We start from the raw sequence: 57671 nt of genomic DNA on the forward strand, positions 1-57671 counted from the left end.
GATGGTGCCGACGTCGTCGCCCCGCCCGACATTGCGCAATGCCGCCAGCAGCGCGTCGAGCTCGGCGCGTTCGCTGTCGTCGAGCAGCTCGGCGTCGGCGGCGAGCGCCGCGTCGGTCGCTTCGACGAGACGCTGCGCTTCGACCTGCGCCTCACGCAGAGCGCGCGCCCGCATGTCGATTTCAGCGGTCGAAAAGCTGTCTTCGAGCATGCGCGCGATGTCGTCGTCGGCGAGGCCATACGAAGGCTTCACGACGACCGATGCCTCCACGCCCGACGCCAGCTCGCGCGCAAACACCGACAGCAGGCCGTCGGCGTCGACCTGATAGGTCACGCGAATGCGCGCGGCGCCGGCGGCCATCGGCGGAATGCCGCGCAGCTCGAAGCGCGCGAGCGAACGGCAATCGCTGACGAGCTCGCGCTCGCCTTGGACGACGTGAATCGCCATCGCGGTCTGGCCGTCCTTGAAGGTCGTGAAATCCTGCGCGCGCGCGACCGGAATCGTCGAGTTGCGCGGAATGATCTTCTCGGTGAGGCCACCCATCGTCTCGACGCCGAGCGACAGCGGAATCACGTCAAGCAGCAGCCACTCGTCGCCTTCCGCGCCGCGGTTGCCGGCCAGCAGATCGGCCTGGATGGCGGCGCCGAGCGCGACGACCTGATCCGGATCGAGATTGACGAGCGGCGGCTGGCCGAAGAACGCCTCGACCGCTCGGCGGATCACCGGCATTCGCGTCGCGCCGCCGACCAGTACGACGCCCTTGATCTCCTTCGTCGTGACCTTCGCGTCGCGCAGCGCTTTTTTCGTCGGGCCCAGCGTGCGTTGCACCAGCGCGGCCGTGAGGGTCTCGAACGTGGCTTCGTCGATCGTCAGATCGAGCGTGGTGCCGTTGGCGAGCGTGAGCTTGACGCTTGCCTGCGACGCGCTCGACAACGCCTCCTTGGCCTCGCGCACGCTATCTAGCAGCAGGCGTACGTCGTGCGGCGCGAGCGTCTGCCGCGCTATGCCGGCCCGCTCGAGCACGTGGCGGTACAACGCATGGTCGAAGTCGTCGCCGCCGAGGGCGGAATCGCCGCCCGCCGCAAGCACTTCGAACACGCCCTTGGTGAGCTTCAGGATCGACAGGTCGAACGTGCCGCCGCCGAGGTCATAGACCGCGTACAGACCCTCGGCGCCGTTGTCGAGACCGTAGGCGATCGCGGCCGCAGTCGGTTCGTTGAGCAGACGCAGCACGTTCAGCCCCGCGAGGCGCGCGGCGTCCTTGGTCGCCTGGCGCTGCGCTTCGTCGAAGTAAGCGGGCACCGTGATCACCGCGCCGACCAGCTCGTCGCCGAGCGTGTCTTCGGCGCGCTGGCGCAGCGTCGCGAGAATTTCAGCCGATACTTCCACCGGACTCTTCACGCCATCGACAGTGCGGATCTGCACCATGCCGGGCGCATCGACGAAATCGTACGGCGCGTTCTCGGCGCCCTCCACCTCGGCCTTGCCGCGGCCCATGAAGCGCTTGACCGACACGATCGTGTTGCGCGGGTCGGTCGCGGCTTCGGCCTTCGCCCGGCGGCCGATGCGACGACCGCCCTGCTCCAGGTAACGCACCACCGACGGCAGCAGCACGTGCCCATCTTCGTCGGGCAGCACATCGGGGACGCCGCTGCGCACGGCGGCGACGAGGGAGTTGGTGGTGCCGAGATCGATACCGACCGCCAGACGCCGTTGGTGAGGCGCCGGCGCCATGCCGGGTTCGGAGATTTGCAGTAAGGCCATCTGGATCTTCTCGGGGACGTTGTGCCCCGTCCTGAATGTTCGCGTTGCTGGGGGTGATGCCGCGGCTCGCGGCCGCTCTGGTTTTGGTTTGTCGCTCGCTACATCGCTGCCTACCGTTGCTGCTTGCCGGCGCCGCGCATTGGCGCGGGTCGCACGAAACCACGCTAGCCTTCGAGCCGCTCGATCTGCGCGTCGACTTCCGACGCGACGCGCTCGATGAACATCAACTGCCGCACCGCCTCGCCGGCCGCCTGATTTGCGCCGCTATCGAGCGAGGCGCCGAGCTTGTCGAAGCGCTGACGTTCTTCGTCGCGCAACTCGACGAGCAGCGCGTCGAGCGCGTCGACGTTCTTCGCCGCGGCCGCGTCCTCGATGTTCTCGCGCCACTCCATCTGCTGCATCAGGAACGCGGGCTCCATCGCCGTGTTGTTTTCCGCGCCGACGTTGATACCGCGCAACGACAGCAGATAGGTCGCGCGTTTGAGCGGATCGCGCAGCGTCTGATAGGCCTCGTTCGCGCGCGTCGCCCATTGCATCGCGATGCGCTTTTGCGCATCGCCGGCCGCCGCGAAGCGATCCGGATGCACCTGCGCCTGCACGGTGCGGTACGCATGATCGAGCGTGCTCGCGTCGAGCGCGAATTGCGCCGGCAGACCAAACAGGTCGAAGTGGCTGTCGTTCAGCGAGGCCATCGAATTTAAGTCCGTTGATGAAAACGTGGTGTGAAAACACTGGGCCTTGTCAGGCGTGAGCGCTTCAGTGGAGCGGGGATCAAACTAAAAAGGCGGCCCGCGCCGCCTTTGATCCGCCGCACGCGGAAAGTAACGAACCTAGACGCGGAATGACTCGCCGCAGCCGCATTCGTCTTTCACGTTCGGGTTGTTGAACCTGAAGCCTTCGTTCAGCCCTTCGCGCGCAAAGTCGAGTTCCGTGCCGTCGATATACGCGAGACTCTTCGGGTCGACGACGACTTTCACGCCGCTCGTCTCGAACACCTGATCTTCCGGCGCGAGTTCGTCCACGTACTCGAGCTTGTAGGCGAGGCCCGAGCAACCGGTGGTGCGCACGCCAACGCGCAACCCGATGCCTTTACCGCGGCGGGTCAGATACCTCTGGACGTGCTGTGCTGCCTTTTCGGTCAACGTAATTGCCATAACGTTTCTCAGTTGCCAGAGTGCGCGGCGCGCGTGTTCGCGCCGCGCCCACCGGTTACTCCGTTCTTACCCTGTTGCTCAGGCGGCCTTGCCGTCTTCGGCAACCGCTGCTTCACCGTGGCGCTGCTTGTAGTCGGCGACCGCTGCCTTGATCGCGTCTTCCGCGAGGATCGAGCAGTGGATCTTCACCGGCGGCAGTGCCAGTTCTTCAGCGATCTGCGTGTTCTTGATCGACATGGCCTGGTCGAGCGTCTTGCCCTTCACCCATTCGGTGACGAGCGAGCTCGATGCAATGGCGGAACCGCAGCCGTAGGTCTTGAACTTCGCGTCTTCGATGATGCCGTCCACGCCGACGCGGATCTGCAGCTTCATCACGTCGCCGCAGGCCGGCGCGCCGACCATGCCGGTACCGACCGTGTCGTCGTCCTTCGCGAAGGAACCGACGTTGCGCGGGTTTTCGTAGTGGTCGAGGACCTTGTCGCTATAAGCCATGATTACACTCCTTAATTCGTTTCAACCTGCAATCCGATGAACGTTCGATGTCCGCTTCGTCCAGCCGGCGCGTCAGTGCGCGGCCCACTGGATGGTCGTCAGATCGATCCCGTCCTTGTGCATTTCCCACAGCGGCGACAGATCGCGCAGCTTGGAAATCTTCGACTTCAGCAGGTTGATCACGTAATCGATTTCCTGCTCGGTCGTGAAGCGCCCCACCGTGAAGCGGATCGAGCTGTGCGCGAGTTCGTCGTTGCGGCCAAGCGCGCGCAGCACGTACGACGGCTCCAGCGACGCCGATGTGCACGCCGAGCCCGACGACACCGCCACGTCCTTGACCGCCATGATCAGCGATTCGCCTTCGACGAAATTGAAGCTGATGTTCAGGTTGTGCGGCACACGCTTTTCCATGTCGCCGTTCACATACACTTCCTCGATTTGCGACAGGCCTTTCAGCAGCCGGTCACGCAGCATGCGGATGCGCTCGTTTTCGGTCGCCATCTCTTCACGTGCGATACGAAAAGCTTCGCCCATGCCGACGATCTGGTGCGTGGCCAGCGTGCCCGAACGCATGCCGCGCTCGTGGCCTCCACCGTGCATCTGCGCTTCGATACGGATACGCGGTTTGCGGCGCACGTACAGCGCGCCGATGCCCTTCGGGCCGTAGGTTTTGTGCGCCGAGAACGACATCAGGTCGACCTTCAGCTTCTGCAGATCGATCTGGATCTTGCCGGTGGCCTGCGCCGCGTCGACGTGGAAAATAATGCCCTTCTCACGCGTGATCTCGCCGATCGCCTCGATGTCCTGGATGACGCCGATCTCGTTGTTGACCGACATCACCGACACCAGAATCGTGTCCGGGCGCAGCGCCACCTTGAACGCGTCGAGATCGATCAGACCGTCGTCCTTGACATCCAGATAGGTGACTTCGAAGCCTTCGCGCTCGAGCTCGCGGGTGGTGTCCAGCACCGCCTTGTGCTCGGTCTTCACCGTGATGATGTGCTTGCCCTTGCTCTTGTAGAAGTGCGCGGCACCTTTCAGAGCGAGGTTGTCCGACTCCGTCGCACCCGAGGTCCAGATGATTTCGCGTGGATCGGCGTTCACGAGCGCGGCCACCTGCTCGCGCGCTTCCTCGACTGCGCGCTCGGCGGTCCAGCCATAAGCGTGACTACGCGACGCGGGATTGCCGAACTGCTCGCGCAGATAAGGGATCATCTTGTCCACCACACGCGGATCGATCGGCGTCGTGGCGCTGTAGTCCATGTAGATGGGCAGATGGAAAGAGTCGTTGTTCATCAATTGCTCCGGGGGCGTCATGTGCTCTGGCTTCTGGACTCGATATGGGGCGGCGGCGGGATTTTTTATTGCGCGCCGCGCTTCACGAACCGGCCATGTTGAAAACGGAATTGGGACCTTTGGGCGCCACGCGGGCGGGTTCGACCGCCGGCGCGTCGTTGCGCCTGTCGCGCAGCACCGTCGGCGCGCCTTCGCGCGAGCGCTGCTGGTCGACCAGATCCTTCAGCGAAACCGAATCGAGGTATTCGACCATTTTCTGGTTCAGCGTCGACCACAGCTCATGAGTCATGCAGTGGCCGTCGTGCTGCTTGGTGCCTTCGCACGTGCCTTTGCCGCCACACTGGGTGGCGTCGAGCGGTTCGTCGACCGCGATGATGATGTCGGCCACCGTCACCTCTTCGACACGGCGCGCGAGATTGTAGCCGCCGCCCGGTCCGCGCACGGACTCCACGATTTCATGACGGCGCAGCTTGCCGAACAGCTGTTCGAGATACGACAGGGAGATGTGTTGGCGCTGGCTGATACCCGCAAGCGTCACCGGGCCCTGCTCCTGGCGCAGCGCCAGGTCGATCATCGCCGTGACGGCGAAACGGCCTTTCGTGGTGAGTCTCATATGATGTGGGAACCGCAATTCTCGACAAGTTCGGTCAAGTATAAATACATGAGCGATTTAGTCAAGTATGCCCAGTATATTTTGTGTCATCCGCTTAATTGATCGCCATGCTTTGGCGCCGAGCCCGTCTGCGCGGTGCATGCGGGATGGGGGCCGCGTTTTTGCCCGAAACTTACCCGAGCAACTGCGGGCGCAGCGCGGCGATCAGCCCGCGGCAGGCTGCTTCGCACTGATCGAGCACCAACTCGAAGCCTTCCGCGCCGCCGAAATAGGGATCGACGACCTCGCGCGCGCCGCTCCAACGGCCATCCGACTCCGGCACGAACTCCATCAACAGACGGATCTTGTCGCGCTGCGCGGGCGGACACAGTTGACGCAACGCGGCGACGTTGCGGTCGTCCATTGCAATCAGCAGATCGAAGCGCTCGAAGTCCGCGGCTGTGATCTGGCGACCGCGCAGCGCGTCGAGCGCATAGCCGCGCTGGCGCGCCGCGCGTTGCGCGCGTTCGTCGGGCGCCGCGCCGATGTGCCAATCGCCGGTGCCGGCCGAATCGAGCAGAATGCAGTCCGCGAGCTTCGCCTCGTCGACCAGACGACGCATCACGCCCTCCGCCGTCGGTGAACGGCAGATATTCCCGAGGCACACGAAACAGACGGACACAGTTTTCATCAGGGATTCTTCGACGCTCGAGGCGCCGCGCGTAGGGGTCGGCAGACAGTCAGTGAACTGCGCCGCGATTATACAAACCTCGACGGATTCGCGCCCGGCGTGGTACAGCCGGGTAAGCGCAGCGGCTTCGAACCGCCGCCGTCCGACGCACCTGCTTAAGACGCTTCGGCGAGCGGCGTCGCCGTGGCCGCACGCATCGGCTTGGCCGACAATGCCGACGCGGTGTCGATCATCCCGTACGACACCGCGCGTGCGAGTTCTGCGGTCAGATGATTGGCGTCGAGCGGCATCTGTGGAGCGCGCGAAGCAGTTTGGCCGTTGACGTGTAGACACGCGAGCAGCGCGAGCGGCACAACGATGGCCAGAGGCCAGTACACCGATATTGTCTTTTTCATGATGTGTTTTCCAATTAGGGGCGCATGAGCTTTTGGCGCACTATGCCCAGTCCAAATGCTATAGGAATTCACAATCGGGAAATACGCGCCCGCGCGCGACAGATCGTTGCCCGAAACGGAACAGTCAATTGACCGCCTTCCGGGAGCGGGGCATCGGCTGCTGGCACGAAAAAGAAAAGCTTACAAACGCATACAAAGCCACCGCGACGGCCGGCGATAATGACGGTCTTACTCTTACATCGATAGTTCTTTGTACTTGCAACCGGTCTGAAAACATGAAACGCATTGCACCTCTCGCTGGCCTCGTGGCCGCCGCTCTGCTCGGCGGCTGCGCGGTCTATCCGGACGGCACGCCGATGTACGGCAACGGCTACGGCGGTTATAGCGGTTACGACGGTTCCGCGTACGCGCCGGGCGCCGCGGTCGTGCCGCAAACCAACGTGTACCTCGGCTACGGCGATTACGGTCCGGGACGCTACTACGGTCCGGCGCCGGGCCCAGGCTATCGCGGCTATCCGGATCGCGGTCATCCGGGCGACAACGACCGGCATCACGGCGATCATGACAACGATCGTGGCAACAACGGCGGCGGTCCTGGTCAACCGCGCGGCGGCCCGCCGCCGCAGGGCGCTGCGGGCGGTCCGCACGGTCCTGGCGGCGCCAATGGCGGCCCACGCCCCGCCGCAGGCGGCCCGCCGCCGGCCCAGCCGCAAGCAGGCAACGGCGGCGGACAAGGTAACGGGTGGGTGAGAAATGCGCCCGCGCGGCAGGCGGGGCAGATGACCGAACATTGAGGAGTGGGCGGCGCTGAACCACCACGCTCGCGCCCGTGGCACCTCGCAGGCGGCGCGAGCGCGGCCGTCAAACCACTCCCGACGCCGCCCGCCCGCTCAGCCGATATGGCTGCGCTGCGCGGCATACAACTCCCGGAACGTGCGGCCGACAGGCGCCGGCATGTCGCGCGTATCGGTCCAGCCCGCGCCGCCGAACGGCAGTTTGGCGATCGACCGATTGCGCCCGCCCATGCGCTCGAGCACCCTCACGGCGAGCTTGGTGAAGAGCGCATAGGCATCGGGATGCAGCGCGAGCCAACCCCACACCGCCAACCCGGCGCGCTCCTTCCACGGCCGCAGGTGCCGTTCCATCTGTTTTTCGCGCAGCTTGCGCAACAGATCGGATAGCGGGATGCCGACCGGACACACGCTATTGCACTCGCCGCATAGTGTCGCGGCTTGGGGCAGGTCGAGCGCCTTGTCGATGCCGACATAGCTCGGCGTCAGCACCGACCCCATCGGCCCCGGATAGACCCATCCATACGCGTGCCCGCCGACCTTCTGATACACCGGGCAATGGTTCATGCACGCGCCGCAGCGGATGCAGCGAAGCATCTCCTGAAAGTCACCGCCGATCAGCCCCGTGCGCCCACCGTCGACGAGCACCACATACATATGCCCGGGCCCGTCCTGATCGCCCGCGCCACGCGGCCCGGTCAGCATCGAAAAATAGTTCGAGGTGGCCTGACCGGTTGCCGAACGTGGCAGCAGGCGCATAGCAGTCGCGAGATCCTCGAGCGTCGGCAGCACCTTCTCGATGCCGGTCACAGCGACGTGCACGCGCGGCATTACCGTGCACATACCTTCGTTGCCCTCGTTGGTCACGACCGCGACCGAGCCCGTTTCCGCGATGATGAAATTGCCTCCCGTCACGCCCATGTCCGCGCTCAAAAAATGCGGCCGCAGCATCTCGCGCGCCTCGCGCGTCAAGTCGGGAATCTCGGTGAGCCGCGGCCGGCCGTGCGTCTTCGCGAACAGGTCGGCGATCTCGTCCTTATCCTTGTGAACGACCGGCGCGATGATGTGGCTTGGCGGCTCGTTGTCGTTGATCTGCAGGATGTATTCGCCGAGATCGGTTTCGATCGACTGCACGCCCATCTGCCCAAGCACTTCGTTCAGACGCATTTCCTCGGTGACCATCGACTTGGTCTTGATCACCTTCCTCACGTCATGCTTGCGCGCGATGTCGCCGACGAGCCGCGCCGCCTCCTGCGTCGTCTCCGCGAACAGCACCGTCACGCCGCGCCGGGTCGCTTCGCGCTCGAAGGTTTCGAGCCACACGTCGAGATTGTCGAGCGCGCGATTGCGTCGCTCCTTTAGCGCCGCCCGCGTCGCGGGGAAGTCGATCGCGGTCATCGCGCTCGCGCGCGCCGACACGAACTTCGTGGACAGTTTGGTCAGGTTCTGCTGCAGGCGCTGGTCGGCGAGCTTCTGACCGGCGCGAGCCTTGAACTGCATCGATTGGACTTGCATGGCGGCCCTGATGAGATCGGATTGAAACGCGCGGCGCATTCGCGCGCGACGCAACGCGTAAGAGACAAAAGGAACGCGACGCGAACGACGACCCGTGTTCTGCGCGCGGCATTACACGTCGCCGGCCAGCACCTGCGCGATGTGCAGCACGCGCGTCGTCGCGTCGCCGTTGCGGCGCAGCCGCCCTTCGATATTCAACATGCAGCCGAGATCGCCAAGCACCACCGTACCGGCGCCGCTAGCGGCGATGTTCGCGCACTTTTCGTCGACGATCGCGGTCGAGATATCACCGTATTTGACCGCGAACGTGCCGCCGAAGCCGCAGCAATGCTCGCAGCCTTTCATCTCGGTGACCGCAACGCCGACCTGTGCGAGCAGTTCGCGCGGTTGCGCCTTGACGCCCAGTTCGCGCAAGCCCGAACAGGAGTCGTGATAAGTCACCTGCTCCGCAAACTCGCCCGGCTGCAACCGCACCTTCGCGACGTTGACGAGGAAATCCGTCAGCTCGAACACCTTGCCGCGCAGGTGGCCGAAACGGTTCATCAGTTCGGGATCGTCGCGAAACAGGTCCCCGTAGTGCGCGCGGATCATGCCGCCGCACGAGCCCGACGGCACCACCACGTAGTCGAACTGTGCGAACTCGCGCAGTGTTTTCTCGGCGAGCTCGCGCGCGAGCGGGCGGTCTCCGGAGTTATACGCGGGTTGCCCGCAACAGGTTTGCGCGGGCGGCACCACGACCTCGAAACCAGCGCCTTCGATCAGCTTGATCACCGAAAACCCGATTTCAGGACGCATCAGGTCGATCAGGCACGTGACGAACAATCCGACTCGCATGAGCCCTCCTTTCGGGGAAACGTCCCTGATTATCCGCCGTTTGGCGGCGCAATACCAACGGCCGGAAGGCATAGAAAGCATGCAGTGCCGGATTGGAAGCGCCGTTCGATGCGCGTTCGCTTTTTTCACCATACGGGATACAATCAGTCTTCGCTGTTTGACGCATCCACCAATTCTCATATGAGCGATACGAACCCGGATCCCAAAACTTCGATCCAAGTGATCGAACGCATGATGCGCCTGCTCGACGCACTGGCGGCGCATAGCGACCCGGTCAGCCTGAAAGAACTGGCCCTCCGCACGGAACTGCACCCGTCCACTGCGCACCGCATCCTGAACGACATGGTGATGTGTCGGTTGGTCGACCGTTCGGATCCCGGCACTTACCGTCTCGGCATGCGCCTGCTCGAACTCGGCAATCTCGTCAAGGCGCGCCTGTCGGTGCGCGACGCGGCGCTCACGCCGATGCGCGAGCTGCACCGTCAGACTGGGCAGACCGTGAATCTGTCGGTGCGTCAAGGCGACGAAATCGTCTATATCGAACGCGCGTATTCGGAGCGCTCGGGCATGCAGGTGGTGCGGGCGATCGGCGGGCGGGCGCCCCTTCATCTGACGTCGGTCGGCAAGCTGTTCCTCGCCGCCGACGAAGCCACCCGCGTGCGTGCCTACGCAACACGCACCGGCTTGTCGGGCCATACGCAGAACAGCATCACCGATCTCGCGAAACTCGAGCGCGAGTTGTCGCATGTGCGCCAGCAGGCCTGCGCGCGCGACAACGAGGAACTGGAATTGGGCGTGCGCTGCATCGCCGCCGGCATCTACGACGATACCGGCAAGCTGGTCGCCGGCCTGTCACTGTCCGCGCCGGCCGATCGTTTGCAGGATTCGTGGCTCGGGCAGTTGAGCCAGACCGCGTTGATGATTTCGGAGTCGCTCGGCTATCGCCCGCAGCTGCAGCAGGACCATTCACGCGGCTCGCACGGCCAGCATTCGCAGGTGGCGCAGCGGCCGGCTGGCGGCGGTTGACCCTTCCCTTGGCGCCCTCGGGGCATCATGAAAAAAGCCTCGCATCCGCGAGGCTTTTTCTTTGCACGATGAGCGCAGCCGGCCTGAATACGGTCGGCTGGGCGACCGTTCAGGCTTCAGGTACCCGGACCGCCGGCATCGGCGCTCGTGATGCGCGGCTGGTCGCCGCCGTTATCGAGCCACGTTCGCAGCCGCGTCGCATCCGCGAAACGCGAGTACTTGCCCGACGAATCGAGCAGCACCAAGATCATCGGCCGGCCGTGGATGGTCGCCTGCATCACCAGACACTCGCCCGCTTCGTTAATGAAGCCGGTCTTTTGCAGACCGATGTCCCACGTCGGGTTGCGAACCAGTGCGTTTGTGCTGTTGTACGCGATCGTGCGCTTGCCGGTGTACACCTCGTAGCTGTGATCGGTCGAGAACTTGCGGATCAGCGGGTACTGATACGCCGCGTTGACCATCTTGACGAGATCGCGCGCGCTCGACACGTTCATGCTCGTCAGACCCGTCGGGTTCTCGAAGTGCGTGTCGTTCATGCCGAGCTGCCTCGCCTTCGCGTTCATCGCCGCGAGGAAGGCCAGACGGCCGCCCGGATAGTAGCGCGACAGCGCCGCTGCCGCGCGGTTTTCCGACGCCATCAGGGCGATGTGCAGCATGTCCTCGCGCGACAGCACCGAGCCCACCGACAGACGCGAACCGGTGTTCTTCTCGTAGTCGCGGTCTTCATCGGTGACTTCGATCTGGTCGGTCATCGGCTCTTTCGAATCGAGCACCACCATAGCAGTCATCAGCTTGCTGATCGATGCGATCGGTACCACGGCACGCGAGTTCTTGTCGAACAGCGTCTCGCCGCTGTTCTGGTCGATCACGTACGCGACGCTCGAGCGCAGCATCAGCGCGTCCGGCGTCTCGTGCAGACCAAAGGCCTGGCCGACGGTCGGCTGGCGCGGCTCGTACGCGACGCGACGCATGACCGAACGATGCCGGCCGTTCGCCGTGAATGTCACGCGCTTGCGTTTGACGCCGGCGCGCGGCGCATCTTCATCCGCGGCAGCGGCTTTCACCGCCTCGCCCTTGCCGGCTTTCGCCGCATGGCCCGCCACCTTTTCGGTGGCGGCCATCTGCTCCCGATTTTTGGCGGTTTTGGCGTGTTTTGAAGTTTTTGCGGTTGCAGCAGACGTAGCTGCAAAAGTGCTGACAGGCGTAGCGAACGCCGCTGCGATGGCTAGCGAGACGGCCACCGACAGAGCGGTGCCACGCGCCGCGCCGTGGAGCACTTTTAGCGACGAAAACATGTCGGTTTTCATGGGTGTTCTTTAGGGAGCGGCGAGAGGTTTCCGCAAGTGTAGTAAAGCAACGAAAAATTAGCAATTTGAAGCACTTATACGCGCTCCTTAAACCGGCTTGTCAGCTCCGATCGCGAAAACGCAAATAAGTGCCGCGCCTCGATCGGAAAAAACGATCGTCGCCGCCAGATCTCGCCATTGCCGCCGCCCCGCTCATTCGAGCAGATCCTTGCAGCATAACGGCAACTTTGAGACAAGCTTGATTCGGGGAAATACCGTCAGAGCACCGGCTGAACTACGCCGCGCCATGAAGGGGTTGCAAGCGACAGACTTTTAAGTGTCTGACGAAAGTCGCTAACGCGCGTTCGACCGCCATCGCTCTTTAACGTTCCTTGTCACCTTGTGGTTTACACAGATTCACGAATGGTGTTTTTTCAGGGGGAAGAGTCGCTGCGACGCCGGCCCTGTAATGCATGCACCAAGGCCCTGACGGGGAAAAATAATTTCCGGAACGCGCAGTGAATGGTACGTTATCCCGCACCAGCGACGTACCATGGCCCGATCGTGCCGCGTCATATTAATGACATGCCTACTGCATAACCTATTGTTTTATCGGCATTTTCTTAATATTGTGCATTGCACAAAAAATACTTGACATTCTTTGCAGCCATCCTAAAATGGGAAACATTGCTGCGATGCACAATACATCGCGGTCCGGGCAAACGTTCAATCTACGTCTTGCCACCCACCAATGCGGTCCGCACAGACCGGCCGCAATCCAGGAGCGTAAACCATGACCCTGCTGACCCCTGAGCAATTCGCCGCAGCCCAGAAAGCCAACTTCGAAACTCTGTTCGGCCTGACGACCAAAGCATTTGAAGGCGTCGAAAAGCTGGTTGAGCTGAATCTGCAAGTTGTGAAGTCGACGCTCGCCGAAAGCCAGGAAAATGCCCAACGCGCACTGTCCGTGAAGGACGCGCAGGAACTGCTGGCACTGCAAGCAAGCCTCGCGCAGCCGGTGGCTGAAAAGGCGCTGTCGTATGGCCGCCACGTGTACGAAATCGTTTCGGCAACGCAGGGCGAATTCACCCGCGTCGCTGAAGCGCAATTCGAAGAGCAAAACCGCAAGGTTCAGGCGCTCGTCGAAAACGTCGCCAAGAACGCGCCGGCTGGTTCGGAAACCGCTGTCGCCGTGATGAAGTCGGCTATCACCGCCGCCAACACCACGTACGAAACGGTCCACAAGGCAACCCGCCAGGCTGTCGAAATCGCGGAAAGCAACTTCAACGCAGCTGCAACGGCCGCTTCGAAGGCAGCTTCGCAAGCCGCCGCGCAAGCATCGCGCGCCGCCGCCAAGAAGGCAGTCTAAGCTTCACGCCTCAATACGCCAGGCCTCGAGCCTGGCGTCGTCCTTCACGCCGGCCCAGCCAACGTGCTGCGTCGGCGTTATCGCAAGCAACAGCGTCGTGCCGTTGCCGCATATACGGTTTGATTGGCCGAACGCTCCGATACGTTGCAATGGCGTATCGTTTGCCCGGCCGTCAAGCCGGGATTTTTTTGCCCGCTTACCGGTCGCCGCAAAAACAGAAACGGCGCGCTCCAACCTGGAGCGCGCCGTTTTTCTTTGCCGCGACTTGATCCGCTCGCCGCGCCCGCATGTCGCCATACAGGCGCCGCGCACCGCCTTACTTCTTCTTGACGGGCGGCAGATCGGTACAAACGCCTTCATACAGCTCAGCGGCCATGCCGATCGATTCGCCGAGCGTCGGATGCGGATGGATCGTTTTGCCGATATCCGTTGCGTCCGCGCCCATCTCGATCGCGAGACAGACTTCGCTGATCAGGTCACCCGCATTCAGACCGACAATACCGCCGCCGATCACACGATGCGTTTCCTCATCGAACAGCAACTTCGTGAAGCCCTCGTCGCGACCGTTGGCGATCGCGCGGCCCGACGCGGCCCACGGGAACACCGCCTTACCGAACTTGACGCCTTCGGCCTTCAACTGGTCTTCCGTTTTGCCCGCCCACGCTACTTCCGGATCGGTGTAAGCCACCGACGGAATCTGCATCGCGTCGAAGTACGCCTTCTCGCCATGCGCGACTTCCGCCGCCACGTGGCCTTCGTGCACGGCTTTGTGCGCGAGCATCGGCTGACCGACGATATCGCCGATCGCGAAGATGTGCGGCACATTCGTGCGCTGCTGCCGGTCGACCTCGATGTAGCCGCGATCCGTCACCGCGACACCGGCCTGCTCCGCGCCGATCCGCTTGCCGTTCGGCGAGCGGCCGACGGCCACCAGCACGAGGTCATAGCGTTGCGGTTCGGCCGGCGCCTTCTCGCCTTCGAACGACACGTAGATGCCGTCGTCCTTCGCTTCGGCCGCGGTCGTCCTGGTCTTCAGCATCACGTTCGCGAAACGCGTGCTGTTGTACTTCTCCCAGACCTTGACCAGATCGCGGTCCGCGCCCGTCATCAGGCCTTCGAGCATTTCGACCACGTCGATCTGCGCGCCGAGCGTCGAATAGACAGTCGCCATTTCCAGACCGATGATGCCGCCGCCGATCACGAGCATGCGCTGTGGAATCTGGCGCAGTTCGAGCGCGCCGGTCGAATCGACGACCCGCGGATCTTCCGGAATGAACGGCAGCTTCATCGCTTCCGAGCCCGCGGCGATGATCGCCTGCCTGAACTTGACGACCTTCTTGCCGCCTTCGGTCTGCACTTCCATGTGGTTCGGATCGACGAACTCGCCAGTACCGACCACCACTTCGACCTTGCGCGCCTTCGCCATGCTGGCGAGACCGCCGGTCAGCTTCTTGACCACGCCGGATTTGAAATCGCGCAGCTTGTCGAGATCGATCTGCGGCTTGCCGAACGTGATGCCGTGCGACGCGAGATCAGCCGCTTCGTCGATGACCAGCGCGGTGTGAAGCAGCGCCTTCGACGGGATACAGCCGACATTCAGACACACGCCGCCGAGCGTCGGATAACGCTCGACCAGAACGGTCTTCATGCCGAGGTCGGCGGAGCGGAACGCGGCCGAATAGCCGCCGGGGCCCGAACCGAGCACGAGCATGTCGCACTCGATGTCGGCGCTGCCCGTATAGCTGCCGGCCTGCGGAGCCGGTGCGGCGGCCTTCTGCGTCGCAGCGGCAGGCGCCGGCGCGGGAGCCGCCTTCTCGGGCGCTTTCGGCGCCGCAGCGGCTGCAGTCGTGCCGCCCGCCGATGCCTCGACGAGCGCGATGACCGTGCCTTGCGAAACCTTGTCGCCTGGCTTGATGCGGACTTCCTTGACGGTGCCGGCGATATCGCTCGGCACTTCCATCGACGCCTTGTCGGATTCGAGCGTCAGCAGCGACTGCTCCTGCTCGATGACGTCACCCGGCTTGACGTTGACTTCGATGACGTCGACGTCCTTGAAGTCACCGATGTCCGGTACTTTTACTTCGACGAGACTCATAGTGTCCCCTTCTCCTGCGGATGCAAGATGATTGCGGTTGAGCGGTGACGAGCGGCGCGTTCGACGTGCACGGCGCACGACGAACGCGCGAACGGCGCGACGCGGATCAGTCGAAACTATCCGCGCCCGCGCCGGCGGATCTCACCAGCCGATCAAAGAATCACACGCCGGAAATCGGCAAGAATCGAACCGAGGTATGCGTTGAAGCGCGCGGCTTCCGCTCCGTCGATCACGCGATGGTCGTACGACAGCGACAGCGGCATGGTCAGGCGCGGCACGAACTGCTTGCCGTCCCACACCGGCTTCATCGCGCTGCGCGACAGACCGAGAATCGCGACTTCAGGCGCGTTGATGATCGGCGTGAAATGCGTGCCGCCGATACCGCCCAGCGACGAGATCGAGAAGCAACCGCCCTGCATCTGGTCCGGCTTCAGCTTGCCTTCACGCGCGGCCTTCGACAGATCGGCCATTTCCTTCGCGATGTCGACGAGGCCCTTCTTGTCCGCATCGCGAATTACTGGAACGACGAGGCCGTTCGGCGTGTCCGCGGCAAAACCGACGTGGTAGTACTGCTTGAACACCAGGTTGTCGCCGTCGAGGCTCGCATTGAACGTCGGAAATTTCTTCAAGGCCGCCACACAGGCCTTGATGACGAACGCGAGCATCGTGAACTTGACGCCCGCCTTTTCGTTTTCCTTGTTCAGTTTCACGCGCAGCGCTTCGAGTTCGGTGATGTCCGCTTCGTCGTTGTTCGTGACGTGCGGAATCATGACCCAGTTGCGGTGCAGATTCGCGCCCGAGATCTTCTTGATGCGCGACAACGGCTTCGGATCGATCGGACCGAACTTCGTGAAGTCGATCTTCGGCCACGGCAGCAGATTGAGCTCGCCACCGCCGGCGGCCGGCGCGGCTGCACCAGCCGGCGCCGCGCGCTGGCCCGTCATCACGCCCTTCACGAACACGGTCACGTCGGCCTGCGTGATGCGGCCCTTCGGACCCGTACCGCGCACCTGCGAGACGTCGACGCCGAGTTCGCGCGCGAACTTGCGCACCGACGGCGACGCATGGCTCGGATGACGCGAGCCGCCTTCACCCGCCGGAATCAGCGGCGCCTGCGCGAGCGCCGACGGCGCGGCCGGTGCGGGAGTCGGCGTGGCCGGCGCGTCGGACGGCTTCCCGGCCGGCGCCTTCGCGGCCGGTGCCGGCGCGGGCGCTGCGGCAGCGCCGCCTTCCGCTTCGAGCACGACGATGACTGAGCCTTCCGACACCGTATCGCCGACCTTGACCTTCACTTCCTTGACGACGCCGGCGGCCGAACTCGGCACGTCCATCGTCGCCTTGTCGGATTCCAGCGTGACGAGCGACTGTTCCTTCTCGACGCGATCACCGACCTTCACCGCGATTTCGATCACCGGAACGTCTTTATAGTCGCCGATATCCGGCACCTTGATTTCCTGCACACCGCCGCCCGCCGCCGCGGGCGCGGGGGCCGGCGCCGCAGCGGGAGCCGGCGCCGGTGCCGCCGCCGGTGCCGCCGCGGGCGTGGGCGCCGCGGCAGCGTCGTTGGCGCCTTCCAGCACGATGATCAGCGTGCCTTCGGACACCGCATCGCCGACCTTGACCTTCACTTCCTTGACGACGCCGGCGGCCGAGCTCGGCACGTCCATCGTCGCTTTGTCGGATTCCAGCGTAACGAGCGATTGCTCTTTTTCGACGGTGTCACCCGCCTTCACCAGCACCTCGATCACAGGGACGTCCTTGTAATCGCCGATGTCCGGCACCTTGACTTCGATCGCTTGACTCATTGTTAGTGTCTCCTGGGCCGCGCACGCCGCCCGCCCCTCGCGACGAGGAGCAGGCGCGTGCCGTGGCACACGGGTGATGCCTTAGACGGTCATCGGGTTGGGTTTGGCGGGATCAAGGTTGTACTTCTTGAGCGCTTCGGCGACCACCTTGCGTTCGATCGTGCCTTCGTCCGCCAGCGCGTTGAGCGCGGCGACCGTGACCCAGTAGCGATCGACTTCGAAGAAGTGACGCAGCTTTTCGCGCGTGTCCGAGCGGCCGTAGCCGTCGGTGCCCAGCACGACGAACTTCTGCGGCACGAACGCGCGGATCTGCTCGGTCAGCGCACGCACGTAGTCGGTCGACGCGATGACCGGACCCGGTGCATTCTTCAGCAGCTTCTCGACGTGCGACCGCTTCTTCTGTTCGGTCGGATGCAGCAGGTTCCAGCGCTGCACTTCGTGACCTTCGCGCGCGAGCTCGGTGAAGCTCGGCACGCTCCACAGGTCGGCGTTCACGCCCCAGTCGTTCTTCAGCAGGTCGGCCGCGGCGATCACTTCGTTGAAGATCGTGCCCGCGCCCATCAGCTGCACGTGCGGCGCCTTTTTGTCAGCAGCGGTCTTGCTGAACGAGTACATGCCCTTGATGATGTCGGCGGCCACGGTCTCGCCCTGCGGGATCGCCGGGTGCTCGTAGTTCTCGTTCATCACCGTGACGTAGTAATACACGTCTTCCTGGTCGGCGACCATGCGACGCAGACCGTCCTGCATGATGACCGCGAGTTCGTAGCCGAACGTCGGGTCGTAGCTGATGCAGTTCGGCACCGAAGCGGCCCACATCAGCGAGTGGCCGTCTTCGTGTTGCAAACCTTCGCCGTTCAGCGTCGTGCGGCCCGCGGTGCCGCCCAGCAGGAAGCCGCGCGAGCGCATGTCGCCGGCTGCCCACGCGAGGTCGCCGATGCGCTGGAAGCCGAACATCGAGTAGAAGATGTAGAACGGAATCATGATCTCGCCGTGCGTCGAGTAAGACGTCGCGGCTGCGATCCAGTCGGCCATGCCGCCGGCTTCGTTGATGCCTTCCTGCAGGATCTGACCGGTCTCCGACTCACGGTAGAACATCAGCTGGTCGGAATCTTCCGGCACGTACTTCTGGCCGTCCTGATTCCAGATGCCGATCTGACGGAACAGACCTTCCATCCCGAACGTACGCGATTCATCCGGCACGATCGGCACGACGCGCTTGCCGAGCGTCTTGTCCTTCAGCAGGATGTTCAGGATCCGCACGAACGCCATCGTCGTGGAGATCTCGCGGCCTGCGCCCGTGCCTTTGAGCAGCGGCTCGAATGCCGACAGTTCCGGCACCGGCAGCGACTCGGCCTTCTGACGACGCGCCGGCAGATAGCCACCCAGGTCCATGCGCTTCTGGCGCATGTATTCGAGTTCCTTCGAGCCTTCCTCGAACGTCAGGTACGGCACGTCGACGATCTGCTCGTCCGTGATCGGCAGACGGAACTGGTCGCGGAATTCCTTCAGCTGCTCCACCTGCATCTTCTTCTGCTGGTGGGTGATGTTCATCGCCTGGCCGGCTTCGCCCATGCCGTAGCCCTTGATCGTCTTCGCGAGGATGACGGTCGGCTGGCCCTTCGAATTCGACGCTTCCGTGAACGCCGCGTAGATCTTGTGCGGATCATGGCCGCCGCGGTTCAGATTCCAGATGTCGTCGTCGGACCAGTCGGCGACCAGCGCCTTCAGCTCCGGCGTGTTGAAGAAGTGCTCGCGCACGAACGCGCCCGACTCCGACTTGTACGTCTGGTACTCGCCGTCGACCACTTCCATCATGCGACGCATCAGCACGCCCGACCGGTCGCGCGCGAACAGCGCGTCCCAGCGGCTGCCCCAGATGACCTTGATGACGTTCCATCCCGCGCCGCGGAATTCGCTTTCGAGTTCCTGGATGATCTTGCCGTTACCGCGCACCGGACCGTCCAGACGCTGCAGGTTGCAGTTGATCACGAACACGAGGTTGTCCAGACGCTCGCGGCCGGCCATGCCGATCGCGCCGAGCGATTCCGGCTCATCCGTTTCGCCGTCGCCGAGGAAAGCCCAGACCTTGCGACCGTCGGTCTTCGCGATGCCGCGCGCCTGCAGGTACTTCATGAAGCGCGCCTGGTAGATCGCCATGATCGGGCCCAAGCCCATCGAGACGGTCGGGAATTGCCAGAAGTCCGGCATCAGCCACGGATGCGGATACGACGAGATGCCCTCGCCGCCGACTTCCTGACGGAAGTTGTCGAGCTGCTTGTCGGTCAGGCGGCCGAGCAGGAACGCGCGCGAGTAGACGCCCGGCGACGAGTGGCCCTGCACGAACACGAGGTCACCGCCGTGCTCGGCCGACGGCGCGTGCCAGAAGTGGTTGTAGCCGACGTCGTACAGCGTGGCAGCCGACGCGAACGACGCGATGTGGCCGCCGACGTTGGTTTCCTTGCCGGCGCGCAGCACCATCGCCATCGCGTTCCAGCGGGTGTACGAGCGGATGCGGTGTTCGATGTCCTGGTCGCCGGGGTTCTTGGCCTGGCGCGCGACCGGAATCGTGTTGATGTACGGGGTGTTGGCCGAGAACGGCAGATGTTCGCCGTGCACGCGTGCGAACTCGATCTGTTTTTCGATCAGGTAGTGGGCACGGTCGGGGCCTACAGCAGAAATCACGCCATCCAGCGCTTCCAGCCATTCGCCGGTTTCCTGGGGATCGTCGTCTTTTTCGGCGGCGACATATTTCATGACTTCGTCGGGTACAGCGGACATGCTCGTCTCCTGGGTATGGGGAACGCACTTTGAACAGACGACGCGGACGCAGGAACGGCCGCGGCAGCTCCGGCCGATTGTAATAAGGGTCCCGACGTCAGCGCAACCAAATTTTCAAATTACGAGATCAATTCTCATAATGCGGAAAATTGTTGCAACGCAACCTGGTTTGACTGCCGTTCGACTGATCCGCCGGCTAGTTTGCGCCGAATAACTGCACTTTCCGCGCTTTTTTGCGTCATTTGTCGGGGACGTGCTGAGCTACAATGCCACGCATGTTGACCGAACGGCTTTTCTCTCGCTCGGCGCGCACCGCGGGTTCGCCGGCGGATTCGTCGCCGTCCCCGCGCTGGCACCACGGACCCTGGTGGTCCAATTCCTATTTGCTGACGCCGCTCCTGTCGATCCTGGTATTCCTGGTCGTCATGAGCCTGATTCTTTGGAGTCTGAACCGGCGCGAGCAGCAACAGCAGGAAGACACGCTGTACCGCAACGTCGCGTGGGCGCAGCAGCAGATCCGCCTGTCGATGACAGGCGCGCAGGAGCAGATCCAGGCGCTCGCGCGCGACCTCGCCGCCGGCCATGCCGACGAGCATTCTTTTCAGGTGACCACCACCGACATCATGCAGGGGCATCCCGAGATCCTCTACATGAACTGGTATACCGGCCTGCAGCAGCCGCGCTGGCCCAACGCCGCGCCGCCGGTGCTCGGCCAGCGGCTCGCGCGTCCGAACGACGCGCAGATGGACGAAGCGGTCAAAGCCGGTTTCGCCGAAGCGCGCAACACGCGCCGGCAGGTGTACTCGCCGCTCATCTACGACGACCTCGGCAACGGCTTCATCACGCTGCAGACGCCGATCTTCCGCGACCGCGATTTCCTCGGCACTGTCGCCGCGGTGTTCTCGGTGGAAGGCATTCTGAAGCGCGACATCCCGCCCGAGCTGTCGGCGAAGTACAAGATCTCGATCATCGACGTGAACAACCGCGAGTTGACCACCACGTCGACCCGCCCGCGCCTGCCGCGCGACATGTTCTACGATCTGCCGCTCGACCCGCCGGGCCAGGGCATCTCGGTGCGCGTGTACGCGTTCCCGCAGATCACCAACTTCACGAACAACACGCTGGTGTGGCTGGTCGCCGGCCTGTCCTGCTTCGTGCTGTGGAGCCTGTGGAGTCTGTGGAAGCACACGCGCCAGCGCTTCGAGGCGCAGCAGGCGCTTTACGCGGAAGCGTTCTTCCGCCGCGCGATGGAAAACTCGGTGCTGATCGGCATGCGCGTGCTCGACATGCACGGCCGCATCACGCACGTGAACCCGGCGTTCTGCCGCATGACCGGCTGGGACGAAAGCGATCTCGTCGGCAAGAGCGCGCCGTTCGCCTACTGGCCGCGCGACGCTTACCCCGAAATGCAGCGCCAGCTCGACATGACGCTGCGTGGCAAGGCGCCCTCGTCCGGCTTCGAGCTGCGCGTGCGGCGCAAGGACAGCTCGACGTTCCACGCGCGGCTCTACGTGTCGCCGCTGATCGACAGCTCGGGCCGCCAGACCGGCTGGATGTCGTCGATGACCGACATCACCGAGCCGAAGCGAGCGCGCGAAGAGCTCGCCGCCGCCCACGAACGCTTCACGACCGTGCTCGAAAGCCTCGATGCCGCAGTGTCCGTGCTCGCCGCCGACGAAGCCGAGCTGCTGTTCGCGAACCGCTACTACCGGCATCTGTTCGGCATCCGCCCGGACGGCCACCTCGAACTCGCGGGCGGCGGCTTCGACAGCTCGCAGGCGTCGTCCGATTCGATCGACATGGTCGACACCTTCGTCGGCCTGCCCGCCGCCGCGCTGACCGAAAGCACCGCCGACGCGCAGGAAATCTACATCGCGGGCATCCAGAAGTGGTTCGAGGTGCGACGCCAGTACATCCAGTGGGTCGATGGCCATCTCGCGCAGATGCAGATCGCGACCGACATCACGACTCGCAAGCGCGCTCAGGAACTGGCGCGCCAGCAGGACGAGAAACTGCAGTTCACGAGCCGTCTGATGACGATGGGCGAAATGGCCTCGTCGCTCGCGCACGAACTGAATCAGCCGCTCGCCGCGATCAATAACTATTGCTCCGGAACCGTCGCACTGGTTAAATCCGGTCGGACGACGCCCGACAATCTGCTGCCGGTGCTCGAAAAGACCGCGCAGCAGGCGGTGCGCGCCGGCATGATCATCAAGCGCATCCGCGAGTTCGTGAAGCGCAGCGAGCCGAAGCGCCAGGCCACGCGCGTCGCGGACATCGTCGCGGATGCGGTGGGCCTCGCCGAAATCGAGGCGAGAAAGCGCCGCATTCGTATCGTCACCGATCTTCGCTCACGCCTGCCGGTGATCTACGTCGACCCGGTGCTGATCGAGCAGGTGCTGGTGAACCTGCTGAAGAACGGCGTCGAGGCGATGGCCGAAGCGCGCCCGAACGCGGTCGATCCGGTCATCCGGGTGGTCGTGCGGCTGGAGAGCGGCTTCGTCTGCATCAGCGTCGTCGACCAGGGGCCGGGCGTCGACGAAGCGACCGCCGAGCGTCTGTTCGAACCGTTTTACAGCACCAAGTCCGATGGCATGGGCATGGGGCTGAACATTTGCCGTTCGATTATCGAATCGCACCGCGGCCGTCTGTGGGTGGTCAACAACGTCGAATCCGATGGCCACATCACGGGCGCCACGTTCCATTGCAGTTTGCCTATTGGAGAGCCTGACGGTCCGAGCAACGGCGGGTCCGAGGCACCGACACCACAAACCGTTACGGGAGAGCTATGAACAGCCCAGTCACCACACAGGAAACCGTCTTTGTCGTCGACGACGACGAGGCGGTGCGAGATTCGCTGCGCTGGCTGCTGGAGGCGAACGGCTACCGCGTTCAATGCTTCTCGAGCTCCGAGCAGTTTCTCGACGCATGGCAGCCGCATCAGCATCCGGGCCAGATCGCATGTCTGATCCTCGACGTTCGAATGTCCGGCATGAGCGGGCTCGAGTTGCAGGAACGCCTGATCGCCGACAACGCGTCGCTGCCGATCATCTTCGTAACGGGCCACGGCGATGTGCCGATGGCGGTGTCGACAATGAAAAAAGGCGCGATGGACTTCATCGAAAAGCCGTTCGACGAAGCCGAACTGCGCAAGCTCGTCGAGCGCATGCTCAACAAGGCGCGCAGCGAAAGCACCAGCGTGCAGCAGCAGCGCGCCGCGGCCGAGCGCCTGGGCAAGCTGACCGCGCGTGAGCATCAGGTGCTCGAGCGGATCATCGCCGGCCGCCTGAACAAGCAGATCGCCGACGACCTCGGCATCAGCATCAAGACGGTCGAAGCGCATCGCGCGAACATCATGGAAAAACTGAACGTCAACACGGTCGCCGATCTGCTGCGACTCGCGCTGTCGAACAAGCCGCAAACGGCGCAGTAACAGCGACACGGGCGGCCCTGATTCGAAGGGCCGTTTTGTTTGACCGGTCCGCGACGGCCCGAGCGACGCTGGGTTCCGGCGTGCGATCGGCCGACCCGACCCGGTCGCGTGGCGCTTTCTCGCCGTCACGCGAGCCCATCCGTCACATCCCGTACGGTTTCGCACGCGTGCCGCGCACCCCGAATCCGCTGCGGAAGCGCGTCCCCCGCGCCGGTATAATGTCGGACTTTAAAGCGGCGCCTTGACCGAACCGGCAGCGCGCCCGTCGCACCGCGACCGGGCTGCGTCAACCAGCCGAAGCACACCGTCGCGCGCCCCTCCGCGCGAGCGCTTCGACCCGCCTGCCAAATCGCCTGCCCCGACCCGATTCCCGATCCAATCTCGACCCAACGTTCGACCGACCATGACTGCCAAACTGATCGACGGCCTCGCCCTCTCCAAGACCCTGCGCGCCGCCGTCGCGGCGCGCGCCGCCGCCCTGACCGCCCGCGGCCATCAGCCGGGCCTCGCCGTGATTCTGGTCGGCGACAATCCGGCCAGCGAAGTGTATGTGCGCAACAAGGTGAAGGCCTGCCACGACAACGGCCTCGGCTCGTCGTTCGACCGTTATCCGGCCGATCTGCCCGAAGTCGAACTGCTCGCGCGCATCGACGAGCTGAACCGCGATCCCGCCATCCACGGCATTCTCGTGCAGCTGCCGCTGCCGAAGCACATCGACAGCCACAAGGTGATCGAGGCGATCGCGCCCGAGAAGGATGTCGATGGTTTCCACGTCGCCAATGCGGGCGCGCTGCTGACGGGCCAGCCGCTGTTCCGTCCGTGCACGCCGTATGGGGTGATGAAGATGTTCGAGGCCTACGGCATCGATCTGAAGGGCGCGAACGCCGTGGTGATCGGCCGTTCGAACATCGTCGGCAAGCCGATGGCGCTGCTGCTGCTCGAAGCGGGCGCGACCGTCACGATCTGCCACAGCAAGACGCGCGATCTGGCCGCGCACACGCGCAACGCCGACGTCGTGGTCGCCGCGACCGGCCTGCGCAACCTCCTGACCGCGGACATGGTGAAGCCGGGCGCGACCGTGATCGACATCGGCATGAATCGCGACGATGCCGGCAAGCTGTGCGGCGACGTCGACTTCGCGGGCGTCAAGGAAGTGGCCGGCCATATCACGCCGGTGCCGGGCGGCGTCGGCCCGATGACGATCACGATGCTGCTCGTCAACACGATCGAAGCGGCCGAGCGCGAGGCGGACGCGGCAAACGCGTAATCGCCGGGCGGCGAGCACGCTCGCCGCCGTCTCGCCGAAACACCGCGTCGTTACCGCGTCACCCGATACCCCGCCGCCGCCGTGCGGTGCACGAGCGCGGCAAGCAGCGCCGCATCAACGGCGTCGTGCCGATCGATAACACGCCATACACCAAGGCCGGACAGAACAGCGCATGCACAGCAGCGGATCGCACCGTACGGTGTCGCGCAGCAACCCGCTCGCGAACGGCTCGCAGCCCCCCTGCGACCCTGACCGCCCGAACCGCCCAACGCATCGCAACATCTGTTAATTTGTCAGCCGATGGATTGGAATCGGCGTCCCCCGCCCCAATAATTCTCAACACCCGGTGCCGCCACGCGCCCTGCGCGAGCGTCGAGCGAGCCACCACCAGACGGCACGCGCAAGCGCCGCCGCACCGCCCCCTTCACCCGCGTCAGACAGGAAGCCTTATGTCCACTACCGCCACGCATCAAGACAATCCGCTCCTCGATTTTTCCGATCTGCCGCGTTTTGGCTCCATCCGACCCGAACACGTGACGCCCGCTCTCGACGTGCTGCTCGCCGACGCGGCGGCCGCCGTCGAGCGTGCCGCGCTGCCGGTCACGCCCGCGTCGTGGGCCGACGTCGTCGAACCGGTCGAGCGCGCCACCGAACCGCTGTCGCGCGCGTGGAGCGTGATCGGCCATCTGAACGCCGTCGCGGATACGCCCGAGCTGCGTGCCGTGTACGGCGACAACCTGCCGCGCGTGACCGAGTTCTGGTCGAGCGTCGGCCAGAATCTCGCGCTCTACGAGAAGTACAAGGCGCTGAACGCGAGCAACGAATTCGCGTCGTTGAACGACGAACGCAAGAAGATCCTCAGCAACGCGCTGCGTGACTTCCGCCTGTCCGGCGCCGAGTTGCCGGAACACCAGAAGCCGCGGTTCGCCGAATTGCAGGAGCGCCAGGCCGCGCTGTCGAAGGCGTTTTCGGATCACGTGCTCGATGCGACCAACGCGTATGCGTACATCGTCGATGCGGGCAACGACGCGCAACTCGCGGGGCTGCCCGAAGACGTGATCGAGGCCGCGAAGGAAGCCGCCGAGCGTGATGGCAAGACCGGCTACAAGTTCACGCTGCACTTCCCGTCGTATTTCCCGGTCATGCAGTACTCGGAAAACCGTCCGATGCGTGAAACGATGTATCGCGCGTACGTGACGCGCGCCTCCGAACTCGGTGCGCAATACGGCAACGGCAAGCCTGAGTGGGACAACACCCAGGTGCTCGCCGACGAGCTGAAGCTGCGCGCCGAAGAAGCGCAGATGCTCGGCTACGGCAACTTCGCCGAAGTGTCGCTCGCACCGAAGATGGCCGAATCGCCGGCGCAAGTGATGGCGTTCCTCGAAGACCTGGCGACGCGTGCGCGTCCGCACGCGGAGCAGGACTGGAAAGAGTTGCGCGAATTTGCCGCGAGCGAACTCGGCATGACCGATCTGCAACCGTGGGACATGACGTTCGCCGCCGAGCGTCTGCGCCAGAAGCGCTATTCGTTCTCGGAAAACGAAGTGAAGCAGTACTTCCCGGAAGACGCCGTGTTCACGGGTCTGTTCAAGGTCACCGAGACGCTGTTCGGCGTGCGCATCCGCCGCGACGAAGCGGCGGTCTGGCATCCCGACGTGCGCTTCTTCCGCGTCGAGAATCAGGACGGCGGCCTGGTCGCGCAGTTCTATCTCGACCTATATGCACGCGAAGGCAAGCGCGGCGGCGCCTGGATGGACGACGCGCGTGGCCGTCACAAGCTCGCGCATGGCGCGGTGCAAACGCCGGTCGCGTATCTGACCTGTAATTTCTCGGCGCCGGTCGGCGGCAAGCCCGCCTGCTTCACGCATGACGAAGTGATCACGCTGTTTCACGAATTCGGCCACGGGCTGCATCACATGCTCACGCGCGTCGATGAGCTCGGCGTGTCGGGCATCAATGGCGTCGAATGGGATGCGGTCGAACTGCCGTCGCAGTTCATGGAGAACTTCTGCTGGGAATGGGACGTGTTGTCCGACATGACCTCGCACGTCGATACCGCGAAGCCGCTGCCGCGCGAGCTGTTCGACAAGATGCTCGCCGCGAAGAACTTTCAGAGCGGCCTCGGCACGCTGCGGCAGATCGTGTTCTCGATGTTCGACATGCAACTGCATACCGGCTTCGATGCGAACGGCGCGAAGAGCGCCAACGAACTCGCGCGCGAAATCAACGAGCGCTTCCACGTCGTGCCGCAAGCGCCGTTCTCGCGTTGGCCGAATACGTTCAGCCATATTTTCGCGGGCGGTTACGCAGCCGGCTACTACAGCTACAAGTGGGCGGAAGTGCTGTCGGCCGATGCGTATGCTGCGTTCGAGGAAGCCGCGCAAGCGGCAGGCAGCGTGCTCGATCAGTCGACCGGGATGCGCTATCGTCGCGAGATTCTCGAAGTGGGCGGCAGCCGTCCGGCGATGGAATCGTTCAAGGCGTTCCGCGGCCGCGAGCCGAATATCGATGCGCTGCTGCGGCATAACGGCATGGCGCCGGGTGCCGCGCACTGAGCGATGCCGATAGAAAAACCGGCGGTCTGCGCAAGCAGGCCGCCGGTTTTTCATTGATGCGCGAGATGCCCGGCTACGCGCGATGCAGCTTGAAATCGACCTGGCCCGGCCGCCCTTCAAGCGATAACGACGCCCGCGCGGCCGGCGCGCGGCTGACCACCCTGCCCCGGCTCACCACCACGAGCCGCGCGGCGCGCAGACGGATCGCCTCGAGTTCGTCGCGCGCATCGAGCACGACGAGACTGGCCGCGCATCCGGGCGCGAGGCCATAGTCTTCCAGACCGAGAATGCGCGCCGCGTTCACGGTCACCGCGTCGAAACAGGCGTGCATGCCGTCGACACTGGTCATCTGCGCAACATGCAAGCCCATTTGCGCGACTTCGAGCATATCGGCCGACCCGAGGCTGTACCACGGGTCCATCACGCAGTCGTGGCCGAATGCGACCGTGATGCCCGCGGCCAGCATCTCCGGCACGCGCGTCATGCCGCGCCGTTTCGGGTACGTGTCGCTGCGGCCTTGCAACGTGATGTTAATGAGCGGATTGGCGATCGCCGCGACGCCCGACTCGCGCATCAGCGGCAACAGCTTGCTCACGTAGTAGTTGTCCATTGAATGCATCGACGTCAGGTGCGAACCGGTGACGCGTCCGTGCAAGCCGAGCCGATGCGTTTCGGCCGCGAGCGTTTCGATGTGGCGCGACAGCGGATCATCCGATTCGTCGCAATGCATGTCGACGCGCAGGCCCTGTTCGGCCGCGTACTCGCACAGCATGCGCACCGACTCGGCGCCGTCGGCCATCGTGCGCTCGAAATGCGGAATGCCGCCGACCACGTCGACGCCCATGCCGATCGCGCGCTTCAGATTGTCGAACGCACCGGCGCTGCGCAGCAGACCGTCCTGCGGGAAGGCAACCAGTTGCAGATCCAGATACGGCGCGATCCGGCGCTTGACTTCGAGCAGTGCCTCGACCGCTAGCAGACGCGGATCGCACACATCGACGTGGCTGCGGATCGCGAGCAGGCCGCGCGCGACGGCCCAGTCGCAGTACTGCATCGCGCGCTCGATCAGAGCGTGCTGCGTGAGCTCAGGCTTCAGCTCGCCCCATAGCGCGATGCCTTCGAGCAGCGTGCCCGACGCGTTCACGCGTGGCAAACCGTACGACAGCGTCGCATCCATATGGAAATGCGGATCGACGAACGGCGGCGTCACGAGCGAACCGGCCGCGTCGATTTCGTCGCGCGCGCTGGCGGCCAGGTTCGGCTCGACCGCGACGATGCGGCCCGCGTCGATGCCGATGTCGACTGGGTGCGGGTGATGCGGGGACAGCTGGGCGGCGCTGCGTGGCAGCGTCGCGCGGCGGATGATCAGATCCATGTATCGCTCCGGTTGATCGCGTTCGGACTCGCTACGATTCTATCGGCGCCAGAAAAATGCGTAACGCCGATGCGTACCGGCGCGCGGGCCGCAATCCGTACCGGCCTCGCGCGATGCGACGCGCCTATACTCGCCGTTTTCGACCATGCATTGACGGAGCGTATAGATGAAAACGATCGGCGTGATCGGCGGAATGAGCTGGGAGTCGTCCACCGAGTACTACCGGCTGCTGAACCGCCACGCGAAGGCGCGGCTCGGCGGTCATCACAATGCGCGCAGTCTGCTGCTGACCGTCGATTTCGCGTCGATCGAAGCGAACCAGCGCGCCGGCGACTGGCACGCGCTCGGCGAGCAGATCGCCGACGCCGCGCGCCAACTCGAACGCGGCGGCGCCGAGCTCGTGATCCTCGCGACGAACACGATGCATCGCGTGTGCGAATCGATCGAGCAGGCGATCACGGTGCCGTTCCTGCACATCGCCGATCCGACCGGCGCGGCGCTGCGCGCGGCGGGCGTCGAACGCGTGGGCCTGCTCGGCACGCGCTATACGATGGAGCAGACGTTCTATACGGGCCGGCTGCGCGAGCGTTATGGACTCGAGACGCTCGTGCCTGACGACGACGAACGCTCGGACGTGCACCGCATCATTTACGACGAGCTTTGCCACGGTAACGTGGAGGACGCGTCGCGCAAGGTCTATCAACGCGTGATCGAGCATCTGGCTGCGCGTGGCGCGCAGGCGGTGATACTCGGTTGCACGGAGATTACGCTGCTGATCAAGCCGGAAGATTCGGTGCTGCCTGTGTTCGATACCACCGCGTTGCATGCGCAGGCGGCGGTGGAGTGGGCGATTGGAGGGCAGTGACGCATACTGCCGCGAGCTGCGACAAGCAAACGAAGCGCTGAAAGTCAAAAAGCCCGCATGGCTTGCGCGATGCGGGCTTTCAACAATGCTTTGGTTGCGGGGGCAGGATTTGGCACCACGAGACAGATTGTATGGCTCCATAGCGTGCCGCAGCGGGGTCGCCCCCGTGCCCGCATCACGCCCCTAACCTGAACGGACGACCTCGCAGGCACTTTCGTTATGCTTTCTGCATAACCAGACGCACGCCCCAACGGCGCGCGTTTTTTTATGTCTAAGGAAACAATCGGCTCCCGTCTGACGATAGAAAAACGCACTTATCCACAGGCATCCACTGACACTTATAAATACGTTGCTGGAGCGGTGTTTCAATATTCCCACCAACAGTGGAGAAATGTCATGCAAGAGGAGAGTGACCCGGCATCCCTTCCTGCGGCTACCGGCGCATTGTCCAATTTCAAACCGGCTGTCGTTGAAACGGATTCGCGTCGAGTTTTCACGATTGACGAGTTTTGCGGCGCCTATCACCTGAGCCGGTCCTTCTATTACCGGCTACGACACACAGGACGGGGGCCTTGCGAGGTTCGCATAGGTCGCAAGGTGGTCATTACCGTCGATGACGCGCGCGCATGGGAAGACCGGATGCACACGCTTACGCGTAAGGCCGAGCCGAATGGGTAACGCGCGCGGCCCGGATGACCGCGCTATTCTTCCGGGGGTTACAAATGAATTACGGGTTTGATCTGTCTTCCTGCCAGTTCATAACCGATCACGAAGGGAAACGACTGCGGGTTGAAATGCCGATATGGTTGTTTGACCAGTTTGTGGAACTCAGGAACGCCGCGCTACGCGCACAGGCGATAGCTTTGGAAGAAAAAACACCACGCCGCGCTTATCGCAGTTCGCTCGCGGGGCTGGCAGGCGTACCCGATGTTGCGGTCCCGGTCGATGCGCCGTTCCGGCCCACGCTCCCCGAACCGCGGACAAAACGTGAACGCGCCGAACGGCTGTTTCTGACGCCGGAAGAACGGCTGATGCAGCAGGCAACGCGAGTTGTCGAGTTCCCCACGGTGTCGGAAACGTCATCAGGCGCTCTTGCGGTGTCCTGCCAGGAAGAACCGGCCTCCCTGACGCCCCGCCGCCCCGCGAAGCAGCAGATATTCTTTCCGCGTGTATTTGTCGAGCCGATTCCTGATGAGGTTGCGCGACTGATCGAGCAAGGCAACTACAACCTGCGGGCGTGGAGACTCTATCGGGACCTGACGCCCGTTGAGGCGGCTGAACTCGCGGGCCTCTCCCGCGACACGGTTCTCTGGCACGAACGCGGCTATAACGTGCCCAGCGTCGAGACACTGAAGCGCTTCGCGGACGTGTACGACTGCACGACCGGGCAGTTGACCCCGCAACCTGGCTCCTGCACCAAACCCTACCAGTCCGTGCCTGCCCCAAAAGGCCATGTGGCCCAATTTGCACCCGACGACACTGAGTATCCCGACGCCGTGATGGCGTACCTGATCGATGGCAGATCCCCGATTACCGCCTGGCGAATGTACCGGCGCATGACGATCGACCAGTGCGCCAAAGCCTTCGGCTGTACATCCAAGACCTTCAAGGGTATGGAAGCGTTATCCGTGCTGCGCGACCGGACCCGGAAGACACTGGCGCTTGTCCTTTCCTGCAAGCCCGTGCAGCTGCTGCGCCCCCGAGGTCTTGAATTCGAAAATACATCGCGGCCCGGCGCTTCTGCGCATCGAACAGAACCCCGTGCGGCTCGTAACGATAACGCGCATCGCGCGCACCCGTAACGCCGGAGAAAAATCGATGGAAAAGCGAGATTCAGTTGCAGGCACAAGCATAAGACCGCTTCGTTCCTGTACATACCGGTGCAGAACGGAAGTGAGAAATGTGCTGACTGGTGCGCAGCGCCCGCGCGCGTCCGCAGCCACCCTGGATGGATAGCATCGCGTTGTAAAGCGTCGCGGTCCCATCCTCGGACTGCGACGTGTGTGGTAATGCCCGCCCATTTGTGTGCGGGTTTTTTTTTGCCTTTTGGAGGTAGGGAAATGAGGCTTGGTGCAAATGTCTCGTATGTGCGTGAATACCTCGGATGGACGCGAACCGAGTTCACGTATCGTTTCGCGCCCGCCACGTTCGACCATAACAACAGGAAGCGCTGCTATGACAATCTTCGCTCGCTCGAAGTGCGAAAGCAGCATTCGTCAGAATTGCTGGCGTGGATGGAACCTGTGCTGAAAATCAGCGCCGCCGTGTTGCAGACCGACGACCTGACGGGACTCTTGCCTGACGCGCTATCGTCGTTGCGTGCCCGGTATGCCGGCCCGCCGATGGATGCGCTGACGGTGGTGGTGAACCGGTGCTGTGATGGCGTCGAGCCGACGCCTGATCAATACACGGCTGCCATGGAACAGGCGGATAAAACCGGCAACCGCGAAGCGGTGTTGCAACTGCTGGAGAAGATCGCAGCAGAACGGCGCAAGTGGCATCGTGATGGCGTGCCTCATGGCGTTAATCGTTGGATGCACGCGTAACGCAGGAAAGGCCCGCTACGGCGCGGGCCTTTTCGCATGAAAGAGCCCCGCTGAAGCGGGGCCCTGTTCGTATGCATACGGATTGGATTAGCGCCGCGAATAGTGCGCGGTGCCACGATTCCGAATTAATTTTATGCTATTCCAAGGCTGCATCGCACATCCATTGGCAACTACCCCCGCAGATGGGAGTTAATTCGATATAGATTGCCTGGACAGCAAGTTCGCCGTCAGGCCGCTTCACCACAAAGAAATCCGTCATAGTTTTAGTCCCAATATAGATGTCTTTGCTTCTGATACCTAGTCCCGTCAGATATGCTTTCACCAGTTTGCCGCGATGCTCCTTTAACGTTTCCAGATCGCGTTCGCCAGTATAGGCGCCAGCAGTTATAAATGCCTGAATCTCTACCTTGGGCCATTCCTTTGTCCGTTCGAAAGCCGTTTTAATTGTCTGCCGCTGTTCCTTCGAAAGCTCCGTAGTATTGAATGGCAACTCCAGTTCAACGCTTTCAAGGAATCGGCATGTTCCTGCTGGCTTCCGAACGATTTCCTGCGAGCGGTTAGCATACGCCGACTCACAAAACCAGGCGGTTAAGGCGAGAGCAGCAACCAATGCACGACACCAAGATTTCATTTTGTTATTCATTATTTTATTTCTTTATCGAAGGTTGCTATATATCCAGTGATACTGTCAGCGTTTACAATCGCCTCATCTGGATGATTCTGCGCCCATATCCGCGCCCCAGCTTCCGAATCGACATACACGGAGTCTTCCGAATTAAACGTGTCGGTGAAGTGGCTACATTCGTGGATTATCGTTTTTATCTTACAACCGATCGCCAGCCTGCCAAACGGGCTCGCGCAGAACGCTTCATGAATAACGATAATCCGTTTTTCTGAATCGGGCTTGCACACAGCGGCTTGAGTAGATTTGGAACTTGGCTTGAGGTCACATGAAAGCGCCTTGCCTGTTTCACTGTCCCATCGAATGATTTTTTCAGGCACCAGTTCCTGCATTGCTGCAAGCAGTCGCGGCAGACCATCACTAAGCACCGTTCTCGTAGGTTCATCCGCGCGCGCGAAGAAGGTTTGCACACGATCCTGCTCTTTCGAGTCCCAACGTGCCAGCCCCTCAATCCGCCTCTTGACTAGCTCGACACCGATATCACGTGCGCGCATCACCTCTTTTCTGAATTCTCTATTGCTTATGTTCGGGCAGATGCGGGCCGTATTGATTGTGACATGGACCATTGACCCGGGATTTGTATTGGTAACGGCGCCAGAATGAACCTCGATCCATTCTTCATCTTCACTTGCCTTGAACCCGTATTTGTTCCGGTCATCAAAATCATTCATCCCTGATTGTTCCTGTAACGTAGAATCTCAAAGTCGATGCAAAAATAGTCCTGATACGCTCGGTTTTTCCTTGTGCATCCGTCATTCCCGTTTTCACCCGCTCGCCGTCAAGAACGACCCGGTAACGCACATTGACGAGCGGCTTGCCGTCGCGATCCTTGAGTGTGTATTGCTCGTCGTGAGTGTGACGCTTCGACTCCTGTTCTTGGGCTGCCTTGCGTCCGCGACAGTCGCACGCCCATGCGGTGCCCAGGGCTTCTGCCATCTCGTAACCGGTTCGATACGACTTCAGCCTATCGAATGGAAACCATTCGCCGGTTTCGGCGTTCAGCGCCATTGCGGACGGCATTGGCGGGAAGTTTGAGTAGATTGAATAGGTGATACGGCAAAGCCCGCACTCTTCCTTGCTCCCGGTTTCATCCTGTTTCTGTTGTTCCATCTGACCTCTGCTGTTTTTCCAGAACACACCCGACGAATTAATCATCTAAAACGCGACACGGTCAACGACTTTAAATTGAGATAACGCCGTTTTGACAGATTTTTACAATTACTCTGCCTGTCTCAATTTAAGGTGCATTTTTCCAGTATCACTATTCAAAAAAAAGCGGCATTGAGCCGCTTTTCCCGTAAGTGATCGACGCCCGTTAGTGCTTTGTCCGCGAAGCGTCCATAGCCGCCAGTTTCCCGTTCGCGCCCTGCGCAGCGTCAGCGAGAATCGCTGCTGCGTCCGCCGGTGTCAGTTGGCGGTTAGGAAGCCCCTTGGCGTCGAGCGCAAGCACCGTGAACAGTTCCTGATCGCAGCGGTTGGTCGCGTGGTAGTCCTCGCCGATCTGGATCATTAGCTCCAGAAGATTGCGGTGTTCGTGTCTTTCCTCGACAGTCACAGCAGGACTCCTGAACATCGAGGTCGCAAGTGAAATCAGATGTCGGAGTTGCTGCCCCTGCCGGTCGCAAAGATGGAAGGCGGCCAGCGCGAGCTGTTCATACTGGAGAGCGTCTACAGGGGGGCGGGATGGAGATTGCTGCTTTCTGGTGGGTTTGGTCATGCGCGGTCCCGTTTATCGTGAAGGATCGCCCGGACACATAGGGAAGTGGTGAGCGGGCACATTGGCAGGGTTAGCAGACCGGAAACGATGAACTGAACCGGCGAGCCTTGCGGCTCCCCCGCCACGGCCCGCCCATAGAAGGACGAACGGCAGCAGCCAGGTGCCTGCATAGGCAGGCCCTGGGTTCATCGTTTTTCAGGCTGCTAAACCTGATCCGTCGCTGTTTTGACGGCATTCCGATTATAAGCGGATGCCGGAGAATTCGCGATTATTGGGATAGTGCACTGTCGCGAAGGCTTGAGGGCACTTTCATCGTGCCTGTATTACCTTCAATGCCGCTCACGGTGTTGTCGTTCCCTTCGATGTAAATGACGGTGCAGGCCGTGAGCATCGGGACCGCGAGAACGAGAAGGATCAGTGCAAAGCGTCGCATGATGGGATTCCCCTGCGCGACAGGTAGACATCTACCGCGCCGTGTCCTCATCAACTGTATTCACGTATGACCAGCAGTCCGTCGCTGCCACGGCCAGCCGTGAACGACCCGGAACTGCCAAGTCCGCCACCCCCGCCCGCCCCACGACCCGAGGCATCACGGACCGGCGTCGCCCCGGACGGACCATAGGCGGCGCCCATACCGCCAATGCCGTACATGGATTTCCCCCCTGGGGTGTAGTTCGATAGCGTGGTGCTGACAACCGGCAGGGAACCCTCACCGCGCACGTTCAGGTCGCCGTTCACGCCTGTTCCACCCGGCGCACCGAGCAGCGTGGCAATCGTTGCCGAGCCCGACCCGCCAGCGCCACCGGTCGCGTAGGCAACGGGTGATAGCGGGCTGCCAAGATACGTATTCGCTCCCTGCCTGCCCGCGTTGCCCGAGTCCGGCACGATGCCACCCGCGCCAATGACGGTTTCAAGCTCGTCGGGCAGGCTCTCCGCATGGCGACGCAGCCACGCATAACCGCCAGCCCCTCCGCCCGTGGCAGTCCCCGTATTCGACGTACGGTTCGCTACGCCGCCTGAACCGCCCGCGCCCTGAATGCTGGCTTCCACGATGGCCGGGTTATGGTCCGACTTGCGCCACGGCGGGTTGGCCATCGCGTGAATACCCGTTCCCGCGTCGGTCATCGATATGGGTGCGCCGCCCTGCGTGCCGGAAATCTGGAATGTGCTCTGGTCGGCGGATACCTGAACCACGAAATAGGTCGTGGCTGGCGCAATGCTGCCCGGTAACGCGTCGGTACTGCTGAAAGTTACTGGCGATCCGGTGAGAGGCGCGTCGAACTCGCATGTGATGACCGGTGAACCGGCCGAGAACGTGACGCTTTGCGCGACAACCGAATAGACGGTGACGGCAAGCAGGGTCGAACCGACCTGCGGCTTCGGGATGACCGGCCTGTTGAGTATCGCGGCAATACCGGTTTCCGCGTTCCAGTCGGCATTGACCTGCGCCGCAGGAATATCCGGCTGATCCGTCAGGTCGTGGTAGCTGCCAGTGGTGGCAACCGTTGCAAGACTGCCGGTGATCTTACTGACCGTTTTCGCGAACGACTCAACGAGGACATCCGCAAGCTGGTTGACCTGGGTAAAGTCGGGCGTACCTCCGAGCGCCACAATGGCGTTGCGCAGTTCCTCGGTGATCGCGTGATACCACCATTCGCCGGGCACGGTTCCGGTCAGGCCTGCAACCGGATTGCCGTTCGCCGGAAAGCCCCCCGGATTATCTGCGGGTGTTTCGGGCGCATTCCCGATCGCGTTGGCCTGCCAGTAGCGATCCATGTCATTCCCCGTCACCCGGTACAAAGTCGGCGATATCGCCAAAGTCCCCCGCGAGGCACGCCTCGAAAATGTCGCGACCGTGCTCGTGCGGATCGTCCGGCATGGCGATGAATGGCATGAAATTGTCGAAACGCCCGAAGTGGACCTCGCAGCGAATGCCGGTGTGTTCCGCGTCGGCCCATGCGGGATTCCTGACAGCAACAATGTCCATCACGCGATCCTCGTCCAGACGCACCAGTAGTCGCCCGCAGCGGACGCATTGCCGCTGCTGAGCCACGTTCCGGGGCGCCCCGGCAGCGCTGCGACCGTACCTTCCGGCGCGGACTGGCTGCTATCGCCCGCACGCACGATGAACGCCACCCACCCGATTCCGTTTCCGCTGAGCGGTTGCAGGTTGGCCGGTGTCCATGCGCCGCCCACCTGGCCCCGCAGATCGTTCACCGCGTTGTTCACGTTGTTGATGTTGTTTTGCAGGTTGCTGACGTTGCCCTGCAGCTCAGCCTCGAAGACCACGTTGCCTTCGTCGGTCTGGTCAACCGTGACACCCAGCCCGCTGCCGTTGGTTCGCCATCCGATATGAACCTTGTTCGCCCCCTGGCTGACGCCGCCGCCTTGCTCAACGGGCGTAAATCCGAGCGGTGCAGGCGTCCCGATCACGTCTTCATATCTGATCGAAACGGCGAGATGGGCGAGCGCCGCAAGCAGCGCCTGCGCGAGTTGATCGACCTTCGTATGGTCGGGCGATGCGCCGAGCGCGACGATGGCATTGCGTAGCTCTTCGGTGACCGAATGGAACCACCAGGCGCCCGGTGTCGTCGGCGCAATCGCAGCAGACAGACTGCCGTCTGTCGGAAAGCCGCCCTCGTTATCAACGGGCACGGCTGGCGCCTGGGCGGCGCTGTTCGCTTCCCAATAGCGGTCCACGTCGGTTCCTTTCAGTGATGGGAAAACACCACGACCGACTGTGCAGGCGCGTAGCGACGCAGCAGGCATTCGATCATGGTGAGCGTGGGCGAGGTGCCCCACGCGGAGAGCGGATTGTCTACGGGGTCCGCGACCGTGTTCCATCGCGGCGGCGGCGCGCTGATGACATCAACCAGCCACCCATGCGCCCAGTCGGTGTCGGCAAGCGGTGCCGTGACTGCACGCATGACGTGGTGAACGGCAAATTCCGTGATCGTGATCGTGTAGCCGAGCGTCGCGGCGAGCGCCCTGAAATAGTCGATGGACTGCCCACCTGTGCCGATCAGTCGTGCGACGATCTGCAGCCGGTTCTCGTCGTCAGAGTCGAACGGCCCGAAGCATGGATCAGGCAGCGCGAGGGACGCATTCCATTCGGGTAGCAGCGCGTCGGCGGTTGCCGGGAACGAGCCCGCGATCAGCGTCAGCGCGTCGCTATCGAGCGTCGCGGGTGTGTTCGCGAGCGCATCGAGCACGGCGGCCTGCGTGCCGCTGTCCTCGCGCGTCCAGACACGGCCACGCGGCAGCAGCCGCCGCAATACGGTCGCATAGTCCGTGCGGCTATAGCGCGCCGGAATCATGTCATGACCACGTGATGACGCCCGGCACCGCCAGCGCACCGGCCGGCAGCATCACGTCGTCAGTCGGCGAGAGAATGAGGAAATCATTGATGCCCGACACGGCGGCAATCGCCGACCACAGATGCGCGAGGATCAGGAAGCCGCCCGGTTCGCCCTCACTTTTCATGAGCGCGGCAATGGCCGCGAGCGCTTCGTCCTGCCTGTCGGGCGCGACGCCGCGAATGCTGATATCGACCGGGTGCGCCATTGGCGCGACGATATACACCAGCGCGGTAACGGGCCGCAATGGATAGATCGCATTCGCCACGATGAGCTGGTCGCCAGTCGCGGGCGTGTCTCTTGTCTCGGCTGACGCGACACCGTCTCTGCCCTGCGGGAAACCGTCATGCTGCGCGTTCGCCTCATCGAGCATCACGAACACGATGACCGTACCGGCACCGTAGCCATTGCCCGTACACCACGCGCGCGTCACGCCCGGAACGGCCAGCGCCCAAGCGACATAGTCGCTCGCTGCGCCACCCTGCGGCGGGTTCTGGTAGACGAACAGGACACGCGCACGGTAGGCATCGTTCGATTCAATGTCCGCGCCGCCCCGGAATGCCGTTGCGGCAAAGCCGGTCGAATCGATACCCGGAATCGCGCTGGCGAGCGTGAATTGCGTCCCGGCCGCGCAATCGCCGTTCAGGCCTGCCAGTCCTGCCGGGTCCGGGTTCGCGGTTGCAGGCACCGTGACCTTACCGGCTTCGACGGCAGCCGCCGCAGTGACCGTATAGGGCAGTCCGTCGCTGCGCTTGAGTCCCGTTCCGGTATTGACCGGTATGCCTTCGGTGCCGGTGAATGTGACAAGACCCGAGGCCTGCGACGTGCTCTTGCGCAACACGCCCCTGAGCGCGCCCCACGCCTCGAGAAATTCATCGGTCGCCGTGAACGGCGTAGCCTGCAATGCGATCCAGTCGAGATACCCGTACTGCATGTGCGCGAGCCCGGCCTGAATGTCGCCGAGCACGCGCAGATTCGAGAAGCGCAACAGGGCATCGGCACCCGGCAGGTTCGCATTCAGTTCCTGCGCAACCTGATTGCGCAGGGCCGTCAGCGTCGGTCGTGAGAAAGGCATGCGCCTTGAGAATGGGACTACCGGTCGGGGCTAGGTTCCCGTCCACACCCTGGGGAAGTTCATCGCGACGCGCGTGCCGTCGCGGCGGCTCGCGACAATCGCCAGGTCGAGCCGGTTGGGCGTGATCCACTGCGGCGTAATGTCGAAGCGCGCGACCACGCCGTCATCGAGCATCCATTGCAGCGCCTCGCTCGCGTAGTCGCCGGCACGCTGCGCGATGTTGCCCGATCCATCGCGCGGTCCCTTGACCCGCGAGAGCAGCCACAGGCGCGAGCCAATCGGGTAGTCGGCGCTGTCGCCCCACCAACCGCGCCGGTCGCCGTCCGGTATTTCGTCGCTCGGCAATGCCAGCCGGTCACTGAAGAGGCTGATAAGCACGGCGGTCTGTAGATCGTCGCCGGATCGCAGGGACGCGCCCGCAAGCATCCAGTCGCCGCGCATGTCCGGAACATTCCAAACGGTCGAGATATCGCCCACGGCGCGGAAATCAGAGTTGTGGTTGCGGTATGCCGCTGGTTGCGGCGTCGCTGCCGCGCTGCACGTCCGGCACCGGATGATGATGCGAGTTGTAGACGGCGCGCGAACCGGCGGCGGTGTGCGGGTTGGTCGCGCTGTTGTCGCGCATGTCGCCCGCACAGGTGATATTGCCGTCGCCCTCGATATCCCCGGTGCAGCGGAACAGCGGCGCGTCGGCGGTGATCTGCGGCGCGTTGGTGATCGTGACAGGTTGACCGCCACCGTTGACGACGATCCCCGCTGCGGACAGATAGACCGATTGCCCCTTGTCATCACTGATGCAGACCTCGCCCGGTGCGAGATTGCGGAATCGGTACTGCTGGTTGCCGCACGCGATCACGACGCCGTTGGTGCGGTCGCCACCGAGAAACACCGCGAGCGCGTCGCTCGCCGCTGGCGGATTCGACTGGAACCCGTATTCCGCGAGTCGCGGCGTGCCGTCGCGTGTCTCGTTCGCGGATAGCTGCATCTGTACAAGCTGGACCGCGCCGCCATCATCCACCCGCGTAAGGCGTCCACGTCCGAGCGCGCGAACGAGGCTCCAGAACAGGTGTTCCACGATTGACGCTATCGTTGCGTGAGTGCGGCAGCAGCGTCCGCAGGCAACGGCAGATAGAGGATCGGTTCGCCCTGGAATGCTTCCGGGGGCATCAGCGTGATTTCGCAGCCGGTCCCGCTGGTGTCGCGTCGGTAGGTCACTTCACCAAGCGTCCACTTCGCGCCGTCGATCACCTTGAGTTGCGGCAATGACAGCGCAGCCAGCGTGTTCGGCGCATAGAGCGCGCCGTCGCTATCGCGCCATGACGTGGCCGTGATGGTCACCACATTGCCGCGCCCGATGCGCCGGTTGCACTCCCACAGCGCGTGCGCGTTCGAGACGTCCGCGCCCGCGTCCCCATTCTGCGCGATGAACGCCTTCGGTCGGAAACGCGGCATCGTGTCATCGGCCACCGTGTATTCGGCGAGCGGTTGCTGACCGGCATCCGTGAAAATGCCGGTACCGACCAGATAGACGCGGTACACGCTGAAACGCTGCGAGATATCACGCGCATAGCTGGCCTGTTCGACGTTGATGCCCATCGCGAAGCCGCCTGCGGCTTCTCCGGTCGATAGCGGCCCGATCACCAGATCACCGTCCGCGTCCTCGTAACACAGTACCTGCGCGAGCTTGCACAGACGGTCGATGGCGGTATACGGTGATTCCCCGACATTCAGACAGACCTGCGGGTGCAGCGTGCCAGGCGACAGCGCCTTGACGTGGATGCCGAACGGCTGCGCGAGCTGCGCCGCAATGTCGGCGGTCGCCATGTTGACGAACTGGAACGAATCGAATTGTGCGGCGCAGTCTACGAGGTCTTCGCATTTGCCGCGTCCGGAAATGGACAGCGTATGCGTTGTCGCGCTCACGGCTTCCGTCACCCGGTCAACGTAGCCGGTAATGACCGCGTCCGCGCCGATCTTCACGACGCAGGGGTCGCCTTCCATCACCACGACCGTTGTAGTGTCCGGAAAGCGCTCGGTCATCGAGATATCGAAGTCGGCCGGGATACGCTCCATGCCGCGCGTGATGCGGACGCTTTTCCAACCCGCGACGGTCGAACCGCTGACGGTCAGTGAAACGTCGTCGCTCATGGGGGCAATGATAGTATTCGACGCGACCAAGGAGCGTAGTAAGCCCGCCATCAGCACTGGACGCGACTGCCGCCTATCGGCCAATCAACGGTCAATCGACGCCGCCGTAGATCGTCGAAAATCAAACCGGTTGCCGCGGTTAGCACGTGATCCGCGAGATCGAGGTTATTGTGCAGTCGCGTTCAAAACTTTTTCGGGCCAAAATCCTCGTGCATCGCCATCTGATCCATACACGAAGTGATCGAGTTCTTCTGTCGCGCCGACTCTACAGGCCGGCAATCAAGCGCCGGTCGAAACAAGTAAACTCGACCAGCTGCTGCGGCCAAAAAGGAAAATAAATGATCGACCTCTCAACCATTACTGGCCCAGCACTGGCGGCCATAAAGCAAGACGTTTCGTGGCTTGCCACAAACGCCGACATACGGATAGTTGCAAAGGTGCTCATGGGCGCCGCCGCAGGTATAGCCACTGTGGCGAAAGCCATACTTTACGTCCGAAAGCTTTCCACTGATATCGCAGCTGGCAAGGTAGTCGCTCAGATGTTTGAACAAACGCGGGTCGCGTCTTTTTCAAAGAGCGACGTTCGCGATGCTATAACCGGCTATGTATGGCCGGATGCCAGTTCGATCGATCCCTCGGACGAAGCGGATCTTCGAAACGTTCCAGTACAAGGGCCGCTACTCGATGCCATCCTCAAGGCAACCAGCGCTGCGCGGGAGCGATTGCATCTCATTCTGCTCGCTGATTCAGGAATGGGGAAAACGACGTTCTGCATCAACTTCTACGCAAAGTTCAGAAAGACTCGCAAGGTAGCTATCGTGCCCCTTGGACGAGCTGACGCCATTGAAGTCATCAAGGCTATTCCTTTTCCTCAAGAGACAATGCTGTTTCTCGACGCATTAGACGAAGACGCGGTAGCGATTCGCGACAAAGAAACGCGCTTCGCTGAATTGATGGAAAGCGCAAAGAACTTCCAACACGTGATAGTCACATGCAGGTCGCAATTTTTTCTGCATGATGATGATATTCCGGCTGGAAGCAGAATTATTCGTCTCGGCCCTAGAAAGGCCGGCGAGGCGCGCGAGTATCCGATGCGCCGACTGTATTTGGCTCCATTTTCGCCCGAGCAGATTGAACAGTATGTCAAGTCGCATTTTCCTTGGTATAAGTTGGCGACCTTTCGCGCGCGCGCGCGCGCGAGGCAGATGGTCGCCTCGATTCCTGAGCTGTCAGTGCGCCCAATGCTGCTCGCACTTGTGCCAGACCTAGTCAAAGATCACACAACGAAAAGCGAACTCTTTGAACTGTACGAATATATGGTGGATAAGTGGCTGCAACGGGAAAGCGATTGGATAGACCAGACAACGCTCCTGTCTATCTCAAAAAGTCTCGCGGTGCGACTTTACGTGCAACAACAAAACGGCGGAATGGATCGACTTAGTCCCGAAGAACTTGGGGCCATCGCTGACTCGTACGGCAACGATGCCGAGAGCTGGAAGCTTACCTCACGGTCCCTACTGAATCGTGATATCAACGGCTACTACAAGTTCGCACATCGGTCGATACTTGAATACCTTTTTGTGAGCGCTACGCTAGATGGGAGAGAAGAATGTTTTAGGGTTCCCTGGACGCATTTAATGACGCAACTCCTGATAAGCCGACACGTTGCAACGAACGGGGGCGATCTCCGCGTCACGGCGATATTCGACAGGGATCTGGCGGAGACCGGCATGCTGCCACTCCTGAAGCGCGAATCTCATCCCATTCTCCAATCAAGGTCTGGAATCGTATCAATTGTGCAGTCAGGCGGGATCGATGCAGATGCCTCGCGGATAAACGAGTCGTGGGTAATGAAGTCATATCGAGTAAAAGAGGACGATGGTGTCACTACACTGACCGACCTAGTTCGCGGAGTAACCTGGAGGTTCATCTCGTCGGCACCTGCCGGGGACGATCCAAGAATCTATATGGAACCACTGTCGTCTATTGCGCGCGAGGTTTCGTATGAACTGGGATTACTGAACCGGCCAAGCGGTGTGGTGCCGGAACCGGTCGTGTTGGGACGCCTCCCGTCAACGTTAGAAATGCTCTGGCTGTACGGTTATCTTCAGTCCCATCGGGATGCGTTCGGGAAGAATTTTCCAGGCGCATGGCTTCTGGAGAGCCATCGACTTTTTTGGCTTGGGGATGCGCTAAAGGGTGGTGGGTTTCTCACTTGCACGTTCAACGAGGGCGACGAACCACATGCTCCGGTTCGTATCGCCTCCATCGGGGATAGCAAGGGCAACGGCGGATTCGCAGTCTACGAGATCGCTCACCGCCCTGGTGTGCCCTGGAATCCGGCATTCAGCGCGTTTGCAGTGCGAGTACGTCGGGGACTGCTGGGGGATTCGAAGGGCGGGGGAGCTCAGGGATCGGATAATGCGATGGAGCCATAACCTGGGCCGTTGGCTCAGTCGGCAAGTTTGTCCCAAGCTCGGTTAAATGGCCGATTCCCGGAGATCAAACCGACCGCTCCGGGTCGTTGTTTATGCCAGTTGCATATCATGCGCCCAAAGCTAGTCGTCCTGCTGTTGCGTAAGGCGATTGTCGGGCCATGAAGCGACGCTGATATAGCCTCGCGCAATGACCGCTCTGTGCCGCGCTAGCGACATCGGACCAGCGTCGGCTAATAGAGTTACCGCACGATGGCAGCTGCTTGGAGCACGCGACCGAGCACTCCTTCACACGCTCCTACGTACCACGTACGCCCCAAAGAGCGCAAATCATGCTCCGACTCCTAGCGGGATACCGTCGCCCTATGGTGTAATTGCTGCTCAAGAAAGGAAGATACACGCGTGAGCCAAATTCTGATAACTCATTACCTTGCTGAGCTAGACCGCCTTAAAAAGGTCGGTGGCACGCATCGAGAGACTGTCGTTCGTGAGGCGTTCAAAGATCTTTTGAAACGATGGGGTAAGCAACTGGACCTCGTGTTTATCCCTGAATACAAGATAGACAGCCTGACGAAAGAGGTCCGCTTTGTCGACGGAGCCTTGCTGCACGAATTGCGCGTGCCTTTCGGTTACTGGGAAGCAAAAGACTCGAAGGATGATTTGGATGCGGAGATAGCGTTGAAATTCAAACGCGGATATCCGCAGGATAATATAATTTTTGAAGATAGCACGCGCGCGGTATTAATTCAAAATCGCAAGGAAGTAATGCGGTGCGATGTCGACAATGTGCAAGATTTAGAAAAGCTTCTTAAATTGTTTTTTTCGTATCAGCGTCCGGAGATAGACAATTTTCGTAGGGCAGTTAAGCAATTCAAATCTGATTTGCCAGCCGTTCTGCAAGCACTTCGGGACATGATCGACTCGCAATATACTAAAAACGCTGCATTTCGAAGTGCGTCTGCTAGCTTTTTGAAACATGCTCAAGAGGCTATAAATCCAAATCTTACCGAGGCGGATGTTCGAGAAATGCTGATTCAGCACATTTTAACGGAAGAGATTTTCTCGAAGGTTTTCGACAGTGATTTCCATCGTGACAACAACGTAGCACGAAAACTCTACAAACTTGAGGAAACTTTTTTTACCGGCGGACTTAAGAAAAAGACTTTGCGTGGGCTCGATGCGTACTATGCTGCAATACGTGCCGCAGCTGCTCAGATAAACAGCCACCACGAAAAGCAAAATTTTCTAAAGGTAATTTACGAAAATTTCTATAAAGAATATAACAAAAAGGCTGCTGACCGCCTCGGCGTCGTGTATACGCCCAACGAAATTGTGCGTTTTATGATCGAAGGTACGGACTGGCTTTGTGAAAAGTATTTTGATCGCCATCTAATCGATAAGAATGTTGAAATTTTAGATCCAGCCACCGGGACGGGAACCTTCGTTTGTGAATTGCTCGAATATTTTCGTGGTCAACCTTCCAAGCTCCGTCACAAATACAAAGAAGAGTTGCACGCTAACGAAGTAGCGATTCTCCCGTACTACGTGGCTAACCTGAACATCGAGGCGACCTACGCTTCGATTACGGACGAATACGAGGAATTCCAGAATCTTTGCTTTGTGGATACTCTCGACAATGTGGGATTGCATACAGCGGCTCATGGCACTACAGCCGATTTGTTTGGCAGCGTCAGCGAAGAAAACGTGGAACGCATCAAGCGCCAAAATTCTCGCAAGATTAGCGTTATTATCGGAAACCCTCCATATAATGCCAACCAAGCAAACGAGAATCACAAAAACAAGAATCGGGAATATCCCGAGATAGATTCTCGCATAAAAAAGTCGTATATATTTGAAAGTACAGCCCAAAAAACCAAACTTTATGATATGTATGCTCGGTTTTTCCGCTGGGCCAGCGACCGGCTTGATCACAATGGAATATTGGCGTTCGTAACAAATCGAAGCTTCATTGACAGCCGTACATTTGATGGTTTTCGAAAGGTTATCTCCAAAGAATTTTCCGTGGCGCATGTGGTAGATTTGGGTGGCGACGTACGATCGAACTCAAAGCTATCGGGCACAAAGCATAACGTCTTTGGAATTCAAACAGGAGTGGCAATCAGCTTTTTTGTCAAGCGTCAGCAAGATGGAAAAAAGGCTAGTAAATCGGATTGCCGGATATTCTATTTTCGACGTCCCGAATTTGAGACCGCCGAAGAAAAACTTGCATTTATTAACAACGCCCGCATTTCGTCGATCGAGTTCGATGAAATAAAGCCGGATGAAAACAATAACTGGATTTCAGAGGCGTATTCGGACTCGATGCTGGTTTTGGGCGATAAAAACGTAAAATCTGGAAAAGCAAATTCCGCCGTATTTCGATTGTTTTGCTGGGGAAATTCTTCAAATCGAGATAACTGGGTTTATGATATCGACCCAAAAACGGAACTTCGCAAAGCGAAATACATGATCGACGCGTACAATCGGCTCGTGAGCGATAACGATGACTCCTTTCCCGATGCGATAAAATGGAGTCGAGATCTTAAACGGCGATTCGCGCAAGGACGTCGCTCGACATTCAACAAGAAGCTTCTTGTGAATGCCTATTGGCGCCCTTTTTCAAAAGTATATCTGTACGCAGATCGAAATTTCAACGACGTACTGACTGAGCACCATTTCGCCTGCTTTGGTCCCAATCTCGATAGAGAAAACCACGTGATGATGGTTTGCGTCCATCCGCAGATTCCCTTCACCGTGCATGCAGTCAATCGGCTTCCGGATGCCGGCTATTCATCCAGGGCAACTCAAATGTTTCCTCGCTGGCTCTATTCGGACGACGGAACACGTATCGATAACATTACTGATTGGGCGGTTACCCAGTTCAGGAAGCACTATCAGCCGGGCCGAGGAAAGAAGAAGCGGCCGATCGATAAGGAAAGCATTTTCAACTATATTTACGCGGTTTTTCACGATCCCGTTTATCGTAAGGAAAGCACACTGAACCTAAAGGGGCTGCTACCTCGCGTTCCGCTGTACGGCGAGACGGAGGCGATTTTTTGGCAATGGGCTAGCTGGGGTGAACAGCTTCTGGGCCTTCACATCGGTTACGAAATGGTCGAGCCTTTGCCACTTGAACGAAGCGACACGTCAGACGCTAAGGCGCGCGCTGTTTGGCAAGATCCAAAAAGTATTCTAAGAAGCGAGGTGGACACCGGGCGCATCGTCATCGATAGCGAGACGACGCTCGGAGGCCTTCCTCGTGAAGCTTGGGCATTTCGCTTGGGAAATCGTTGCGCAATTGATTGGGCACTTGAGCAGTACAAGGAGAAAAAGTCGAGGGATACGACGATCGCGCAAAATTTCGACACCTATCGCTTCGCCGACCACAAGGAGCAGGCGATTGATCTGCTTTCGCGTGTTGCACGGGTCAGCGTGGAAACAGCAAGCATCATCGACAAGATGTCGAGCGCGACTCGCTAGTTTCAAAGGTCGCGAGTCCTTCGATTGGTTTGGCGACAGGGGTACTGCTTTCTTCCAAGCTGCCGTACGGTTGGTCGGAAATTTGCAGCCCCGTCTCGTCTCCGACAGCCCACTCCGGGCTGACGGCGAGGGGCTCCGATGGCCCGCGAACGGACGGTCGCATCACGCCTCTCCACGACAGAAACGGGTCGATGACAGTCGATCACCCCAGCCTGTCACACGGCACCCAGCCCGGTTAGGTTCATGAAGCGCTAAAGACGGTTGGGGCGAAGGCAGGATGAACCGGTGCGGCCTGCTGTAGCAATGCGTCGTATCGCGCCACGTCCTGATAGAGCCGTTGCGCAAGCACCAGCAGCGGCATCGGCTCCGGCGTGCTGACCGTCTGCATGCTCGCGAGCGATGCGCCGCGCGTGGTCACGTCCCGCACCACGGCAACCTCAAGCGCGCGCAGTGCGCCATAGGTCGCATCATCGCCCGCATCGCCTGCGGTCGTGATCTCCATATCGAGCGCTTCACAGACCGTCGCGCGCAGCGCTTCGGCGTCTTCGAGCGAGGCGAGCGCGTAACCGGTCGTGCTCTGCGCGAGCGCGATCACCGCGCTGCGACGGTACAGCATTGTCGTGAGCCGGTTTGCTGCGGTGAGCGCCGCCGTCGCCCGCTTCTGCAGGTTGATGGACGACTGTAACGCGACAAGCGATTGCACGGCCTGATGCGGATCGGGATTCGCATTCTGCACGGCTCCCACCAGCGTCCGTGTAGCGTCAGTCATGCCGGGCCAGTCCGAGACGGCCGCAGCGCTCCTCAGCGCTTTCCCCGCGACGCCTACGGCGGTCCGCGCCTGCGCACCCGCGCCGATCAGGTCCTGTATCGTCGTTGTTGGTTGCCGCACGGCGGCGGTGAACTGGCCCACGAACCGGCCATACCGGCCTTTTAGCGTCGCCACCATCGCAACCAGACTCGTTGCGCGCTGTGTGATCGCCTGCGCCTCTACAACGAAGTTCTGCGCGGTGCGTTCGATCTCGCCGACCACGGCCGGCGACGACAGCACAGAGGAAATAGTAGCGAAGAAGTCCTGCGCCACTGCCGCGAATGCGGCGACGGCTGACAGGCCGGTCTGTGCCTGCGTCGCAATCGCCAGCGTCGGAAACTGCTGTGCGCCCGACTCGATGAACGAAAATCGCAGCTCAAAATACCGGCCGCGCTCCGAACGTTCCTCGCACTCGAATTCGATCAGCGCGACATTCAGCCGCCCAAGCGACGGATGCACCAGTTCGCCATCGGCGCCGTCACTGTCTCCGGGCTGCTCGCATGCGCGGATCATCGCCGCGCGCTGCGCGATCACGTCACCGCCGCCGGGGGTACCCAGATAGGCGGCATCCTGAAGCAGAAAACCGCTCAGGCTGATGCGCCGTCCTGCGCGTCCGAGGTCTTCGACCCATACCTCGTCGCGGTACGGATATTCATGCGTGACATTGCGCCGCCCGACCTTGAGCGTCGAACCTGTCACGCCGAACGGCACACCTCGCCATGAGGCGGCCTGCAACGCGCTGAAGAACGGATAGTCGGCCACATCCATCTACCTAGCCGAATGCTTCCATCGGCCGCGCGATCTTCAGACCCGCAGGCGTGCGCGTCTTGACGGTCACGCTGCCGTCGCGCGCGACGTGGACGTGATTGTCAACGTGAACCACAGGCGCGGGCTCGGTCTGCATGTTCGCCGCCGATCCAGGTGCATTGAGTGAAGCGATACCCGCGCTGGGATCGAGTGACGGCATGTTCGCGAGGACGCCCGGCGCATAGTTGCGCGTTTCGGCCGGGGCGTTGGCGAGTCCTTTGCGGTCCAGATTGCCTTCGCCCCAGTTATAGGCTGATAGCGCGTAGGTCAGATTGCCCTTGTAGCGCGCGAGCAGGCCGGACATCTTGCGCGCCGCGGCGTCGGCGGCCTGCGCCGGATTGAACGCGTCGATCCCGTATTCGCGCGCCGTCGCGGGCATGAACTGGAACAGTCCACGCGCGCCGGCAGGACTCACCGCCATCGGGTTACCGCGCGATTCCTTCTGCGCGATGGCCGAAAGCAGTCCGGCAGGCAGACCATAGCGCGCTTCGGTTCCGGCGAAATTGAGTTTCTGTGCCCACTGCGCGACAGCAGGATTGAGCGGCGCCCCCATTTCGCCGGTTGCGCCCGCTGCGCCGGGTGCGGTCTCCGCACGCTGGACGTTTGCCGAACCGGGCCACACGCCACCCGTTGCCGCTTCGGCCGCCCGGATGCGCCTCAGTTGTTCATCCTCGCCTTTGTTGAGGTCTTCGCTATGCAGACCCAGATACGCGCCAACGGTCGCAGGATTGACGAAGCGCAGCAACCCGCCTACCCCGCGCGCCGCCGCGCCCGCAGCGCCATAGGACCTGCGCAGCAGCACAAGCCGGGCGATCAGCATGCCGATACTGGCGATAGTCGAGACCACCGACAGCGCGAAGCCGCCAACCATGTAGGCTGCTATCGCGATGGCGGCGACCTTCCAGCCGCCGATGGCATCCGCCACGCGACCGACCCACGACGCGAAGCCGATCAGGCCGGTCACAGCGTCCGTGACGCCCTGTGCAAACCTGCCCCAATCGACCGAGGCGAGCCAGCGTGCAAGCCGTTGCGCAAGTTCCGCGATACGCTGCGCGATCAGTTCGCGGTTCTTCGCAATCCATTCGGTAAAGCGGTCGATCATCGGGCCGAACACCGGCGCGAGACTGTCAGCAATCGATGCTTTCAGCCCATCGGCTGCCGTACTCATGCGATCGAGCGACAGGGCGAACGCCTGCGCACGCGCGGCCATCTGCGGGGTAAAGTCACCGCGTAGCCGCCGCGCTTCGGCCTCATACGCCTGCTTGCCCCGGCGACCGCGAACGAGGACCGGCAGAAGCTGCTCGACACCCAGCGAGCGCGCCAGATTGCGCGCCGCGGCCGGGTCCGCGTGCTGGATTCTCTGGATACGATCCGCGAGGTCGTAGAGGGCGGCCTGCGTATCGGTTGCGCCGGTCTTCGTTGTGCGCAACGTAATGCCCAGCGCCTGGATCGTTGCGAACGCCGCCTGATTGCGTCCCCAGCGTGCATCCTGCAACGTGTCGGCGAAGCCACGAAAGCCCGAAGTCATCGTATCGGCAGAGACGCCCATCAGCGTCGCCGCGCTGCGCATCTGTGTGAATTCGCCCGCCGTGATGCCGAGCAGTCGCGCGGTGCGCTCCGTTTCCGCGCCCATGCGCTCCCATTGCACAACCAGATCGGTCAGACCCGCGAGCGTCCCCCCGCCGACCAGCGCGAGCAGTGGCGCACCGATGCGCGTCACATTCGCCGCCGCCTTGCCTGCCTTCTGCGCGACACGATCAAGCCGCTTGCCAACTTCAGTCAGCCCCGACGCCTTCGAGAACCGTTGCACGCTGCGCGCGAGGTTCTGGTATGGGCGCGTCATGCGCGACACCGAATCGTTGATCCGGTTGATTGTCCTCGTCGCCTTGTCAACGGTCGAGATGGTGAACTGGATTGCCTGCGCTGCCATCGCCTTACCCCTGGCGGCGTTTCTCTGCGGCCTGCTGCGCAACGTGCTGGATGCGTCGCGCCTGCGCGAGCCATTGCGCGAGTTCAGTCCAGGTCAGCGCGCCCGCGTCGCGCGGCCCCCATCCATAGAAGTGCGTCACATCGGCCACGATATCGCGCACGTTCGCGGGCACTACTCGAAAAAACCGGAGAGGTACTTGTTGCACGCGTTGAAGTCGCGCGCGCCCATGCGGCCCACGGTGGCGACGTCGATCTTCGCCATCGTCGCAATCAGGTTCTTCATTGCGCGCACGTTGCCGAACTTCGCTGCGTCGTCGTTGACCTTAGCAATTTCATCGACCGTAGGCTCGCGCAGCGTGATCTCAGTCAGTCCGTCGATTGGGCTCAGTAGCGTAATGACTTCGTACATGGCGCGCCCCTTACTGTTCGCTTATTGCTCCGTGACGCTGCCCGAGAAGCCCTCGAAACGGATTTCAAACGTCGCTTCCGGGGTTCTGACTTCCTGCGCCTCGGTGCTCCACATGTTGCGGCCGACGACCGTCTTGCCGTTCGCCAGTTCGAGCGTGACCGTGACGTTGGTCATGGCGTTGAAGTCCTTGACCGTCAGCGTGCCTGCGTCGCGCAGCGTGGCGGAAATGAATGGCGCGCGCGGCTTCTCCGCATAGCCGTGTACGCGGTCCTGTCCGACCATTGACTCGCGTTCATAGTCGGCGGGCGAGTACGCCAGTTCGCCAGACAGCATGTAGTTCTGGCCGTCCATCGATATCCATGCGACACCGGCCAGGCGGTTTGTGTCATCTGACATGGCGGGCTCCAGAAATGAAAAAGCCGCCGGGGCGGTTCACCGGGGCGGCTTCGTGCGGTTCAATGCTGCGGTTCGGAATGACTAGCTGAGCCTGAATTGCGCGAGCAGCGCAAAAATCCGTAGCTGGTCGATCAGCGTTCCGGGCCACAGACAGTCAACCCGATTCGGGTTGTTCGCGTTCTGCTCGACAATGAGTTGCCGGGCGAACAGTGCGCTGTTCTGCACGTAGCCATCGAATTCGAGTTCCTGATACCGGGCGATCACGTCCGCACGTATCAGCAGCGGTGTGACGATGGCGCTACCGGATGCGAAGCGCGTGCCGTCCGCGGCGAGCTTCATGCGCGAGTACTTCGATGTGACCATCGAGCGCAGCGCACGCAGCACGTACATCAGCAGGTACATGGTTTCGACTTCGAGGTAGCTGTCGTCAGGATCGCCCCACGGATTCTTCTGGTAAGTCGTCGTGATGTTCTCGGCATAGCAGGTGCCGTCATCGCCCACATTGAACGTGCTGATACCGTCATAGAGCAGCGTGTTGCGCTCGGTGAGCAGGAAGCGCGAGGCAACCGGCGGCGCGAGCATGCCGATAACCGGTAGCGTCTGGACCGGGCGCCCCGGATCGTTGCGCAGCGCGGGCGCGACCGAGCCGGCAAGCTGCGCGGCGATAATCCACGCTGGGGTGGGCGAATCATGGAACCCAAGCACCGATTCATGCTGGTTGTTGCGGCCCGCGCCGAAGGTCGTACACGCCGCGAGCGTGCCCCGGTAAGCCGCGAACGCGTGTCCGTAAATCTGCTGGGCCCACGACCAGCGCCCGGTCTGGTCGTTCAGGAAGGTATGCAGTGCATCAAGGCTGACGCTATCGGTGTACGGGCAGACGATAAAGTCGAATGGCATGTCGCCACAGTTATCGAGCGCGGCCTGTAGCGTGTCGGTCGGATTGATCGCGCCGCCCGCCATCGGCGTGACGGCAACGTCCAGATTGCGCGACGTCGATTCGCCCGCGCGTGAGCCGCCGTAGTTCAGGCGGATGTCAATATCATTGCCCGCCATGCCCTGATTGACGGCGGTCAGCGTCACAACGTTGTCCTGCGATGACGCGCTGACCAGTGCGAACGCATCGGCCGCAATCAGCGCGGCGAGCGCGGCCGCGATGTCGCTCGCGGTCTGCGTCGTCTGCACCGGTAACTGGTAGCGCCGACCGGCGATGTAAAGCGAGATGACGCCCGACACGCCCCCGTCACCCTCGATGCCGAACGTGACTGTGCCGGCGGCAGCCACCGCGCCAGCCGCGTCCTCGAGCGGCAGATACCACACTTCGCCGAAGGAATCGGCCGCGCGATAGGCGGCCGTCATCGCGGCGAGCATCGAATTGCTGCCCCACCGTGCGCGCGCGTCACCCACGCCCGCGCTGATAACCGGTGTGCCTGGCTCGCCGGTTCCCGCGTCGGTCATCTGCCCGATAATCAGCGTGCGCTGGTTGAGCCGGGCGCTGTTGGCTTGCGACGCGTCGAGCTCCGCGTAGAACAGCGGCACGCGGATGTTCTCTGGCAGGTTGGTAAAGGGAATCATGGGAGCAACCTCCCGGGAAGGTGGGCGCGAACCGGAGACGGAAACGGACGCAGGACGGCCCGGGCGGGCCGTGGTGGGGCTCGCGCGATCGTCTTGAGGGGATTGACGCGGCAGGCGCGCGCAGCGGCAGCAGCGGCGCAGAAAGCGCGTGTTACGTCGGGTCGGTGGCTTTGGATTCGCGCGTTCGGTGTGCAGACCCGCGCCGCATCGCGTCGGGCTCGTCTGGCGTGTCCGGGATGGTGGGCGGCTCATCCGCGACCGGCACCGCGTCGCCATCGCGCAGACGGCGACGCCAGTACACCGAATCGGGTACGACGCGCCCCGCGTCGGGCAGGAAGTCGCGCAGGTCGGGATCGCGCACCCGCACCCCCGTTGCTGGCCTGATGTGCATGTCAGTTCCCCTTCAACGGGATGTCGAGCCGGCCCTCGTCGCGTCCATCGGGGCCGTGTGTACGCGGCGCAGGAACGACCGCCTGCGGGAACGGTGGCGCGGGATACGTACCGGTCGGGTCGGCGCGATTGGTGAGGTCCGCGTGCAGGCCGACGCTTTCGAGCGGTGCGGGCGCAGGCGGATCGGGCGGCCACGGCGCGGGCTGCGGCTGCTCACCCGTGGGGTCGTACATTTCGGGAAATTCGCAGCGGAATGACGCCGCGATACCGGCGAGGTGACGCGCACCTTCCGCGCGGATATCCAGCACGCTTTCGACCGTCGCGAACTGTTGCAGCATGCGCACAAGCGACCAGTCGAGCAGTAGCGCGTTTTCGACGGCGAACCACAGCGATTCAATGGCGTCCTGTGCGGCTTCGGCTGTCGTCGCCTCGATCATCGCCTTGACTTCGAGGCTGCATGTCGTGGTGAACTGCGGCATGCCGCGATTGAATGAGGATTTCGATTCGTGCGCCGTACGCACGATGACCGCAGGCAGCACGTCAGACGGCGCGGACCAGTCGCCCGGTGAGCGGATCAGGACCGGCCGTCCGGCGACCTGAAGCTCTGCGCGCTCCAGTGCGCCAAGCGCGGCGAGACGCACCTGACGACGCCCGAGCATCGGCAACGGGCGGATACGTGCGCGGTCCACGGCTGGGTAAGGAAACTGTTCAGGGCGCCAGATTGAGCAGCAGGAAGCACCACCCATGCCCGTCCGTACGCACTTCACGGACGACATAGGTCGTGTCACTGAGCGGCGCACCGGGCGCGGCGGGAATAAAGAGCGTGTCGCCCTGGTGTGCCGTAACCGGCAGCGTTGCAATGCGAAAGCCGTAGCACGGCCGCGTGGTTGTCACCGGTACGCCGTCTACTACATCGACATTCGTATAGGCTTCGTCAAACACGCCGTTAAGCGCATGCGCGTTACCGCTTCCCGCGTAGAGCGTCGCGGGCTGGCCGAAGATGCCTTCGACGGGCGCCAGCACCACGCTATCCCAGTCGATCATGATTCCGGTCCGCTCAGACAGTCGTCGCGGCGCTGGCTGCGTCTGCCGGTTGTGCAGTCGCCTCGGCCGGGTCGTCCGGCACGGGGCCGGTAGTGCTTACCGTGGTGCCTTCGAGCATGCGACCGGACAGCAGCACTTCGGGCCGCGTGCAGACGTAGAGCGGGTACGCATACGCTTCCATCTTCCACCACATGCGCCGCAGCACGTCGAAGATCGGCAGCACGTACACGGGCCGTCCCGGCGTGTTGACCCAATCGACGGTTTCGCCCGGCGCCATCGCTTCGCGGAATACACCGGGCGCGCCGACCGGGAAGAACTTCACCACGTCATCAGGAACCTTGATGGTCACGTTGTCGTCCGAGCCGCGATAGTTGAACCACGTAATGCCGGAGAACACGAACGCGTCGAACGCGGCGCCCTGCGAGTTGTCGCGCAGTGCGCGCGCATCGGACCAGTTCACGAACGTACGGATCACGTCCGGGTGATTGACGAACGCGTCATAGAAAGCATCGCCGCACATCGCGTAGACGCGCGTGGTCGGCGTGAATGCGCCCTGTGACTTGCGCGCCATCGTACGGATGATCGCGTTGCAGATCGGCCGCAAGGGTGTGTTCGCCTTGCCTGCCTCGGTCGCGCCCAGATCGAACGGCGTTTCGGCGGCCTGCGGAATCTGGAATTCGTCGAACCAGTTGTAGAGCACGCTGCCGTCCTTCGGATCGAGCACCAGACCCTGCAATGCGGCGAGCCTCAGGAATTCCTTCGTGTACTCGACACTCGCCAGCAGACCGGTTGGCCCTGACAGTCGCCGCGCAACTTCGGCCTCGACCTGCATCAGGACGGATTCCGTCCCGAACTCGCGGATGCCCTGTACTTCCTCGGCGTACACCGTGTCCGAGTGCATCAGGCGCGGCACGTCGAAATAGCGCATCTTGCGACGTTCGGTCGTGCGCTGCGTGCCTTCCTCGCCGCGCTGGGAGAACGGGATCAGGATCAGCTTGCCGGTGCGTTCCTCGACCGCCAGCGCTTTCGTGCGGATCGGGTTGGGATCGAATACGCCCAGCTCGCCGAGGCCGACAGGCTGGTACGGGTTGCGCTGAACGGCGTCCGAGAGCGCAATTGCCGTGAACGGGTCCTGATGGAATACATCGAGAATTTCGCCAGCCATGATGACGGCTCCCCAAAAGAAAAGACCGCCCCGGACCAGCGTCCGTGCGGCCTTGCGAGGAAGGAAAGGGGTACTAGCGCAGCAGGATGCCTGCGGCGCGCAACTGGTCGCCCGCGATCTGCACCTGGTACGGCGTCACGTCCGACGGCCAGACAAGCTCCGATGCGTTCACTTCTGCGTCGCGCACGATCGCGACGGCGGCGCGGTCCATCTGCGTCGTATCGCGCGAGCCGAACAGCAGACCCGCCACGACTTCGGAGCCATCAGTCGCGGCGGGATTCCAGGGCATCCAGATACCGGGCGTGCCGATCTCGGACGGATCGGCCGCATCGAACGTGATCGCGAAGGTATCGCCCGCAGCGAAGCGCTTTGCGCCCTGTTCGATGACGAAGCTCATGCCGCCGACGACGACCGGCGCCCCGGTCTGCTGCGCAGTCGCGCCCAGTTCATCGGGTCCGCTCACGTCGAACGTGTTGCGGCTCGTGAAGGTGCAGACGTAGCGACCATACGGCGACGAGCTGGCACGCGGCGGATCGGTGAGCCGCAGGACACCGTCGCCGGTGTTCTCGCGCTCCGGCGTGCCTGCGACGACCGACGCGGCCCCCGCATCGCCCCTCGCGTCATTGCCGGGCGGCGGTGGCGGAGGCAAGGCAAGGCGGCTGAGAATGGTCCCGGCCATGACATACACACCACCCGTCAGGACGATGCCGTCGCGCGAGCGGTGGCCGTTCGCTTCGGAGACGAGAAAGCCGCCGTCATGCCAGTTCTCAAAGAGCGGCGGGACAGTAGGAGCGCCCATGGTCGTGACCCCCTGTAGTGGAATGAATGAGAACGCGGCACGCGCACTAGCGTTTGCGCGCATTCACCTTCGCGAATGCGTGGTCCCATGCCGACGCGATGGCCTGACGGGAGTTCATGCCCGGTGTACCTCCCGGGCCGACGCGAGGATTGCGCTCGACGCGTCCGCTATTGGCGGGCGGCGCGGCGGGTGTGCTTTCGAGTACCGCGAGCGCGGCACCGCGCGCGAGGCGAGTCCTGAACGCGAGATTGGCGGCCAGTACCGGATTACGCGCGGCGGCGTGACTTGAAAAGATCGCGGCGCAGCGCGCCTGCTCGCGGCGGCGCGCGCGCGCCTCGACTGAACTGCCTTGCATTTCCTCGTCGCTATCGTCCTGCGCGCGGGCGCGCTTCGCCTTACCGCGCCGGCTGTCCCGTTCATCGGCGTTGTCGGCATCGTCTCCGCTATCCTCGCGGCTGTCGTCGTCCCCGAGCTGGACGTCATCGCCTTCGTCGTTGTCCTGGTCCTCGTCTTCGTCTTCTTCGTTGTCGTCGTCCCGTGCATCGTCGCCGTTGCGCGGCGCATCGTCCTGTGCGCGCCGTGTGCGCGCATCGTTGTGTGCGTCATCCTCGCGGTCGCGCTCGGCGGGCCGGTCGCGTTCGTCATCCTCGACAAGCGGTGAGTCTTCATCGGCGCGTGTACGCGTCCCCACGCGCGCAAGATGCGCGAACGGCAGCGCGCGGGTCATGGCTGAAAGAGAGAATCCCATTTTGAAGACCTCCTGCGTATTCCTTCCTGTGTATTCCTGCTGGTTACTGCGGTACGGATGACAGCGCGAGCGAGTCGAGTAGCGCGAGAAACGCTGCATCGGGCGACATGACAGCATCCGCAAAACCGGTTTCGACGCTCGCCGCGCCGAGGAACGTCGCCGCCTGTGTGTCGCGCACCTGCGCGACGGTCAGCCCGCGATTGCGTGCGACCGTAGTGACGAACAGTTCGCCAACGCTGTCCACGTCCGCCTTGATGCGCATATAGGCCTCGTCGGACAGCGGCCGGTATTCGCTGCCGTCTGCCTTGCGCTCGCCGTAGGTAATCAGCGTGACCGTCAGGCCTGCGTCGCTGAGCGCATTCGAAAAATCAACATGCGCGACGATCACGCCGACGCTACCGGTCCCGCCTGTACGCGGCACGATCACGCGATCACAGGCCGACGCAAGCGCATACGCGGCCGAATACGCGCACTCGGTGAGGATCGCGTACAGCGGCTTGATGCCCCGCGAGGCGTAGATCGCGTCGGTCAGATCGAAACACCCGGCGACCTCGCCACCGGGACTATCGATATCAAGCACCACAGCACGCACCGCGTCATCGGCGAGCGCCGTCGCGAGGTTCGCGCGGATGCCGTCATACCCGGTCATGCCCGAGTACGGATGCAGAGTGCCAAGCTTCTGCACCAGCGTTCCCTGCACCGGGATGACCGCGATACCGTCGATGACTTCAAAGGTGCGGTCGCCCGCAGGCTCGCCCGCTTCGTAATCGCCGTCGAACGCGAGCGC

Annotated in this window: 53 protein-coding genes (2 of these 53 running past the window's edge); 12 read left to right on the forward strand and 41 right to left on the reverse strand. The window is 62.2% G+C overall.

Features of this window, described 5'->3' with window-relative positions:
* The 8 genes from hscA to OKW43_RS25370 all read right to left on the reverse strand — a co-directional run.
* Positions 1 to 1764 carry the 5' portion of a Fe-S protein assembly chaperone HscA gene (hscA, locus tag OKW43_RS25335; RefSeq protein ID WP_187638317.1) on the reverse strand. 108 nt of this gene lie to the left of the window's left edge, so the window shows 1764 of its 1872 coding nt (coding positions 1-1764); it begins with the start codon at positions 1762 to 1764; the stop codon falls past the left edge of the window.
* A 164-nt stretch (positions 1765 to 1928) separates the two neighbouring features.
* The gene (hscB, locus tag OKW43_RS25340) at positions 1929 to 2456 is read right to left on the reverse strand and encodes a Fe-S protein assembly co-chaperone HscB (RefSeq protein ID WP_187638316.1); all 528 of its coding nucleotides are present in this window, start codon (positions 2454 to 2456) and stop codon (positions 1929 to 1931) included.
* Positions 2457 to 2594: 138 nt separating this feature from the next.
* Positions 2595 to 2918 (reverse strand): iron-sulfur cluster assembly protein IscA, encoded by a 324-nt coding sequence (gene iscA, locus OKW43_RS25345; protein WP_187638315.1) that lies wholly within the window; start codon positions 2916 to 2918, stop codon positions 2595 to 2597.
* Between the two features lie 78 nt (positions 2919 to 2996).
* Positions 2997 to 3410, reverse strand: a complete 414-nt coding sequence (gene iscU, locus OKW43_RS25350; RefSeq protein ID WP_429450428.1) for a Fe-S cluster assembly scaffold IscU — start codon at positions 3408 to 3410, stop codon at positions 2997 to 2999.
* Positions 3411 to 3482: 72 nt separating this feature from the next.
* Positions 3483 to 4706, reverse strand: a complete 1224-nt coding sequence (locus tag OKW43_RS25355; RefSeq protein WP_429450430.1) for an IscS subfamily cysteine desulfurase — start codon at positions 4704 to 4706, stop codon at positions 3483 to 3485.
* A gap of 82 nt (positions 4707 to 4788) precedes the next feature.
* A complete protein-coding gene (gene iscR / locus OKW43_RS25360) occupies positions 4789 to 5319 on the reverse strand; it encodes a Fe-S cluster assembly transcriptional regulator IscR (RefSeq protein WP_187638312.1) in 531 nt (176 codons plus the stop codon).
* Between the two features lie 172 nt (positions 5320 to 5491).
* On the reverse strand, positions 5492 to 5989 hold the full coding sequence (locus tag OKW43_RS25365) for a low molecular weight protein-tyrosine-phosphatase (RefSeq protein WP_187638311.1): 498 nt from the start codon (positions 5987 to 5989) through the stop codon (positions 5492 to 5494).
* 155 nt (positions 5990 to 6144) lie between these two features.
* A complete protein-coding gene (locus OKW43_RS25370) occupies positions 6145 to 6384 on the reverse strand; it encodes a hypothetical protein (protein ID WP_187638310.1) in 240 nt (79 codons plus the stop codon).
* A 275-nt stretch (positions 6385 to 6659) separates the two neighbouring features.
* Between OKW43_RS25370 and OKW43_RS25375 the strand changes: the two genes are divergently transcribed.
* Positions 6660 to 7178, forward strand: coding sequence for a hypothetical protein (locus OKW43_RS25375; protein ID WP_187638309.1), 519 nt, complete (start codon positions 6660 to 6662; stop codon positions 7176 to 7178).
* Between the two features lie 96 nt (positions 7179 to 7274).
* On the opposite strand, the gene OKW43_RS25380 is transcribed toward OKW43_RS25375, so the two are convergent.
* Both OKW43_RS25380 and OKW43_RS25385 read right to left on the reverse strand, forming a co-directional pair.
* Positions 7275 to 8690, reverse strand: a complete 1416-nt coding sequence (locus OKW43_RS25380; RefSeq protein WP_429450433.1) for a lactate utilization protein B — start codon at positions 8688 to 8690, stop codon at positions 7275 to 7277.
* 111 nt (positions 8691 to 8801) lie between these two features.
* Positions 8802 to 9524, reverse strand: a complete 723-nt coding sequence (locus OKW43_RS25385; RefSeq protein WP_429450435.1) for a (Fe-S)-binding protein — start codon at positions 9522 to 9524, stop codon at positions 8802 to 8804.
* 180 nt (positions 9525 to 9704) lie between these two features.
* On the opposite strand from OKW43_RS25385, the gene OKW43_RS25390 reads away from it, so the two are divergent.
* Positions 9705 to 10550, forward strand: coding sequence for an IclR family transcriptional regulator (locus OKW43_RS25390; protein WP_429450437.1), 846 nt, complete (start codon positions 9705 to 9707; stop codon positions 10548 to 10550).
* 116 nt (positions 10551 to 10666) lie between these two features.
* Here the strand turns inward: OKW43_RS25390 and pbpG are convergent, their stop codons facing one another.
* Entirely contained in the window at positions 10667 to 11857 is a 1191-nt protein-coding gene (gene pbpG, locus OKW43_RS25395) for a D-alanyl-D-alanine endopeptidase (protein WP_187638305.1), read from the reverse strand.
* 772 nt (positions 11858 to 12629) lie between these two features.
* Between pbpG and OKW43_RS25400 the strand changes: the two genes are divergently transcribed.
* Positions 12630 to 13205 carry a phasin family protein gene (locus tag OKW43_RS25400; RefSeq protein ID WP_013089827.1) on the forward strand — a complete coding sequence of 192 codons (576 nt, stop codon included), beginning with the start codon at positions 12630 to 12632 and terminating at the stop codon, positions 13203 to 13205.
* A 3-nt stretch (positions 13206 to 13208) separates the two neighbouring features.
* Here the strand turns inward: OKW43_RS25400 and OKW43_RS25405 are convergent, their stop codons facing one another.
* The 4 genes from OKW43_RS25405 to aceE all read right to left on the reverse strand — a co-directional run bounded on the left by OKW43_RS25405 (position 13209) and on the right by aceE (position 19883).
* Positions 13209 to 13565, reverse strand: coding sequence for a hypothetical protein (locus tag OKW43_RS25405; RefSeq protein WP_429451838.1), 357 nt, complete (start codon positions 13563 to 13565; stop codon positions 13209 to 13211).
* The gene (lpdA, locus tag OKW43_RS25410) at positions 13522 to 15300 is read right to left on the reverse strand and encodes a dihydrolipoyl dehydrogenase (RefSeq protein ID WP_429450439.1); all 1779 of its coding nucleotides are present in this window, start codon (positions 15298 to 15300) and stop codon (positions 13522 to 13524) included. Before lpdA ends, OKW43_RS25405 begins: the two co-directional genes overlap by 44 nt.
* Positions 15301 to 15452: 152 nt before the next feature.
* Entirely contained in the window at positions 15453 to 17105 is a 1653-nt protein-coding gene (aceF, locus tag OKW43_RS25415; protein ID WP_429450441.1) for a dihydrolipoyllysine-residue acetyltransferase, read from the reverse strand.
* Positions 17106 to 17186: 81 nt separating this feature from the next.
* Entirely contained in the window at positions 17187 to 19883 is a 2697-nt protein-coding gene (aceE, locus tag OKW43_RS25420) for a pyruvate dehydrogenase (acetyl-transferring), homodimeric type (RefSeq protein ID WP_429450443.1), read from the reverse strand.
* A 275-nt stretch (positions 19884 to 20158) separates the two neighbouring features.
* Between aceE and fixL the strand changes: the two genes are divergently transcribed.
* The 4 genes from fixL to OKW43_RS25440 all read left to right on the forward strand — a co-directional run bounded on the left by fixL (position 20159) and on the right by OKW43_RS25440 (position 27138).
* Positions 20159 to 22675: an oxygen sensor histidine kinase FixL gene (fixL, locus tag OKW43_RS25425; protein WP_222945817.1), complete on the forward strand. Its 2517-nt coding sequence runs from the start codon at positions 20159 to 20161 to the stop codon at positions 22673 to 22675.
* Positions 22672 to 23316 carry an oxygen response regulator transcription factor FixJ gene (gene fixJ, locus OKW43_RS25430; protein ID WP_187638299.1) on the forward strand — a complete coding sequence of 215 codons (645 nt, stop codon included), beginning with the start codon at positions 22672 to 22674 and terminating at the stop codon, positions 23314 to 23316. The genes fixL and fixJ overlap by 4 nt, the downstream gene beginning before the upstream one ends.
* 403 nt (positions 23317 to 23719) lie before the next feature.
* Positions 23720 to 24583, forward strand: coding sequence for a bifunctional methylenetetrahydrofolate dehydrogenase/methenyltetrahydrofolate cyclohydrolase FolD (gene folD, locus OKW43_RS25435; protein ID WP_429450445.1), 864 nt, complete (start codon positions 23720 to 23722; stop codon positions 24581 to 24583).
* Between the two features lie 449 nt (positions 24584 to 25032).
* Complete coding sequence (locus OKW43_RS25440) at positions 25033 to 27138, forward strand: M3 family metallopeptidase (RefSeq protein ID WP_429450447.1); 2106 nt, start codon at positions 25033 to 25035, stop codon at positions 27136 to 27138.
* Positions 27139 to 27211: 73 nt separating this feature from the next.
* Here OKW43_RS25440 and OKW43_RS25445 read toward each other — a convergent pair whose 3' ends face one another.
* A complete protein-coding gene (locus OKW43_RS25445) occupies positions 27212 to 28513 on the reverse strand; it encodes an amidohydrolase family protein (RefSeq protein ID WP_429450449.1) in 1302 nt (433 codons plus the stop codon).
* A gap of 166 nt (positions 28514 to 28679) precedes the next feature.
* Between OKW43_RS25445 and OKW43_RS25450 the strand changes: the two genes are divergently transcribed.
* The 3 genes from OKW43_RS25450 to OKW43_RS25460 all read left to right on the forward strand — a co-directional run bounded on the left by OKW43_RS25450 (position 28680) and on the right by OKW43_RS25460 (position 31924).
* Positions 28680 to 29378 carry an aspartate/glutamate racemase family protein gene (locus tag OKW43_RS25450; RefSeq protein WP_429450451.1) on the forward strand — a complete coding sequence of 233 codons (699 nt, stop codon included), beginning with the start codon at positions 28680 to 28682 and terminating at the stop codon, positions 29376 to 29378.
* A 722-nt stretch (positions 29379 to 30100) separates the two neighbouring features.
* A complete protein-coding gene (locus OKW43_RS25455) occupies positions 30101 to 31180 on the forward strand; it encodes a helix-turn-helix domain-containing protein (protein WP_429450453.1) in 1080 nt (359 codons plus the stop codon).
* Positions 31181 to 31465: 285 nt separating this feature from the next.
* Positions 31466 to 31924, forward strand: a complete 459-nt coding sequence (locus tag OKW43_RS25460) for a hypothetical protein (RefSeq protein WP_429450455.1) — start codon at positions 31466 to 31468, stop codon at positions 31922 to 31924.
* A gap of 136 nt (positions 31925 to 32060) precedes the next feature.
* Here OKW43_RS25460 and OKW43_RS25465 read toward each other — a convergent pair whose 3' ends face one another.
* From OKW43_RS25465 to OKW43_RS25520, 12 genes are all read right to left on the reverse strand, one after another.
* Entirely contained in the window at positions 32061 to 32567 is a 507-nt protein-coding gene (locus tag OKW43_RS25465; protein WP_429450457.1) for a hypothetical protein, read from the reverse strand.
* On the reverse strand, positions 32567 to 33277 hold the full coding sequence (locus OKW43_RS25470) for a M35 family metallo-endopeptidase (RefSeq protein ID WP_429450459.1): 711 nt from the start codon (positions 33275 to 33277) through the stop codon (positions 32567 to 32569). The genes OKW43_RS25465 and OKW43_RS25470 overlap by 1 nt, the downstream gene beginning before the upstream one ends.
* Positions 33270 to 33716 (reverse strand): hypothetical protein, encoded by a 447-nt coding sequence (locus tag OKW43_RS25475; RefSeq protein WP_429450461.1) that lies wholly within the window; start codon positions 33714 to 33716, stop codon positions 33270 to 33272. Before OKW43_RS25475 ends, OKW43_RS25470 begins: the two co-directional genes overlap by 8 nt.
* Positions 33717 to 33921: 205 nt before the next feature.
* Complete coding sequence (locus OKW43_RS25480) at positions 33922 to 34323, reverse strand: hypothetical protein (RefSeq protein ID WP_429450463.1); 402 nt, start codon at positions 34321 to 34323, stop codon at positions 33922 to 33924.
* A 483-nt stretch (positions 34324 to 34806) separates the two neighbouring features.
* Positions 34807 to 36099 (reverse strand): hypothetical protein, encoded by a 1293-nt coding sequence (locus OKW43_RS25485; protein WP_429450465.1) that lies wholly within the window; start codon positions 36097 to 36099, stop codon positions 34807 to 34809.
* A 1-nt stretch (position 36100) separates the two neighbouring features.
* Complete coding sequence (locus tag OKW43_RS25490; RefSeq protein WP_429450466.1) at positions 36101 to 36310, reverse strand: hypothetical protein; 210 nt, start codon at positions 36308 to 36310, stop codon at positions 36101 to 36103.
* Positions 36310 to 37023 carry a hypothetical protein gene (locus OKW43_RS25495; protein ID WP_429450468.1) on the reverse strand — a complete coding sequence of 238 codons (714 nt, stop codon included), beginning with the start codon at positions 37021 to 37023 and terminating at the stop codon, positions 36310 to 36312. The genes OKW43_RS25490 and OKW43_RS25495 overlap by 1 nt, the downstream gene beginning before the upstream one ends.
* An 11-nt stretch (positions 37024 to 37034) precedes the next feature.
* Positions 37035 to 37640, reverse strand: coding sequence for a YmfQ family protein (locus OKW43_RS25500; protein ID WP_429450470.1), 606 nt, complete (start codon positions 37638 to 37640; stop codon positions 37035 to 37037).
* Between the two features lies 1 nt (position 37641).
* Positions 37642 to 38754: a baseplate J/gp47 family protein gene (locus OKW43_RS25505; protein ID WP_429450472.1), complete on the reverse strand. Its 1113-nt coding sequence runs from the start codon at positions 38752 to 38754 to the stop codon at positions 37642 to 37644.
* A 30-nt stretch (positions 38755 to 38784) separates the two neighbouring features.
* The gene (locus tag OKW43_RS25510; RefSeq protein ID WP_429450474.1) at positions 38785 to 39195 is read right to left on the reverse strand and encodes a phage GP46 family protein; all 411 of its coding nucleotides are present in this window, start codon (positions 39193 to 39195) and stop codon (positions 38785 to 38787) included.
* A 46-nt stretch (positions 39196 to 39241) separates the two neighbouring features.
* Positions 39242 to 39829, reverse strand: a complete 588-nt coding sequence (locus OKW43_RS25515) for a phage baseplate assembly protein V (protein ID WP_429450476.1) — start codon at positions 39827 to 39829, stop codon at positions 39242 to 39244.
* A gap of 8 nt (positions 39830 to 39837) precedes the next feature.
* The gene (locus OKW43_RS25520; protein WP_429450478.1) at positions 39838 to 40902 is read right to left on the reverse strand and encodes a phage baseplate assembly protein; all 1065 of its coding nucleotides are present in this window, start codon (positions 40900 to 40902) and stop codon (positions 39838 to 39840) included.
* Between the two features lie 338 nt (positions 40903 to 41240).
* Here OKW43_RS25520 and OKW43_RS25525 point away from each other — a divergent pair, with 338 nt between their 5' ends.
* Together OKW43_RS25525 and OKW43_RS25530 are read left to right on the forward strand one after the other, a co-directional pair.
* Complete coding sequence (locus OKW43_RS25525; protein ID WP_429450480.1) at positions 41241 to 43340, forward strand: NACHT domain-containing protein; 2100 nt, start codon at positions 41241 to 41243, stop codon at positions 43338 to 43340.
* Positions 43341 to 43739: 399 nt separating this feature from the next.
* A complete protein-coding gene (locus OKW43_RS25530) occupies positions 43740 to 46817 on the forward strand; it encodes a type ISP restriction/modification enzyme (protein ID WP_429450482.1) in 3078 nt (1025 codons plus the stop codon).
* A 241-nt stretch (positions 46818 to 47058) separates the two neighbouring features.
* Here OKW43_RS25530 and OKW43_RS25535 read toward each other — a convergent pair whose 3' ends face one another.
* The 13 genes from OKW43_RS25535 to OKW43_RS25595 form a co-directional block, all read right to left on the reverse strand.
* Entirely contained in the window at positions 47059 to 48393 is a 1335-nt protein-coding gene (locus tag OKW43_RS25535; RefSeq protein WP_429450484.1) for a DNA circularization protein, read from the reverse strand.
* Between the two features lie 4 nt (positions 48394 to 48397).
* On the reverse strand, positions 48398 to 50362 hold the full coding sequence (locus tag OKW43_RS25540; protein ID WP_429450486.1) for a transglycosylase SLT domain-containing protein: 1965 nt from the start codon (positions 50360 to 50362) through the stop codon (positions 48398 to 48400).
* A 4-nt stretch (positions 50363 to 50366) separates the two neighbouring features.
* The gene (locus OKW43_RS25545; protein WP_429450488.1) at positions 50367 to 50522 is read right to left on the reverse strand and encodes a hypothetical protein; all 156 of its coding nucleotides are present in this window, start codon (positions 50520 to 50522) and stop codon (positions 50367 to 50369) included.
* 11 nt (positions 50523 to 50533) lie between these two features.
* The gene (locus OKW43_RS25550) at positions 50534 to 50770 is read right to left on the reverse strand and encodes a phage tail assembly protein (RefSeq protein WP_184060406.1); all 237 of its coding nucleotides are present in this window, start codon (positions 50768 to 50770) and stop codon (positions 50534 to 50536) included.
* A 21-nt stretch (positions 50771 to 50791) separates the two neighbouring features.
* Positions 50792 to 51166: a phage tail tube protein gene (locus OKW43_RS25555; protein WP_184064060.1), complete on the reverse strand. Its 375-nt coding sequence runs from the start codon at positions 51164 to 51166 to the stop codon at positions 50792 to 50794.
* Positions 51167 to 51247: 81 nt separating this feature from the next.
* A complete protein-coding gene (locus OKW43_RS25560; RefSeq protein ID WP_429450490.1) occupies positions 51248 to 52738 on the reverse strand; it encodes a phage tail sheath subtilisin-like domain-containing protein in 1491 nt (496 codons plus the stop codon).
* Positions 52739 to 52889: 151 nt separating this feature from the next.
* Entirely contained in the window at positions 52890 to 53129 is a 240-nt protein-coding gene (locus OKW43_RS25565; RefSeq protein ID WP_429450492.1) for a DUF2635 domain-containing protein, read from the reverse strand.
* 1 nt (position 53130) lies between these two features.
* The gene (locus OKW43_RS25570; RefSeq protein WP_429450494.1) at positions 53131 to 53817 is read right to left on the reverse strand and encodes a hypothetical protein; all 687 of its coding nucleotides are present in this window, start codon (positions 53815 to 53817) and stop codon (positions 53131 to 53133) included.
* A gap of 19 nt (positions 53818 to 53836) precedes the next feature.
* Entirely contained in the window at positions 53837 to 54172 is a 336-nt protein-coding gene (locus OKW43_RS25575; protein ID WP_429450496.1) for a head-tail joining protein, read from the reverse strand.
* A 13-nt stretch (positions 54173 to 54185) separates the two neighbouring features.
* Positions 54186 to 55337 carry a major capsid protein gene (locus OKW43_RS25580; RefSeq protein ID WP_429450498.1) on the reverse strand — a complete coding sequence of 384 codons (1152 nt, stop codon included), beginning with the start codon at positions 55335 to 55337 and terminating at the stop codon, positions 54186 to 54188.
* Between the two features lie 73 nt (positions 55338 to 55410).
* Positions 55411 to 56136, reverse strand: coding sequence for a head decoration protein (locus tag OKW43_RS25585; protein ID WP_429450500.1), 726 nt, complete (start codon positions 56134 to 56136; stop codon positions 55411 to 55413).
* A gap of 46 nt (positions 56137 to 56182) precedes the next feature.
* The gene (locus tag OKW43_RS25590; RefSeq protein ID WP_429450502.1) at positions 56183 to 56884 is read right to left on the reverse strand and encodes a hypothetical protein; all 702 of its coding nucleotides are present in this window, start codon (positions 56882 to 56884) and stop codon (positions 56183 to 56185) included.
* 43 nt (positions 56885 to 56927) lie between these two features.
* Positions 56928 to 57671: the 3' portion of a S49 family peptidase gene (locus OKW43_RS25595; protein ID WP_429450504.1), read on the reverse strand. 138 nt of this gene lie beyond the right edge of the window; the window shows 744 of its 882 coding nt (coding positions 139-882); its start codon lies beyond the right edge, outside the window; it ends in the stop codon at positions 56928 to 56930.

This window comes from Paraburkholderia sp. WC7.3g (assembly GCF_050436345.1).
GTDB classification, from domain to species: domain Bacteria; phylum Pseudomonadota; class Gammaproteobacteria; order Burkholderiales; family Burkholderiaceae; genus Paraburkholderia; species Paraburkholderia podalyriae.

Excerpts from the sequence above, each read along its gene's own strand:
- hscB (WP_187638316.1), bottom strand. The coding sequence starts at position 2,456 with ATGGCCTCGCTGAACGACAGCCACTTCGACCTGTTTGGTCTGCCGGCG.
- iscA (WP_187638315.1), bottom strand. The coding sequence starts at position 2,918 with ATGGCAATTACGTTGACCGAAAAGGCAGCACAGCACGTCCAGAGGTAT.
- iscU (WP_429450428.1), bottom strand. The coding sequence starts at position 3,410 with ATGGCTTATAGCGACAAGGTCCTCGACCACTACGAAAACCCGCGCAAC.
- OKW43_RS25355 (WP_429450430.1), bottom strand. The coding sequence starts at position 4,706 with ATGAACAACGACTCTTTCCATCTGCCCATCTACATGGACTACAGCGCC.
- iscR (WP_187638312.1), bottom strand. The coding sequence starts at position 5,319 with ATGAGACTCACCACGAAAGGCCGTTTCGCCGTCACGGCGATGATCGAC.
- OKW43_RS25365 (WP_187638311.1), bottom strand. The coding sequence starts at position 5,989 with ATGAAAACTGTGTCCGTCTGTTTCGTGTGCCTCGGGAATATCTGCCGT.
- OKW43_RS25370 (WP_187638310.1), bottom strand. The coding sequence starts at position 6,384 with ATGAAAAAGACAATATCGGTGTACTGGCCTCTGGCCATCGTTGTGCCG.
- OKW43_RS25375 (WP_187638309.1), top strand. The coding sequence starts at position 6,660 with ATGAAACGCATTGCACCTCTCGCTGGCCTCGTGGCCGCCGCTCTGCTC.
- OKW43_RS25380 (WP_429450433.1), bottom strand. The coding sequence starts at position 8,690 with ATGCAAGTCCAATCGATGCAGTTCAAGGCTCGCGCCGGTCAGAAGCTC.
- OKW43_RS25385 (WP_429450435.1), bottom strand. The coding sequence starts at position 9,524 with ATGCGAGTCGGATTGTTCGTCACGTGCCTGATCGACCTGATGCGTCCT.
- OKW43_RS25390 (WP_429450437.1), top strand. The coding sequence starts at position 9,705 with ATGAGCGATACGAACCCGGATCCCAAAACTTCGATCCAAGTGATCGAA.
- pbpG (WP_187638305.1), bottom strand. The coding sequence starts at position 11,857 with ATGAAAACCGACATGTTTTCGTCGCTAAAAGTGCTCCACGGCGCGGCG.
- OKW43_RS25400 (WP_013089827.1), top strand. The coding sequence starts at position 12,630 with ATGACCCTGCTGACCCCTGAGCAATTCGCCGCAGCCCAGAAAGCCAAC.
- OKW43_RS25405 (WP_429451838.1), bottom strand. The coding sequence starts at position 13,565 with ATGAAGGCGTTTGTACCGATCTGCCGCCCGTCAAGAAGAAGTAAGGCG.
- lpdA (WP_429450439.1), bottom strand. The coding sequence starts at position 15,300 with ATGAGTCTCGTCGAAGTAAAAGTACCGGACATCGGTGACTTCAAGGAC.
- aceF (WP_429450441.1), bottom strand. The coding sequence starts at position 17,105 with ATGAGTCAAGCGATCGAAGTCAAGGTGCCGGACATCGGCGATTACAAG.
- aceE (WP_429450443.1), bottom strand. The coding sequence starts at position 19,883 with ATGTCCGCTGTACCCGACGAAGTCATGAAATATGTCGCCGCCGAAAAA.
- fixL (WP_222945817.1), top strand. The coding sequence starts at position 20,159 with ATGTTGACCGAACGGCTTTTCTCTCGCTCGGCGCGCACCGCGGGTTCG.
- fixJ (WP_187638299.1), top strand. The coding sequence starts at position 22,672 with ATGAACAGCCCAGTCACCACACAGGAAACCGTCTTTGTCGTCGACGAC.
- folD (WP_429450445.1), top strand. The coding sequence starts at position 23,720 with ATGACTGCCAAACTGATCGACGGCCTCGCCCTCTCCAAGACCCTGCGC.
- OKW43_RS25440 (WP_429450447.1), top strand. The coding sequence starts at position 25,033 with ATGTCCACTACCGCCACGCATCAAGACAATCCGCTCCTCGATTTTTCC.
- OKW43_RS25445 (WP_429450449.1), bottom strand. The coding sequence starts at position 28,513 with ATGGATCTGATCATCCGCCGCGCGACGCTGCCACGCAGCGCCGCCCAG.
- OKW43_RS25450 (WP_429450451.1), top strand. The coding sequence starts at position 28,680 with ATGAAAACGATCGGCGTGATCGGCGGAATGAGCTGGGAGTCGTCCACC.
- OKW43_RS25455 (WP_429450453.1), top strand. The coding sequence starts at position 30,101 with ATGAATTACGGGTTTGATCTGTCTTCCTGCCAGTTCATAACCGATCAC.
- OKW43_RS25465 (WP_429450457.1), bottom strand. The coding sequence starts at position 32,567 with ATGAATAACAAAATGAAATCTTGGTGTCGTGCATTGGTTGCTGCTCTC.
- OKW43_RS25470 (WP_429450459.1), bottom strand. The coding sequence starts at position 33,277 with ATGAATGATTTTGATGACCGGAACAAATACGGGTTCAAGGCAAGTGAA.
- OKW43_RS25475 (WP_429450461.1), bottom strand. The coding sequence starts at position 33,716 with ATGGAACAACAGAAACAGGATGAAACCGGGAGCAAGGAAGAGTGCGGG.
- OKW43_RS25480 (WP_429450463.1), bottom strand. The coding sequence starts at position 34,323 with ATGACCAAACCCACCAGAAAGCAGCAATCTCCATCCCGCCCCCCTGTA.
- OKW43_RS25485 (WP_429450465.1), bottom strand. The coding sequence starts at position 36,099 with ATGGATCGCTACTGGCAGGCCAACGCGATCGGGAATGCGCCCGAAACA.
- OKW43_RS25490 (WP_429450466.1), bottom strand. The coding sequence starts at position 36,310 with ATGGACATTGTTGCTGTCAGGAATCCCGCATGGGCCGACGCGGAACAC.
- OKW43_RS25500 (WP_429450470.1), bottom strand. The coding sequence starts at position 37,640 with ATGATTCCGGCGCGCTATAGCCGCACGGACTATGCGACCGTATTGCGG.
- OKW43_RS25505 (WP_429450472.1), bottom strand. The coding sequence starts at position 38,754 with ATGCCTTTCTCACGACCGACGCTGACGGCCCTGCGCAATCAGGTTGCG.
- OKW43_RS25510 (WP_429450474.1), bottom strand. The coding sequence starts at position 39,195 with ATGCGCGGCGACTGGATGCTTGCGGGCGCGTCCCTGCGATCCGGCGAC.
- OKW43_RS25520 (WP_429450478.1), bottom strand. The coding sequence starts at position 40,902 with ATGAGCGACGACGTTTCACTGACCGTCAGCGGTTCGACCGTCGCGGGT.
- OKW43_RS25525 (WP_429450480.1), top strand. The coding sequence starts at position 41,241 with ATGATCGACCTCTCAACCATTACTGGCCCAGCACTGGCGGCCATAAAG.
- OKW43_RS25535 (WP_429450484.1), bottom strand. The coding sequence starts at position 48,393 with ATGGATGTGGCCGACTATCCGTTCTTCAGCGCGTTGCAGGCCGCCTCA.
- OKW43_RS25540 (WP_429450486.1), bottom strand. The coding sequence starts at position 50,362 with ATGGCAGCGCAGGCAATCCAGTTCACCATCTCGACCGTTGACAAGGCG.
- OKW43_RS25550 (WP_184060406.1), bottom strand. The coding sequence starts at position 50,770 with ATGTACGAAGTCATTACGCTACTGAGCCCAATCGACGGACTGACTGAG.
- OKW43_RS25555 (WP_184064060.1), bottom strand. The coding sequence starts at position 51,166 with ATGTCAGATGACACAAACCGCCTGGCCGGTGTCGCATGGATATCGATG.
- OKW43_RS25560 (WP_429450490.1), bottom strand. The coding sequence starts at position 52,738 with ATGATTCCCTTTACCAACCTGCCAGAGAACATCCGCGTGCCGCTGTTC.
- OKW43_RS25565 (WP_429450492.1), bottom strand. The coding sequence starts at position 53,129 with ATGCACATCAGGCCAGCAACGGGGGTGCGGGTGCGCGATCCCGACCTG.
- OKW43_RS25575 (WP_429450496.1), bottom strand. The coding sequence starts at position 54,172 with ATGATCGACTGGGATAGCGTGGTGCTGGCGCCCGTCGAAGGCATCTTC.
- OKW43_RS25580 (WP_429450498.1), bottom strand. The coding sequence starts at position 55,337 with ATGGCTGGCGAAATTCTCGATGTATTCCATCAGGACCCGTTCACGGCA.
- OKW43_RS25585 (WP_429450500.1), bottom strand. The coding sequence starts at position 56,136 with ATGGGCGCTCCTACTGTCCCGCCGCTCTTTGAGAACTGGCATGACGGC.
- OKW43_RS25590 (WP_429450502.1), bottom strand. The coding sequence starts at position 56,884 with ATGGGATTCTCTCTTTCAGCCATGACCCGCGCGCTGCCGTTCGCGCAT.